50 protein-coding genes and 5 pseudogenes (2 of these 55 cut by a window edge) are annotated in these 56,350 nt (G+C 60.1%); 22 read left to right on the top strand and 33 right to left on the bottom strand.

Annotation, left to right across the window (positions count from 1 at the left end; translation table 11 throughout):
• Both EFD56_RS00520 and EFD56_RS00525 read right to left on the bottom strand, forming a co-directional pair.
• Positions 1-131, bottom strand: partial view of a type II toxin-antitoxin system RelE/ParE family toxin gene (locus EFD56_RS00520; protein WP_012490200.1) — the 5' portion only. 166 nt of this gene lie to the left of the window's left edge; 131 of the gene's 297 nt are visible here — the first part of the coding sequence; it begins with the start codon at positions 129-131; the stop codon falls past the left edge of the window.
• Entirely contained in the window at positions 128-394 is a 267-nt protein-coding gene (locus EFD56_RS00525) for a type II toxin-antitoxin system ParD family antitoxin (RefSeq protein WP_012490199.1), read from the bottom strand. Before EFD56_RS00525 ends, EFD56_RS00520 begins: the two co-directional genes overlap by 4 nt.
• A gap of 54 nt (positions 395-448) precedes the next feature.
• On the opposite strand from EFD56_RS00525, the pseudogene EFD56_RS00530 reads away from it, so the two are divergent.
• From EFD56_RS00530 to EFD56_RS00540, 3 genes and pseudogenes are all read left to right on the top strand, one after another.
• Positions 449-730 (top strand): annotated as a pseudogene (locus tag EFD56_RS00530) (helix-turn-helix domain-containing protein); the annotation flags it as partial.
• A gap of 335 nt (positions 731-1,065) precedes the next feature.
• Positions 1,066-1,320, top strand: a complete 255-nt coding sequence (locus EFD56_RS00535) for a type II toxin-antitoxin system Phd/YefM family antitoxin (protein ID WP_012490196.1) — start codon at positions 1,066-1,068, stop codon at positions 1,318-1,320.
• On the top strand, positions 1,320-1,748 hold the full coding sequence (locus tag EFD56_RS00540; RefSeq protein ID WP_126904425.1) for a type II toxin-antitoxin system VapC family toxin: 429 nt from the start codon (positions 1,320-1,322) through the stop codon (positions 1,746-1,748). The genes EFD56_RS00535 and EFD56_RS00540 overlap by 1 nt, the downstream gene beginning before the upstream one ends.
• 200 nt (positions 1,749-1,948) lie before the next feature.
• Here the strand turns inward: EFD56_RS00540 and EFD56_RS00545 are convergent, their stop codons facing one another.
• The 4 genes from EFD56_RS00545 to EFD56_RS00565 form a co-directional block, all read right to left on the bottom strand.
• The gene (locus EFD56_RS00545; protein WP_004669336.1) at positions 1,949-2,164 is read right to left on the bottom strand and encodes a hypothetical protein; all 216 of its coding nucleotides are present in this window, start codon (positions 2,162-2,164) and stop codon (positions 1,949-1,951) included.
• A gap of 270 nt (positions 2,165-2,434) precedes the next feature.
• A complete protein-coding gene (locus EFD56_RS00550; RefSeq protein ID WP_010015578.1) occupies positions 2,435-3,061 on the bottom strand; it encodes a response regulator transcription factor in 627 nt (208 codons plus the stop codon).
• Positions 3,062-3,112: 51 nt separating this feature from the next.
• Positions 3,113-9,061, bottom strand: a complete 5,949-nt coding sequence (locus tag EFD56_RS00555; protein WP_126904426.1) for an AAA family ATPase — start codon at positions 9,059-9,061, stop codon at positions 3,113-3,115.
• 462 nt (positions 9,062-9,523) lie between these two features.
• The gene (locus tag EFD56_RS00565) at positions 9,524-9,715 is read right to left on the bottom strand and encodes a hypothetical protein (protein WP_004669323.1); all 192 of its coding nucleotides are present in this window, start codon (positions 9,713-9,715) and stop codon (positions 9,524-9,526) included.
• Between the two features lie 309 nt (positions 9,716-10,024).
• Here EFD56_RS00565 and EFD56_RS00570 point away from each other — a divergent pair, with 309 nt between their 5' ends.
• Positions 10,025-11,119: a nucleotidyltransferase family protein gene (locus tag EFD56_RS00570; protein WP_037113150.1), complete on the top strand. Its 1,095-nt coding sequence runs from the start codon at positions 10,025-10,027 to the stop codon at positions 11,117-11,119.
• 128 nt (positions 11,120-11,247) lie between these two features.
• Here the strand turns inward: EFD56_RS00570 and EFD56_RS00575 are convergent, their stop codons facing one another.
• Both EFD56_RS00575 and EFD56_RS00580 read right to left on the bottom strand, forming a co-directional pair.
• Positions 11,248-11,583 (bottom strand): hypothetical protein, encoded by a 336-nt coding sequence (locus EFD56_RS00575; protein WP_004669317.1) that lies wholly within the window; start codon positions 11,581-11,583, stop codon positions 11,248-11,250.
• The gene (locus EFD56_RS00580) at positions 11,580-12,035 is read right to left on the bottom strand and encodes a TA system VapC family ribonuclease toxin (RefSeq protein WP_037113148.1); all 456 of its coding nucleotides are present in this window, start codon (positions 12,033-12,035) and stop codon (positions 11,580-11,582) included. The genes EFD56_RS00575 and EFD56_RS00580 overlap by 4 nt, the downstream gene beginning before the upstream one ends.
• 41 nt (positions 12,036-12,076) lie before the next feature.
• Here EFD56_RS00580 and EFD56_RS00590 point away from each other — a divergent pair.
• A pseudogene (locus EFD56_RS00590) lies at positions 12,077-12,987 on the top strand (NtaA/DmoA family FMN-dependent monooxygenase); the annotation flags it as partial.
• Between the two features lie 99 nt (positions 12,988-13,086).
• Here the strand turns inward: EFD56_RS00590 and EFD56_RS00595 are convergent.
• From EFD56_RS00595 to speB, 15 genes are all read right to left on the bottom strand, one after another.
• A complete protein-coding gene (locus EFD56_RS00595) occupies positions 13,087-14,151 on the bottom strand; it encodes an LLM class flavin-dependent oxidoreductase (protein WP_037113146.1) in 1,065 nt (354 codons plus the stop codon).
• Positions 14,152-14,202: 51 nt separating this feature from the next.
• A complete protein-coding gene (msuE, locus tag EFD56_RS00600; protein WP_004669309.1) occupies positions 14,203-14,763 on the bottom strand; it encodes an FMN reductase in 561 nt (186 codons plus the stop codon).
• Between the two features lie 38 nt (positions 14,764-14,801).
• Positions 14,802-15,797: a ketopantoate reductase family protein gene (locus tag EFD56_RS00605; RefSeq protein WP_004669307.1), complete on the bottom strand. Its 996-nt coding sequence runs from the start codon at positions 15,795-15,797 to the stop codon at positions 14,802-14,804.
• A gap of 2 nt (positions 15,798-15,799) precedes the next feature.
• Positions 15,800-16,996, bottom strand: a complete 1,197-nt coding sequence (locus tag EFD56_RS00610) for an acyl-CoA dehydrogenase family protein (protein WP_016736024.1) — start codon at positions 16,994-16,996, stop codon at positions 15,800-15,802.
• Positions 16,996-18,099: an LLM class flavin-dependent oxidoreductase gene (locus tag EFD56_RS00615; protein WP_004669306.1), complete on the bottom strand. Its 1,104-nt coding sequence runs from the start codon at positions 18,097-18,099 to the stop codon at positions 16,996-16,998. The genes EFD56_RS00610 and EFD56_RS00615 overlap by 1 nt, the downstream gene beginning before the upstream one ends.
• A gap of 137 nt (positions 18,100-18,236) precedes the next feature.
• A complete protein-coding gene (locus tag EFD56_RS00620; RefSeq protein ID WP_126904427.1) occupies positions 18,237-19,328 on the bottom strand; it encodes an LLM class flavin-dependent oxidoreductase in 1,092 nt (363 codons plus the stop codon).
• Complete coding sequence (locus EFD56_RS00625; protein WP_037113144.1) at positions 19,325-21,028, bottom strand: dipeptide ABC transporter ATP-binding protein; 1,704 nt, start codon at positions 21,026-21,028, stop codon at positions 19,325-19,327. Before EFD56_RS00625 ends, EFD56_RS00620 begins: the two co-directional genes overlap by 4 nt.
• On the bottom strand, positions 21,007-21,855 hold the full coding sequence (locus EFD56_RS00630) for an ABC transporter permease (protein WP_004669299.1): 849 nt from the start codon (positions 21,853-21,855) through the stop codon (positions 21,007-21,009). Before EFD56_RS00630 ends, EFD56_RS00625 begins: the two co-directional genes overlap by 22 nt.
• Positions 21,852-22,862 (bottom strand): ABC transporter permease, encoded by a 1,011-nt coding sequence (locus EFD56_RS00635; protein ID WP_004669297.1) that lies wholly within the window; start codon positions 22,860-22,862, stop codon positions 21,852-21,854. Before EFD56_RS00635 ends, EFD56_RS00630 begins: the two co-directional genes overlap by 4 nt.
• A 32-nt stretch (positions 22,863-22,894) precedes the next feature.
• Positions 22,895-24,547: an ABC transporter substrate-binding protein gene (locus EFD56_RS00640; protein ID WP_004669295.1), complete on the bottom strand. Its 1,653-nt coding sequence runs from the start codon at positions 24,545-24,547 to the stop codon at positions 22,895-22,897.
• 183 nt (positions 24,548-24,730) lie between these two features.
• Entirely contained in the window at positions 24,731-27,031 is a 2,301-nt protein-coding gene (locus tag EFD56_RS00645; RefSeq protein WP_004669292.1) for a molybdopterin guanine dinucleotide-containing S/N-oxide reductase, read from the bottom strand.
• Between the two features lie 41 nt (positions 27,032-27,072).
• Positions 27,073-28,449 (bottom strand): FAD-binding oxidoreductase, encoded by a 1,377-nt coding sequence (locus EFD56_RS00650; protein WP_004669290.1) that lies wholly within the window; start codon positions 28,447-28,449, stop codon positions 27,073-27,075.
• A 109-nt stretch (positions 28,450-28,558) separates the two neighbouring features.
• The gene (locus tag EFD56_RS00655) at positions 28,559-29,161 is read right to left on the bottom strand and encodes a 2-hydroxychromene-2-carboxylate isomerase (RefSeq protein ID WP_126904428.1); all 603 of its coding nucleotides are present in this window, start codon (positions 29,159-29,161) and stop codon (positions 28,559-28,561) included.
• Complete coding sequence (locus EFD56_RS00660; RefSeq protein WP_037113141.1) at positions 29,158-29,742, bottom strand: TetR/AcrR family transcriptional regulator; 585 nt, start codon at positions 29,740-29,742, stop codon at positions 29,158-29,160. Before EFD56_RS00660 ends, EFD56_RS00655 begins: the two co-directional genes overlap by 4 nt.
• A 282-nt stretch (positions 29,743-30,024) precedes the next feature.
• Complete coding sequence (speB, locus tag EFD56_RS00665) at positions 30,025-31,077, bottom strand: agmatinase (protein ID WP_004669282.1); 1,053 nt, start codon at positions 31,075-31,077, stop codon at positions 30,025-30,027.
• Between the two features lie 294 nt (positions 31,078-31,371).
• On the opposite strand from speB, the gene EFD56_RS00675 reads away from it, so the two are divergent.
• A complete protein-coding gene (locus tag EFD56_RS00675; protein ID WP_004669279.1) occupies positions 31,372-32,535 on the top strand; it encodes an aminotransferase in 1,164 nt (387 codons plus the stop codon).
• A 7-nt stretch (positions 32,536-32,542) separates the two neighbouring features.
• Here EFD56_RS00675 and EFD56_RS00680 read toward each other — a convergent pair whose 3' ends face one another.
• From EFD56_RS00680 to EFD56_RS00695, 4 genes are all read right to left on the bottom strand, one after another.
• A complete protein-coding gene (locus EFD56_RS00680) occupies positions 32,543-33,067 on the bottom strand; it encodes a flavin reductase family protein (protein ID WP_004669277.1) in 525 nt (174 codons plus the stop codon).
• Between the two features lie 16 nt (positions 33,068-33,083).
• A complete protein-coding gene (locus tag EFD56_RS00685) occupies positions 33,084-34,436 on the bottom strand; it encodes an LLM class flavin-dependent oxidoreductase (RefSeq protein WP_004669275.1) in 1,353 nt (450 codons plus the stop codon).
• Positions 34,437-34,540: 104 nt separating this feature from the next.
• Positions 34,541-35,479 (bottom strand): LysR family transcriptional regulator, encoded by a 939-nt coding sequence (locus EFD56_RS00690; RefSeq protein WP_012490188.1) that lies wholly within the window; start codon positions 35,477-35,479, stop codon positions 34,541-34,543.
• Positions 35,476-36,219: a histidine utilization transcriptional repressor HutC gene (locus EFD56_RS00695; RefSeq protein WP_012490187.1), complete on the bottom strand. Its 744-nt coding sequence runs from the start codon at positions 36,217-36,219 to the stop codon at positions 35,476-35,478. Before EFD56_RS00695 ends, EFD56_RS00690 begins: the two co-directional genes overlap by 4 nt.
• Positions 36,220-36,447: 228 nt before the next feature.
• On the opposite strand from EFD56_RS00695, the gene EFD56_RS00700 reads away from it, so the two are divergent.
• The 7 genes and pseudogenes from EFD56_RS00700 (at position 36,448) to EFD56_RS00730 (ending at position 41,424) form a co-directional block, all read left to right on the top strand.
• A complete protein-coding gene (locus tag EFD56_RS00700; RefSeq protein WP_004669265.1) occupies positions 36,448-37,275 on the top strand; it encodes a transporter substrate-binding domain-containing protein in 828 nt (275 codons plus the stop codon).
• Between the two features lie 98 nt (positions 37,276-37,373).
• The gene (locus tag EFD56_RS00705) at positions 37,374-38,015 is read left to right on the top strand and encodes an amino acid ABC transporter permease (RefSeq protein WP_004669261.1); all 642 of its coding nucleotides are present in this window, start codon (positions 37,374-37,376) and stop codon (positions 38,013-38,015) included.
• The gene (locus EFD56_RS00710) at positions 38,012-38,680 is read left to right on the top strand and encodes an amino acid ABC transporter permease (RefSeq protein WP_004669259.1); all 669 of its coding nucleotides are present in this window, start codon (positions 38,012-38,014) and stop codon (positions 38,678-38,680) included. Before EFD56_RS00705 ends, EFD56_RS00710 begins: the two co-directional genes overlap by 4 nt.
• Positions 38,677-39,468 (top strand): amino acid ABC transporter ATP-binding protein, encoded by a 792-nt coding sequence (locus EFD56_RS00715; protein WP_016736009.1) that lies wholly within the window; start codon positions 38,677-38,679, stop codon positions 39,466-39,468. The genes EFD56_RS00710 and EFD56_RS00715 overlap by 4 nt, the downstream gene beginning before the upstream one ends.
• A gap of 33 nt (positions 39,469-39,501) precedes the next feature.
• Positions 39,502-39,812: pseudogene (locus tag EFD56_RS33665) on the top strand (MarR family winged helix-turn-helix transcriptional regulator); the annotation flags it as partial.
• A 272-nt stretch (positions 39,813-40,084) separates the two neighbouring features.
• On the top strand, positions 40,085-40,759 hold the full coding sequence (locus tag EFD56_RS00725) for a hypothetical protein (RefSeq protein ID WP_064844585.1): 675 nt from the start codon (positions 40,085-40,087) through the stop codon (positions 40,757-40,759).
• Positions 40,760-40,887: 128 nt separating this feature from the next.
• Positions 40,888-41,424 carry a hypothetical protein gene (locus tag EFD56_RS00730; RefSeq protein WP_064824085.1) on the top strand — a complete coding sequence of 179 codons (537 nt, stop codon included), beginning with the start codon at positions 40,888-40,890 and terminating at the stop codon, positions 41,422-41,424.
• Positions 41,425-42,211: 787 nt separating this feature from the next.
• Here the strand turns inward: EFD56_RS00730 and EFD56_RS00735 are convergent.
• From EFD56_RS00735 to EFD56_RS00745, 3 genes and pseudogenes are all read right to left on the bottom strand, one after another.
• A complete protein-coding gene (locus tag EFD56_RS00735; RefSeq protein WP_010001734.1) occupies positions 42,212-42,622 on the bottom strand; it encodes a DUF2442 domain-containing protein in 411 nt (136 codons plus the stop codon).
• Positions 42,615-42,746, bottom strand: a pseudogene (locus tag EFD56_RS33060) (DUF4160 domain-containing protein); the annotation flags it as partial. The pseudogene EFD56_RS33060 and the gene EFD56_RS00735, both read right to left, overlap by 8 nt.
• 469 nt (positions 42,747-43,215) lie before the next feature.
• The gene (locus tag EFD56_RS00745) at positions 43,216-43,482 is read right to left on the bottom strand and encodes a BON domain-containing protein (RefSeq protein ID WP_012490181.1); all 267 of its coding nucleotides are present in this window, start codon (positions 43,480-43,482) and stop codon (positions 43,216-43,218) included.
• A gap of 458 nt (positions 43,483-43,940) precedes the next feature.
• Between EFD56_RS00745 and EFD56_RS00755 the strand changes: the two genes are divergently transcribed.
• On the top strand, positions 43,941-44,123 hold the full coding sequence (locus EFD56_RS00755) for a hypothetical protein (protein ID WP_010025069.1): 183 nt from the start codon (positions 43,941-43,943) through the stop codon (positions 44,121-44,123).
• A gap of 43 nt (positions 44,124-44,166) precedes the next feature.
• Here EFD56_RS00755 and EFD56_RS00760 read toward each other — a convergent pair whose 3' ends face one another.
• Complete coding sequence (locus EFD56_RS00760; protein ID WP_012490179.1) at positions 44,167-44,418, bottom strand: BON domain-containing protein; 252 nt, start codon at positions 44,416-44,418, stop codon at positions 44,167-44,169.
• Positions 44,419-45,021: 603 nt separating this feature from the next.
• On the opposite strand from EFD56_RS00760, the pseudogene EFD56_RS33065 reads away from it, so the two are divergent.
• Together EFD56_RS33065 and EFD56_RS00775 are read left to right on the top strand one after the other, a co-directional pair.
• A pseudogene (locus EFD56_RS33065) lies at positions 45,022-45,296 on the top strand (hypothetical protein); the annotation flags it as partial.
• A 421-nt stretch (positions 45,297-45,717) separates the two neighbouring features.
• Positions 45,718-48,744 carry an alpha-mannosidase gene (locus EFD56_RS00775; RefSeq protein WP_085744578.1) on the top strand — a complete coding sequence of 1,009 codons (3,027 nt, stop codon included), beginning with the start codon at positions 45,718-45,720 and terminating at the stop codon, positions 48,742-48,744.
• 47 nt (positions 48,745-48,791) lie between these two features.
• On the opposite strand, the gene EFD56_RS00780 is transcribed toward EFD56_RS00775, so the two are convergent.
• Positions 48,792-49,709 (bottom strand): LysR family transcriptional regulator, encoded by a 918-nt coding sequence (locus tag EFD56_RS00780; protein WP_170965662.1) that lies wholly within the window; start codon positions 49,707-49,709, stop codon positions 48,792-48,794.
• A 120-nt stretch (positions 49,710-49,829) separates the two neighbouring features.
• On the opposite strand from EFD56_RS00780, the gene EFD56_RS00785 reads away from it, so the two are divergent.
• Positions 49,830-50,663, top strand: coding sequence for an alpha/beta hydrolase (locus EFD56_RS00785; RefSeq protein ID WP_004669208.1), 834 nt, complete (start codon positions 49,830-49,832; stop codon positions 50,661-50,663).
• Between the two features lie 10 nt (positions 50,664-50,673).
• Here the strand turns inward: EFD56_RS00785 and EFD56_RS00790 are convergent, their stop codons facing one another.
• Complete coding sequence (locus EFD56_RS00790; protein WP_012490173.1) at positions 50,674-51,669, bottom strand: LacI family DNA-binding transcriptional regulator; 996 nt, start codon at positions 51,667-51,669, stop codon at positions 50,674-50,676.
• A gap of 172 nt (positions 51,670-51,841) precedes the next feature.
• On the opposite strand from EFD56_RS00790, the gene EFD56_RS00795 reads away from it, so the two are divergent.
• The 5 genes from EFD56_RS00795 to iolG all read left to right on the top strand — a co-directional run.
• Entirely contained in the window at positions 51,842-52,789 is a 948-nt protein-coding gene (locus EFD56_RS00795; protein ID WP_004669204.1) for a sugar ABC transporter substrate-binding protein, read from the top strand.
• A 121-nt stretch (positions 52,790-52,910) separates the two neighbouring features.
• A complete protein-coding gene (locus EFD56_RS00800) occupies positions 52,911-54,032 on the top strand; it encodes an ABC transporter permease (protein ID WP_012490172.1) in 1,122 nt (373 codons plus the stop codon).
• A 2-nt stretch (positions 54,033-54,034) separates the two neighbouring features.
• The gene (locus EFD56_RS00805) at positions 54,035-54,829 is read left to right on the top strand and encodes an ATP-binding cassette domain-containing protein (protein ID WP_010009235.1); all 795 of its coding nucleotides are present in this window, start codon (positions 54,035-54,037) and stop codon (positions 54,827-54,829) included.
• Positions 54,830-54,904: 75 nt separating this feature from the next.
• Entirely contained in the window at positions 54,905-55,708 is an 804-nt protein-coding gene (locus tag EFD56_RS00810) for a TIM barrel protein (protein WP_126904429.1), read from the top strand.
• Between the two features lie 42 nt (positions 55,709-55,750).
• Positions 55,751-56,350, top strand: partial view of an inositol 2-dehydrogenase gene (gene iolG, locus EFD56_RS00815; RefSeq protein ID WP_004669196.1) — the 5' portion only. Its footprint extends 393 nt past the window's final position; 600 of the gene's 993 nt are visible here — the first part of the coding sequence; it begins with the start codon at positions 55,751-55,753; its stop codon lies beyond the right edge, outside the window.

Consider the following 56,350-nt stretch of genomic DNA (forward strand, 5'->3'; position numbering starts at 1 on the left):
TCGACGAGGTCTTCGCACTTGCTGCGGAGCTCCCGGACGAATGAAAGGGCGGGGCGTGGATTGTCCCATGCGATGTAATCGGCGATCTGCTCAAGATCGTTCTCCGCCTCGTCGGAAAATTCAAGGGTCATACCGATTTTTCGGCCTGATCAGCCATCGCACTGTACTTTGCCTCGAGCCGGTCGAAGACATCGCTCGCCGGCTTAGTCCGGCCCGCCTCGGCATCGGCAATGCCGCGCAGGATGGAAGCGTCCAGTGCGGCAAGCCGGGTCTCCCGGTCCTGAACCAGTCGAACACCTTCACGGAGGACTTCGCTTTTCGAGCCATAGCGGCCCGTGTCGACAAGTTGCTGGATATAGGTTTCGAGCTGCTTTCCCAGATCGGCACTAATCATTCTGCTCTCCATCGGTCCTGATGGAGGCAAGATATGCCGTTATCAACTATGATCAAGCGTGGTTGGCCGGTCAGAACCTATGTGACCCTGCTTGCGACCACGCCGCATCTTCTCGACAAGGCTGCCCGCGAGTTCTTCGGGCGGTCTGTCAAGGAGCTGCTGTTGGAACGGCGGCTACTGGAGGCCAAGCGCCTGCTGATGTTCACCGTCCGCTCGGTAGAATATATTGCCGACGAGATCGGCTTCGAAGATCCGGCCTATTTCTCCCGCTTCTTCCGCAAACGCACTGGCGACGCGCCGGCCGCCTGGCGCCGTCATCGTCTACAGGGAAAATGACGATTCAGTTGTGCAGAAGGCGCGCAAACGTAAGCTTCTCGACAGCGACTACGTTGAGGGCGGCTTCCGCTCCGACCTCGGTCTGTTGAAGCCGTGGACCGCGGATGGCGCTTACCGGGCCATTCTGACCCGAGGGGTCTAACCGATAAAAATGCTCGGCTTCATCACGCAGCCAATCACAACAGACTGGATTGCGATTGCAACGCGGGCGGGGCAGGGCAACATATTCGTGTCCCCCTTCGAGGAACCAGAAAGGGGACGAGCTGCTGCATCTTGCAATTCCGGTCTATGCGGACTAAATGTGGTTACGTAACCACGAATGTTGGAGGCTTGTCATGACCGTCACCACGCTGTCAGGCCGGGAGCTCAATCAGGATCTTGGCCGCGCAAAGCGAGCCACCAAGGACGGACCAGTTATCATCACCGACAGGGGTCGGCCTGCGCATGTCCTTTTGTCGTTCGACGAGTACAAGCGGCTGACAGGCAAAATGCGGACGCTTGGTGATATGCTCGCCGCGCCGGGGGCGGAAGATATCGACTTGCCGCTGCCGCAGCGCACGGAACATGCCCAGCCCGTCGACCTGTCCTGATGTTGTTGCTCGATACCAATGTCGTGTCCGAACTGCGCAAGGTCGCGAGCGGAAGGGCTGATCCCAACGTCGTGGTCTGGAATGAAACCGTCGATCCGGCCGAGACCTTCATTTCCTCCGTCGTGTTGCATGAGCTGGAGATTGGCCTCCGGCTGGTAGAGCATAATGATGTCGCCGCCGGCAAGGTGCTGCGCAACTGGTTGGAGAATATCGTTCTCACCGCGTTTTCCGGCCGCATCCTGCCTCTGGACGAGGGGGCCGCCGTCCAGGCGGCCCAATGGCATGTGCCAAATCCGAAGCCGATTAATGACGCCTATATTGCGGCGACAGCCTTCACCCGTCGCATGACGCTGGTGACGCGCAATATCAAGGATTTCGAGGGCATGGGAGTTGCACTCGTAAATCCGTGGGATGTGCCGCATGGTTAGTCCGGGAGTTGATGGGTCGGATTGTTTCAGTCTCGATCCGCCCATCAACTCCCGGACTAACTATGTAGAAGAGCAGTTCCGCCCAGTGTGCTCAACATCATTTCGCTGCGAGGGACCTTAAGAGTGCGAGCGCCCTCTATCGTCCTCTCGTCACAGTCTATAGGACGAGCGGTCGGCTAGATTAGGTGGCGATCGAAGAGTTACTTTCGTCTTTGATCGTGGTGCTCCCTCTGGGCGGGCGCAAGGATAGCATGGGATTCTGCACGGTTCAGCGTGTTGACCAATTCTTCGCCCTCATCGGCGGTAAGCATGTCCATAACGAAGCCATTGACGAGAGCTTTTCGGTCTGAAACCGTATCGATTACCGTCCAGTAGATGTTGAGGTTCTTCTGGAGGGCGTATCTCTGGTTTTGCATGAATGATACCTTTCCTCGGTCTTTCGGTTACTCGCGTTGCGTCAACATGATGAGCGTCTGTCCAATGGTAGGGACCCGCGGACCGGTGCAGATTCTTGCACCGAGACCCGATAACGTCTGTCCTGTCTCTGCAAGTTTTTCAGCTGGTAAGAGGATAAAGCCGACGGCCTTCGGAGCGTATTGCCCAATGAGATAAGCGACTCGCCGAATTGGCGCCCCGACTATCCCATTCGAGGCGGATGCCCGATACTTTGGTCTAGATGCGTGAGCCTACCTGACCCACGACGGCTTCGTCGACAATCCGAGGCCGTCCGCCATCCGGACGAGGTCAACGAGAGACCTCGCCTGCATCTTCTGCATGACATGGCCGCGATGAACCTTGACGGTCACCTCGCTCAGGCCCACTTGCGCAGCGATTTGCTTGTTGACGCTGCCCGCGACCACTAGGTTCATGATCTCGCGCTCGCGCGGCGTCAAGGAATCATAGCGGGACCGAAGCTCGGCAATGAGCGCGACTTCCTGCCTCCGAGCGCAATCGCGCTCGATCCCGGCATAGGCGGCATCGAGCAATTCCTGCTCGCGCAGCGGCTTCGTCAGGAATTCGATGGCACCGGCTTTCATCGCCCGCACAGAGATCGGAATGTCGCTATGGGCACTGATAAAAATGACCGGAAGCTCAATTCCAAGGGAAGTGAGCATGCTCTGAAATTCCAGGCCGCTTCGCCCCGGCAGCCTTACATCGAGAATGATGCAGCCCGGAACGTCAGGGCGCTTGCTATCCAAAAACTCCTGACTGGAAGCGAATGTCAGTGCCTCAAGTCCAACCGAGCGCAAGAGATCGCCGAGGCCTTCGCGCACAGATGCGTCATCATCAATGATGTAGACAATCTCCTTCATCCATGTCCCCAATGTTTGCGCCGGTCAGGCGGCGCCCCGGACATGGATCCATTATTTCTCCGTGGTTGGTAATGTAAACTGAAAAATGGCACCGTGGGGCACGTTTGGCGTGGCCCAGAGTTGGCCTTTGTGAGCCTCAACGATCGAACGACTGATCGTCAGGCCCATGCCCATTCCCTTGGGTTTGGTACTGAAAAACGCCTCAAATATATCGCCGATCTTCGCCGGGTCGAGGATAGGGCCGCTATCGCGGACTGCCACCAAAACGGTATTGGATGCTGCCTTTTCAGTGCTTACGATGAGTTCGCGCGCTCCCTTGGGCATCGCCGCCATCGCGTCGTTGGCGTTCATGATAAGGTTCAGGATCACCTGCTGGATTTGCACCTGGTCCCCAACGATCGGGGGCAAGCCGTGGGAGAGGTTTGTACGGAGCGACACCGCACTGCGTTCGAGGTCCGTGGACACCAGCGCTATCGTCTCGGACACGATATTGTTGATGTTCAGCCGGTCCCTGCGTTCTGGTGATTTCTTCGCCATTGCCCGAATCCGGTCGATGACCTCGGATGCGCGAAAAGCGTCGCTGATCATGCGCTCGATGGCGCGACGGGCGGAGACGATGTCACGGGGATCCGCGTCGAGATAGCGAAGGCAGGCATTGCCGCTGCTGACTAGCCCGGTGAGCGGCTGTCTGACCTCGTGGGCGATGGAGGCTACAAGTTCGCCCATAGTGGTCAGCCTGCTTACATGGGCAAGTTCTGCTCGCGCAAGCTGAATAGCATCCTGGGCCTGCCTGCGGTCGGTGATGTCACGCGCCAGCGAAAGACGAAACCATTGCTCTTCCTGTTTGAATTTACCGACGCGAACCTCGACCGGAAACGTTGTTCCGTCCTTACGCCGGTGGACCGTTTCGAAAGTCATTGGCTGCCCTGCGTCGACGCGATCCACCAATGTCGCAAGCGACTTTTCGTCGATGGCTCCGTCAAAGTCGCGCGGGTGCATGCCAATCAATTCTTCCCGGCTGTAACCGAGGCTTTCACAGGCTTGGCGGTTGACGTCTATGACGGTCAGATCGTCGGTATGGAGAAAAAAGGCATCGGTGGCATGGTCGACGAAGGTGCGAAAACGAGTTTCGCTTGCGCGCAGCCTCTCCTCTGCTCGCTTGCTCTCGGACAGGTCGAGCACGAAGGCCACAGCCTGGCTCCCGGCCCCCTCGAAACTTGCCTCACCGATCATCACGGGTACGTGACCGCCGCCCTTTCGCTGGTACACCTTTTCAAAGGGGCGGACGCTGCCGGTCACTCTCAGTTCGGCCTCGGCTTCGGCGTCACGCTCGCGCCACTCCGGCGGTGTCAGCTCTTTATCGAGCAACTGACCCGCCAAGAGTTCGTCACGGCTGTAGCCCACCATTTGCAGGAACGCCTCGTTGGCCTCGATAATCCGACCTCCGATATCCCGGATAAAAATTCCGATGATGTTCGCTTCGACAAGCCGGCCTATTCGCGCTTCACGTTCTGCCAGGTCGCGGTAAAGTCCGGTGATTTCGAGCGTGCTGGCGGCTTGCGAGGCGATCAGCTTCAACACCGGAATGCGCCCCGGCGCGAAGACACGGCCCGTCAGAGTGTTTTCCAGATACAGCGCACCGATCAGCTTCGCGTGGTTGATCAGCGGCAAACAGAGAATGGATCTGGCCGCGCGATGGCGGATATAGGGATCGGCCGCAAAGGCGTTTTCAGCCGACGCATCGTCGAGGCTTACGATTTCCCGCATACGCAGGACGTAATTGAGAACTGATTCCGGCATCACGCCGGCGAGGGCCTCATTACGCAACTCTATGAGGACCGCTTCGCCGCGGATCGTCGCCTCAGCGGCAATCCGCGGTTCGCCGCCACGCGACAGGATCAGAAGGCCACGTTCGGCTCCCGCCTGCTCGACAGCCATTCGCAACACCGTGTCGATCAGCTTCTCGACGACGATTTCGCTGGAGACTGCTTGCGACACCTTGATGACGGTGGCGAGCTCCAGATGCTCGATCGGCGCTTCGATCGTGCTTGTTGCAGCCGGCGCCGATTGTCCATCCCGCAGTTGGGGATAGGCTTCTTCGAGCTGCCGCGCCTTGCCGTCGGCTCCCCAACTGAGATAACAGCGACGGGCGTTTTGAAGATAGAGGCGAGCGATCTGATCGAAGCCGCGCGCCCGGTAAAAGGCGGAAGCGCGCTCATACGCGATCGCTTCATCGTGTGGGAGCGCGTGTGCATGTGCCAACTGGATCGCCTGTTCATAGAGGCGCTCGGCATGCAATTCACGGCCTGCCAAGCGGGCGATCTCTGCGCCAAGCAATGTTGCGCGGCTTGCGAAATTCTCCGGGCAGTGCGCGGCCCAAGTGTCGAGCTGCCGGCGGTGAGCGCGTATGGCCTTGCGATAAAGCGCTCCTTCAGTCGTCGACCCTTGCAAAGCAGAGGCCAATGAAAGGCCGGTATAGAAGTGATATTCCGCCCGCTCGAAAATAGCGGGAGTCATCCAGAGGAGGCTTTCTGCTTTCGCCGCTGCCGAAAGCGCTGCGAGGGTATTCCCGGCAAATACACAGGCCTGTAGCTTGCGGATCCAGTACAGGCAACTGCCCGGCTTGCCGTCGGTCTTAAACTCGAATTGCTGCTCGTCGAACCCTTCATCGTTGAAGCATCCGAAGATTGGCGTCAGCCCGCGAAGCGTTCGGATGAGTTGGAGCTGACCGCTGATGAAACCGACGGCGACTCCGAAACCGGCCTGACGCGCGAAGTCCAGGCCGGCTTCCGCATCGCGCTGAACCTGCGAGAGGGGCTCGCCAGCGGCGAGAAGATAAGTCACAAGGTTATTCCGGCTTAAGACGGCGTAGGTGAGATCGCCGACCTGCTGTGCCGTTTCGAATACGCGCTGCGCCAGCGCACGGCCGGTGCGGACATGACGCGGCGACGATTTCGCAAGGTTGCCGAAGGCGAGGTAGACTCGTGCCCTCAGGCGTTCCATTCCGGGCTGTTCCGTCAGGTCCAGTCCAAGCAGGCCGAACCGAAAACCGGCTTCATAGTTGCCGAAATAGGGCCCAAGCACCGTGCCCACAGCAGTGAAGGCATAAGGCGATGTATCGCTGTTGCCGTGTTTGAGGCTGATGTTCCCCATTCGCCCGATAACGAGGCAGCGCAGATTCTCGTTGGTAAATAGGGCCGGAGTAACAAGTGAAGTCAGAACGTCCATGGTCGCGAATGCGACCGGGTCCGCCATAGGGGGCGAATTAAGCAGCGCTTCGATCGGGCGGCCCCCAAGTTGTCGCCAAAGCCGCGCGTATTCCTGGCGCACCTGGCTCCTGGTCGGGTGGGACGACCACGAAATGCCGACCCGGTGCAGGTAGTCGAGACCGAATATGATGGCCTGATCGCTCCGACCCAGGCTCATGAAAAGATCGACGCGCAGGCGCGTGACGCGGGCCAGATCGGCGAGGCTGGTGGCTCGGCTTGCCAGTTCTGCGAGGCGGGCCTGCGCCTCCGCCGGTGCCCCGGTCAAGAATTCGCATTCGGCCCTGTGGAGTTCGAGACTAAAAGCGAGTTCGTATCGGCGCTCCCAGGCATCGTCCGGCAAGTAAGCCACACCCGTTCCGGCATAGGCCAGCGCCGATTCGTATGCAGCCGACGCCTTGGCGCGGCGCGTGGCAAGCAGGTTCAAGTCGGCGAGACGCTCGCGCTCTTCACCGGGCGCGATGAGCGCGCCGCCGCAATTGAGTTGGCCGACAATCTCGAAAATATTCTCGTCGAGTGCCTGCGGCGGCGTATGCATCAGCAGGAGGCGGCCGATGGAAAGATGCGCTGCCGCCCGCTCATCTTCAGGGATCAGCCCATACGCGGCCTCCTGAACACGATCGTGCAGGAAGCGGTATGATGACCCCTCTTCACGCAGCACGAGTCCGGCCCGCGCCGCGGCCCAAAAGGCTGCATGAACCGCGTCGTGATTTTCGCTCCTGATCAGAGCCAGTGTATCAACCGCCGCATGATTGCCGAGACACGCTAGCATGTTCAGGGCAGCCTGCGTGGTATCGGGCAGGCGCCGCAGCTTGCTTAGCATAAGATCCACGACGTTATCGGTATAGCCTTTGGCTCGTATGCGATCGAGATCCCAAACCCAGTGCGTCTGTTCGCGATTGAATTCGAGCAGGCCTTCGTCCGGCAGCGTGCTCAGGAACTGGAGCGCGAAGAAAGGATTGCCTCCGCTCTTCTTGTGCACGAGCCGCGCCAGCGGTTGGGCACGCTTTCTTCCGCAATGAAGCGCGTCGGCCAGCATCCGGGTGAGATCTTCCAGCCTAAGCGGTGTCAGTTCGATTTCATGCACCTGGCCACCGGCCTCCCGGATCGCTGTCAGCCGGCGGATAAGCGGATGGGTGGACGATACTTCGTTGTCGCGATAGGCGCCAATGAGCAGCAGGTGACGCATATCCTGCTGGGTGCACAAATCTTCAAGTAGATCGAGCGTTGCTGCGTCCAACCATTGGAGATCGTCTAGAAACAGCGTGAGCGGATGTGCTGCTGTGGCAAACACTCGCAGCAGGCGCCTGATGTTCAATTGGAAGCGGCGTTTGGCGTCCTGAGGCGGCAGATCCGTAACCGCCGGAAGCTGGCCGATGAGAGACTCAAGTTCCGGAATAAGCGTTACCAACAGCCGACCGCTCGCGCCCAGTTCTTCCGAAAAAGCAGCGCGCCAGGGCGCGAGTTCCGCTTCACTCTTGCCCAGCAGCACTCGGAGGAGGCCTTGCAGGGCCTGCGCAACGCTCGCATAAGGAATGTGATGCTGATTCTGGTCGAATTTGCCGGAGGCAAACAGCCCACGCGGCGGCACGAGCGCGCGGTGGAGCTCATTCACGACCATGGATTTGCCTACGCCGGCATGACCCGAAACCAGCACCAATGTCGGCCCAGCGCCCGCGACGACCCGGTCGAATGCGGAGGTTAGGGCGGCGATCTCGCGTTCGCGACCGTAGGGCCGCTCGGGGATCACCAATCTGTCCGGAACATCGCGTGTCCCGAGCGGAAATTCTGCGATCCGCCCATACTTCTCGCTCTCTATGAGGGCACGCCGCAGATCCGCCTCTAGCCCGGCGGCCGTCTGGTAGCGTTCCTCTGCGTTCTTGGCGAGCAGCTTCATCACGATTGCTGAGATAACGCCTGGTAGCTCCCTTACACGCTCGGACGGCGGCACCGGTCGCCTGGCAACGTGGCAGTGCACCCATTCCATCGGCTCCGAAGCAGTGAACGGTAACTGGCCGGTGACCATTTCGTAGAGCGTGATGCCAAGGGCGTAAAGGTCACTACGCGAGTCCACCGATCGGTTCATGCGGCCGGTCTGTTCGGGCGCCATGTATGCGAGGCTGCCAGCAATGACCTCAGGGGGCTCGGCGGCCTGGTGCTCACGAGAAAGATGCGACGCCACTCCGAAGCCCGTGAGACGGACCCGCCCTTCCGCCTCGTCCGCCAGTATATTCGCCGGCTTGATGTCCCTATGAATGAGGCCGCATCCGTGAACCTTGCCGACTGCCGCCCCAATGCCCTTGGCAAGGCGCAAAAAGACAGTGAGTTCGTCGGCCATGCCATAGCTGTGCCGTCCCATCAACTGCGGGAGGGGCACGCCGCCGCAATCTTCGAGGACGAGCACGATACGACCATTTTCCGTTTTTAAATCCAGCGGTTTGGCCGCCCACTCCCGGTCGAGTTCGTCTTTCAGGCGATATTCGTGGGCCAGTCTGTCAAGACTGGTTCGACTGGGATGTTCGGCTGCAAGCTGCACCCTCAGAACGGCTTTTGATGCGCCGCTGCCGCTCCTGATCAGCTCCCGAGTAAAGATGCGATCGCCGTCAGTCCAGGAGGATTGTGGCTCGTGGTACCGAAGGTCAGTCGATGTCTGCTGGCTGATGGAAGCGAGAGCGCGCTTCCGTCCGAACATGTTCCTCCTGGTGTTCTGCGCATCTTTGACCGTGTCGTCCATGGCACACCGCTCGCTTCGATGCCGCCCGCATGCATCTCAGGTGCAGGCATCGCAGATCCAATCAAGCTTCACCGACTTTCCTCTCATGTCAACGAGCCTATGCTTCGGATTATTGAGGCGGTCGCATCTGGGTTGATCTTCCTCCGCCTCAGGTTCCGGTGCATGTTGTTAAGTCAGTTTCGCGACGAGCAAAGCTGCGGCAACACGGTTTCATGCTTGAAGAAGCGCCGCGCCGGCGGGGTGAAGGTCTCGCGGTCAAGCAAAACGCCGGCGCGGCAAGTCGGCCCGTGATGGGAGGGTGTCTCTTTTAGGGGCCGTTGCAACACTAACTCTGCCTAGAGTGCCCTCGCTATTATGCCGAAGTATATTTGTTTAGCCCTTTCGCCCGATTCCTAAACGAAACCAATTCTGCCGGATGTATCAGGTCGCTCTCTTTCGTGCTGATCACCCAGCCGCGAGCATTCAATACCGGCGGATCCCAATGGAGGCTATCTGCAGCGAGTGGCGCAACTTCTTTAAGTCTGCACGCGGGCCGAACAGGAGCTCAACGCGCTTCAGATGACGCGCAATATGCTCGAACGCCTTCGGGAATCGCAGCAACGGGCCGGGCTGGCGGACGAGGGTGGCGTAGATCTCGTCATCGTAGGTACCCATGGGCGGGCGTACTGAATCTTCCTCTGGGCAGCGTGGCATCTCGTATTGTTAACGACATTGAGAACGATGTGTTGTTGGTACTGAGCAGCGTTCATTAACCTCCGGCGCGCGACAAGGACGGCAGGTGGAGCGGATGGTGCGCAAGAAGGTTCTCCAACGCTGAAGCGGTCAGCCATTGAACCCGTGAAGGTTCGTGCTTTGCACAATGCGATTCGGCTGCGATGGTGGAGCTTGTCGAGGCGTCTTGTTCCCTTCCCTCCCGACGGTTATACTTTTTTTGAAAAACAGTATAACGCCGGAGTGGAGCTTATGAAGTCCATCGACATCATGTATCAGACGATGCTTGCCGAGCTAGGCCAGCGCTCGCTCGACGCCGCTTGGACGGCCGATTTCCCTCCAGAGGGCCGGTTCACCCCCGCAAACATCAAGGGGCGCAAGTACTGGTACTTCGACATCCCGGATGGACATGGTGGTACGAAACGTCGCTACGTCGGTCCTGCTGACGATCCCGATATATCGCAGCGCGTGGCCGATCATAAGCGGGACAAGGACGATTTACGCGCTCGCAGGCGCTTGGTAAATACCCTGACCCGCGAAGGCGGGATGATCGCCCCCGACGCCATGTCGGGGGACATTGTCGAGGCCCTTGCCGACGGCGGTCTCTTTCGACTCCGGGGCGTTCTCATCGGCACAGTGGCCTTCCAGTGCTATTCAGGACTGCTCGGTGTCCGCCTTCCCATGTCTGCGATCCTGACCGGCGATGCGGACATCGCCCAAGACTATGCCATCAGCAGGGAGGTTGAAGACAGCCTGCCTCCGATCATTGAACTGCTGCAGGGCGTCGACGCCAGCTTCCGCCCGGTTCCCCATCGATCAGGCTCCGCGGCCTCGTCGGCGTTTCAGAATGCCGACGGCTACAGGGTTGAATTCCTGACGTCGAACCGTGGTTCGGACGACTACCTCGACCAGCCGGCGAAGATGCCCGCCCTCGGCGGTGCCAGCGCGGATTCACTGCGCTTTCTCGACTTCCTCATCAGGGAGCCAGTCAGAACAATGCTGCTCCACCGAAGCGGGGTCCCTGTCGTTGTCCCTGATCCGTCCCGGTATGCGGTCCACAAGCTCATCGTCGCCAGCCGCCGACACACTGGCGGACAAGGGCCGGCGAAGCGAGAGAAGGACATACGTCAAGCTGCGCTGCTCTTTGAAGCCCTGCAGCAGACAAGGCGATCTGCCGACTTGGCGCTCGTCTACAACGAAGCATGGGAGCGCGGGTCTGCGTGGCAAGAAGGTATTCGAACAGGGGCGGGAATGCTGCCGGCACAAGATGCCGAGCGGTTCGGGACAGTCCTGATCGAGGGGGCAAAAAAAAACCGCGAAGTAATTGAACTTCCGTTTGGAGGATAGGTGGTCTTCCGCTTCCAAAGCCAGCCAGTTGATTTAATTCGACGTGGCGGAGACAAATATGGTGCCGAGAGTTCGAGTCCGCTCAAGGCGAAGCATCCCTTGAGAGAGTCGCTCTTAGCCAAGAGAACCTATTTTACCGGCTTACCGCCGATCTTACCTGCTTTGGCCGCGATGTGCGCTCGCAGAAAATCATGAACTTCTAATGTAGGGGGTGGGGTACTTCGTCCACGGCTGGTGATTGACGCTGTTATCCCCGGGGGTGCGGCGCGATCAAGGATGTTGAAGCCACCGTTGCGTCTTTCGAACTCCTGCTGAATCAAGAGGAACGGCAGTTTCAGGTCGGCGGCAGCAGCACTCACCATATCGCCGGTGTGAACCGCAACTGCAAAGCTCCGTCTCCTTGAACTGGAGTAGCCGGTAGTAAGGGTCAGATCGCCCTGCGGCGTCCGGCATCGGGAACTCATGATCTACTCGTGGTGATCAGCTGCAAGGCAGAATTGCCCCTTGTAACCGCTGCTGCTGACAGCTTGCGATCGAATGTCGCCAGCTGCCCCCCATGCGCCTTGGCTAGCGCAAGCAGGTAGGTGTCAGTTACCTGTCCCGATGTTAGAATTTTCGTGGGAGCGATATCACCTGACCCGACAAGGCTCACATCGTCCGGCCAAAAACTACGACCGGGGAGCGACCGCAATTTGCGGACGATCTCCATCACGAGTGACGGTGAACCGCAAGAGTTGGGATATTTGGGGTTGCCGACAATCCGGATGACACCGATTTCGGTAATGGGGCAGGTAGCCCACGCGGTCTGACCCATCGCCGCGAACCATTCGTGCGCATCATCATGGGCTACTTGGCCCGGATCGATTAACGCAATCAGCACATTGACGTCGAGCAGAAAGTCACGGCAGTTCGTCACGCAAGGCGTTCACGATTTCGAGTGTCACTGGCGGCGCATCCGGCCGGGCCAATTTCTCCAAAAGCCATCCGGAACATGACGAGCGCTATGCCGTCGCCGAGGAGTTCGTCGATGTGGTACGCGGCCTCTGGGACAGCTGGGACGACGATGTTTCCCGAAGGACAAGGAAAGCGGCGTCTATGCCGATCCCTCCAAGGTCCATATGCTCGACCATCAGGGCAAATATTACACGGTCAAGGGTCCGCTCAACATTCCGCGCTCGCCGCAGGGCCATCCGGTCCTGATCCAGGCCGGCTCGTCCGGCCCCGGCCAGGATCTGGCCGCCCGCACCGCCGACATCGTCTTTACCGCGCAGCAGAGCCTCGAAGAGGCACAGGCATTCTACAAGAGCCTGAAGGGCCGCGTCGCGGGCTTCGGGCGTGATCCCGACCGCGTCGCCGTTATGCCGGGCTTCCTGCCGGTCATCGGCAGGACGGCGGCCGAAGCCCGCGAAAAGCTCGATGTTTTGAACCGCTGGACGGACATCAAGAGCGCCATGCCGCTTCTTGAGGAGCGCATCGGCCATAGTCTCGCCGACTACGATCTCGATGGCCCGCTACCGGATCTGCCGATTTCGGATCAGGGCGCAGCCGAGCGGAACTGCTCACGGAGCTGGCGCGCCGCGAGAATATGACAATCCGCGAGCTTGCATTGCGTGTTGCGGCCGGCCTGGGCATCACATCGTGCTCGGTACGCCGACCGAGATCGCCGAGCGCATGCAGCAATGGTTCGAAAACGGTGCTGCCGACGGCTTCAACGTCATGCCTCCCTTCTTCCCCGGCGGACTGGACGACTTCACCCGCGACGTGGTGCCGATCCTGCAGGAAAGGGGCCTTTCCGGACCGAATATGAGGGCTCGACGCTGCGCGACCATCTGGGCATTCCCCGCCCAGCACTGGGTCGCTCTTCATAGCCAGCAAGTCGCAGATCACTTTCCCATGGGTCGGCGGTTTAAATCATTTCCGACGCCCGAGATCAGCAGGGCGGTGTCAAAATCGACGCGCGGTGATGGCTATCGCAGGAGCGTCAGCAACTGATCGCCTTGGCGCTTTATCTCCTGCAGGTAAGGAGTATCGGAAAGGATGAAGTGGGTAATGCCAAGATCCTGATATTTACGAAGGGATCCTGCCACATCCTGTGCTGAACCGACGAGCCATGTGGTGCCGGCGCCACCGCCACCGAACCTGCCTGGGGCGGTGTAAAGATTGTCGTCCAGCACATCGCCTCGCTTGCTCAGGTCGAGCAATCGCTGCTGGCCAACCGCACCCGCCCTGTGATCGTTCCAGCTACCGCTTTTCGCTTCAGCCATCGCGGCGACCCTTGCTTCCGCATCAGTCCAGGCGCTTTCCCTTGTCTCGCGCACCAGGGTAGTGATCCGGAGCCCGAACTCCAAGGGCGGAAGGTCGCGATCCAAGCCTCTGCTCAATGTCTTCAGGCGATCAATCCGTTCCCGTAAACCGTCAAGCGGTTCGCCCCAGAACAGCTGTACGTCGGCTTCGGTCGCAGACACCCGTTCGGCGGCCTGCGAGGCGCCGCCGAAATAGATCTTGGGATGGCGGCGGTCGCCACGCACATCGAGCCGCGGCGCCACGGTGGAACCGGTCACATGAAAATGCTGGCCCGCGAATGTGACGTTCTCTTCGGTCCACAGCCGGCGGATCAGCCGCATGAACTCTTTGGTGCGCGCGTAGCGCTGCGTCTGATCGCCTTCATCGTCGCCATAAGCTGCAAGGTCGTCCTGCCCGGAGACAATGTTGACGCGAACACGACCCGCGCTAAGCTGATCGAGTGTCGCGGCAGCGGAAGCGAAGTTCGCCGGGCGCCAGTATCCGGGTCGAACCGCAATCAGGGGTTCAAATGTGGTGGTTCGTGCTGCAAGCGCCGCCGCGATGGTAAAGGTGTCAGGGCGACCCCAGCCGGTTCCGATGAGCGCTCCTTTCCACCCATAGTCCTCGAGTGCCCTGGCCTGAGCGGTCAATGTTTCCAGGCTGTTATGATTATGCGTAGCGACGTCACCCCTGTGCCCAGCCTTCACGTCGTTTGGAATGTACCACAGAAATTCGGAGCTACGGGTCATCGTGGAGCCTGGGTTGTTCGGATTGGGTCGTGTACCTTTATGCCCGAACACCTACTCAGCCGCGACCCGATGAGCCGTTGCCGCAGGAAAGAAGGCGCCGACTTCGCCGACCGCGTCATCGATACGTGTGCGAAGCTGCTCTGAAGAGATGGCATTGTCGACAAAGTCACGCTCCGAAGCATAGATCGCGGTCGGCAGCGTGTGGGCCATGAAGAATCCGAACAGGGGGCGAAGTTGGTGCTCCACCATCAGTGCGTGACGATCGCCACCGCCTGTTGCGGTGATGAGGATTGGTTTTGCTTTCAGTTCATGAGGGTCGATCAGGTCGATGAGATGCTTGAAAAGGCCCGGGTATGATCCCTTGTACGTCGGTGCACCAATGACCAGGATATCGGAATCGACGATCTTTTGCAGGACATGCTGGGCCGCATCATCTAGCTCTCTGCGCCAAAGGGCATTTCCCAGCGAAGGCCCGACGTCGATCATATCATAGATCTCGCTGTCAAAGCCGTAACGCTCTCGCACAAGCCCAACGACATGCTGCACGAGCACTGTGGTTTTCGAGGGCCGGCTGAAGCTTCCCGAGACTGCGACGATTTTCGGGGTTTCCATATTTTTCCTTTCGCTCGGTTCAAAGGGCTGCAGCTCAATCAAAACGCGGCCCTGTCAACACTGATGGGATAAACTTCGCCAATGTCCCTGGTGCCGGGAGCGCGGCCCTCGAGCGCAAGCCTCGCTGCAGCTTGTTGGAAGGCTGTGTTGAGAGGCGTGGCGATCCCGTGAATCCGCCCAAGCCGGACGATCTCACCATTGAGGTAATCGACTTCGCTTGAGGTTCTGCGGGTGAAGCTCTGCCAGGTCGATTGTTGGCCTGGCTTTATTCCGCTCTCTGGTGCGACGCGCCAGGACGCGACGTCGATCTTCCATTCCGACGGTGCAGCCGGATCGTAACCGGCAGCCACGAGAACAGCGCGTGCCTCTTGCGCCAAGCCGGCTGCGGCTTCTGATCGGATCTCGGGAGAACCGGCGAACAGCTCGACCGCGTTGGTGACGTTGTGCTCCAGCTTGGCTGCTTTCCATCGGCGGATGTCGGGACGCGCTTCGGCGAGGTAGCCCGCCTTTTCCAGATCTGCGACGATCGACAAAGCCGTGTCGTCGAGCCCCTCGGGGTAGCGTCCCAGGGCGACGATGCCAACATTCGGCTCGCCTCCGACGACGACCTCGCCGGTGACCGTGTAGCGCGCCGGAATGCGAATACTGGCTGCATAGACACGATCGAAACGCCGAAGCGCGATGTCTTCCGCAGCCAGCCCGTTTTGCAATGTCACGAGAGGCAGTTCCGACGCAAAGCCTGCACCTTCGACGTCCCGCCACGCCCAGAATTCCGTTGCCGATTCGACATCCTGCGCCTTGACCGCAAGGATCAGAATGTCCTCTGGCTGCAGCGCGGCGGGCGTGGCCGTGTCGGCGGTGTTGAGCCTCAGCACGCGTTGTCCGCCAGGCCGGCGGTATGAGAGGCCGTGAGTGGCGATATGGGATATCTGGGCGCCGCGCCCAACAAGTACGTAGGGGATGTCATGCGTTTCGAACTCGGCCGCGAGGCTCGCGCCGACCGCGCCGGCGCCGATGATGATGTAGCGTGTCATGATCAAGCCGTCTTCAACACAGTGACATTGACCGGAGGCGTCAATGGCGCGTCCTTTTGGCTCTTCCAACGTTCGAAGGCGGCGCGTCCGAGAATGGAAATGGACGTATCCTCCTGCGGGGCATGGACGAGCACGGACTGAATGTCCCGGAAATGGCGCTCCAAACCCAGTTCAGCCCCGAGGCCGGGATTGCCAATGCCGCGCACGGCAATCTGCACCGCGTCGCGCAACTGCCGGCCGGCGATGAGCCGGGCCCTGATGTGCTTTTCGGCCTCGGCTTGCTTGTCCTTCAGGGCATCGAAAATGATCTGCCGGGCGCCCGAGACGAGGAGGTCGATTTCGCCGGAAAGCGTCACGAAGCGTTCGGTGCTGGCAACCGGATGGCCGAGGTTGGTCGGAACGCGCTCGTGAGCAAAGCGGATGAACGCCTCCTGAGCCGCTTCAGCGACTCCAAGATAGAGCGCGGTCAGCGCCAATGTGATCGCCGCGTGGGCGCGGTTGTCCTGCTGGGCTATGGATGGATCGACCAGGTCGATGACATTCTCCAGCGGAATTTCGACATCGGCATATTCGACGTCGTGAGAGCCGGAGGCCCGCATGCCAAGGCTGTTCCAGTTCTCGATGACGCGAATGCCCGGAAGCTTGTTCGCAACGACGAATGTTCCAACTCGGGCTGGCGTCTCATCGGTGTGAGCCCAGACCAGGAAATGGGTCAGACCGTGCGCGCCTGTCACGAACCGCTTGCGGCCGGTGATCGACCAGCCGGATGCGGCGCGGCGGGCAACCGTCGCCGGCAGGCCGCCACGGGCGGGCGAGCCGAGTTCCGGTTCGACACGCGCGGCATTGAGCAGCAGCGGATGATGCTTGGCCTGCGCAAGCAGGCTCTTGTAGAGGTCCTCGGGCCAATGGTTTTTCGTCGCCTGACCGAGGTGGTTGAAGATCGTCATGGCGCTGATCAACGCGACTGACGGATCGCCGCGGCCGAGGGCTGCAAGGATCGTGGCGGCCTCGTGGAGCGTTGCGCCGGCGCCGCCATATCTCGCGGCGACAGTGCTTTCGAGAAGGCCGCTTTGATGAACCGCACGGATGCCCGTCCAGGGGAAATCCCCGGTCCGGTCAGCTTCGGGAGCTGCATCCGCAAGAGCGCGCGTCGTCGCGCTCAGCAGGCTTGGATCAAGAGCCGTGTCGCGCGCGATCATTAGGCTGCGGCCTTTTTCTTTGCTTCTTCCCGCTCGCGTATGCCCTCGCGCACCAGCGGCAGGATATAACGGCCGTAGTCGACGGCGTCGTTGAAATTGTCGTAGCCGCGGATGGAGATCAGGTCGGCGCCGAGATCGATATAGTCGAGGATGGAATCGGCGATGGTGCGCGGTGATCCGACGAGTGCGGTCGTGGCGCCGGAGGCATTGGTCGCCGTCACCGTCGGATACCACAGGGCCCGATCGTGGACGTCGCCGCGCGCGGCGATGTCAAGGAGCCGCTGTGATCCAACATTGGCGGGGCGAGGGGCAGACGGCGGCGCGCGATGCAGACCCTTTTCCCGGTTGTCCTTGAGACGGTCGAGCACCCGGTGGGCCTTCTCCCAGGCGAGTTCGTCGGTTTCCGCAACGATCGGGCGGAAGGTCACCCAGATTCGCGGCCGGTCCGTCCTGCCTGCTTTTGCCGCTTCGGCATAGATGCGCTCGATTTGCTGCTTGGTTTCCGCCAGCGGCTCGCCCCACAGTCCGAAAATGTCACCCAGTGAACCTCCGATGCGATAGGCGGCATCAGAAGAGCCGCCGACCGAAATCGGGATCAGCCCGTTTGTTGGACGCACGGCGCTGCAGAATTGCTTGAACTGGTAGTATTTCCCGTCGAAATCGAAGGGCTCCGTCGAGGTCCATGCAAGGCGCAGGATGCGAATATATTCCTCCTGCCGCTCGTAGCGCTGTTCCTTGTTGAGGAAGTCGCCCTCGCGCGCCTGCTCGTCATCGCTGCCGCCGGCAATGAAGTGGACGACGACGCGTCCGCCGCTCAACTGGTCGAGCGTGGCAAGCGATTTGGCAGCAACCGTCGGGTAGATGGTATTGGGCCGCAGCGCGACGATGATCTTGATGTTCTTCGTATGCGCCAAAATGGTGGCGCCAAGGGTAAAGGGGTCAAAGGAGGACGAGGAGTAGGGGATCAGCGTGTAGTTGAAACCATAGTCGTCGAGGGCGCGCGCGTAGCGCTCGAGATAGTGGACATCGACCGGAGCGTCCGGGATGGGATCGAGGTCGTTCGAGGCGTTGGGAAAGGTGACGCTGATGAATTCCGCGGACATGGGAGCTCCTCTGATTATCGATGGGGTCGAAATTAGGCCGCAGATAAAGGCCAAGGAAGACAGGTCTTTCTATTTCTATTCAAACTATAGAAAATATCCCTAATTGGCGGCTGCTGGCGTTAAATCCGGCGGAGGTTCTACCAATCAGGCGACCAGCCGAGGCTCGGGGCGACGGTGCCGGCAAGGTCGGTCAGCAGCTGGATATTCTCGGCGAGGCGGAAGGCCGGCGGCAGGAAGAGAACGATCTCATCAGCCGCAGCGAGCCCGGGATCGCTGAGCACTGCTTCGATCACCTGGTCCGCTGTGCCGTGGAAGACCGGCGAAATCTGGCTTCCCGGCGGCTGGTTGGCTCGCGAACTCGGTTCAAGAGCACCTTTCGGCCGCGATGCGGCAATGCCCTGGGTACGACGCTCGAGATCATAGGCCGCATATTTCTCTCGAAGCTCGGGCGTCGTGCCGACGAGGACCGAGGCGGCCACGGCCACAGCTGGCGGCTCGCTTGTCCGCTGCTTTCGCCAGGTGGCCCGGAAAGCCTCGATGCAACGGGCCTGATAGCTTCCGAAGCTCTCACCCTCGGCGTGGTCGTGCTGTACGGTTCCGGCGATCAGTCCGATGCCGAGTTCGGCAGCCTGGATCGCTGATCCCAGGCTCGCGGAACCTTGGCGGATGCGCGAGCGCAGAGTCGGACTATGCGGCGTCACCCTCAGTTGAGTGCCTTCGGCGGCACCCTGGCCGGGTTCTGCGATGGTGTGCAGAACCTCGCCGGAGATCGCGGACAGAAAACGCGCCTGACGCCGCTTGGCTTCCGACCGGGCATCGGTTTCCACCGCGCCGAAGACGGCGTCGAAGGCTGCGTTGGCGCCGGTCGAGATCGCCAGTTCCAATCTGCCACCGATCAGGAGGTCGGTCGTTGCTGCGGCTTCCGCCAGCAGGATAGGATCCTGATAGCGCATCGGAATGACGGCCGAGCCCAGCACAATATGGCTGGTATGCTGGCCGGCCGCAGCAAAGAAGGGCAGCGGCGAGGATAGATAGTGGTCGAAATGCCGCTGATAGGCCCAGCCTGACTGATAGCCCAGACGTTCGGCCGCCTTGAAAAGCTCGATGCCCTCCCGCAAGCCGTGGGCGGGGCCGGTTTCATCGTTGAACGAGACGCGGGTGTTGAAGCCGAGCCGCTTCTTCGGACGGAAGGACGCGGACGGCGCCGGGGCGGGGGCGATGACGGTCATGCGATCTTTTCCTCATTGAAGATCTGCCGCTGCCGCAGTGGCTGGGTGCGCGGAAAACGCGCCGCACCTGACGGGATCGATTCGAGCAGCGAGCGGGTATAGGGCTGGCGGGGCGTGTCGAAGATCTCTCCGACGGTGCCATGTTCGACGATGCGTCCGCGCTGCATGACCGAGACCGTGTGGGCAAGCTGGCGTACAAGCGCAAGATCGTGCGACACGAAGATGTAGGTGAGGCCGAGCTTGACCTGCAACGACAGCAGCACTTCGACGATGTCGGCCTGGACGCTGACGTCGAGCGCCGAAGTAGGCTCGTCAAGGACGATTACGTCAGGTTTCAGGACAAGCGACCGGGCAATGGCAACGCGCTGGCGTTGGCCGCCCGACAAGGCAGCGGGCTTGCGCAACAAGAGATGCTCGCCCAGCCCGACATCTGCTAACGCGTTGCGCACCGCAAGCGCCCGCTCCTGATGTGTCCCGATCTTGAAGCGGTCCAGGGGCTCGCGCACGATTTTCTCGACGATCCAGGTCGGGTCGAGGGACGTGAACGGGTTCTGATAGACAAGCTGCAGGTGCCGCCAGACAGAGCGAAGCTGCTCGGGGGATCGACCGTTCACCTGTTCGCCGCCAACCGCGATCTTTCCGGTATCGGGTTGCTCCAGCCCGAGCAGAAGCCGGATCGCTGTCGTCTTCCCGGATCCGGATTCGCCAACCAGCGCATGCGTCGTTCCCGCCTGAACCTCGAACGAGACGTCGTTGACGGCGGTCAGAACCTTGCCGTCGACGGTGAAGCTCTTCGTTACGCCGCTGACCTCGATCTTCGCTGTCTTTTCGCGCCTGGCGCTGAGGTGCCGGAAACCAGGCTCTCGCAACGGCCTGTACCGGTCCGGATTGAGCGCCGGCACATCGCCATGGAGCTTTCTGGCGTAGGACGAGGAGGGGGCGGAGAATACTGTCGCGGTGCCGCCGGCTTCCTGGATGGCGCCGTCCTTGAGGACCACAATGGATTCCGCGCGCTCGGCTGCGATCGCCAGGTCATGGGTAATCAGGAGAAGGCTGATCTGCAGCTCCTCCTGCAGTTTCGACAACAGGTCGAGAATACGCTTCTGGATCGTCACATCGAGTGCGGAGGTCGGCTCGTCTGCGACCAGCAGCGCGGGCCGCGGCAGAACGGCGAGACCGATCAGCACGCGCTGGAGCATGCCGCCGGAAAGCTGATGAGGGTAGGAGTCATAGACACGCTGCGGATTGTCGAGCCCGACCTGCGCGAATGTATCCAGAACGAGTGCCTTGCGAAGCGCCTTGTCCGTTTCGTCCAGCAGTGCGGCTGCCTCCATTGCCTGCGCGCCGATCGTGCGGACCGGGTTCAGCGAATTGCCCGGATCCTGCGGCACGAAGCCGATCCTGCGTCCTCTCAAGGGGCGGAAGCGGCGTTCCGGAAGCCCCAGAAGCTCCTGGCCATCGAATTCGACGCGGCCGGTGGCGTGTCCCGTTGCGGGAAGCAGCCGCAGGACGGCGCGGGCGATGGTCGATTTGCCCGATCCGGATTCGCCGATCAGCGCGAGACTTCTGCCGCGTCCAAGCTCGAAGCCGACATTGTTCACGACCCTATGGGTGCCGTAGGCGACCGACAATCCATCGGCCCGCAGCAGCGGGGGCGACGGAGGGTTTGAAAGCGTGGTCAGTCTGTCTTGCGGAGCCATCGGCTGATCCTGTTTACAGAGAGGACGGTTGCGATCGTGACGAGGGCCGGGGCGTAAACCAGCCAGGGCCATTTCAGGTAATCCTTGCCGATCGAGATCAGCAGGCCCCAATCGGAAGCAGGTGGCGGATCGCCATAGCCAAGGAAGGCAAGGCTGGCGATCACCAGGATGGAATCGCCGAATTGCAGGACTGCAAGCGGCAGCACCGACCGCGATGCGTTCGGGAGCACGTGGCGCCACAGAATGTGCCAGCGCGACCCGCCGAGAAGAAAGGACGATTCGACGAAGGTTGCCTGCCTCGTCTTGATCACTTCCGAGCGCATCACCCGGGCAAAAAGGGCAACGGCCGAGACGCCCGTCGCGATTGCCGCGTTCGTCGTGTCGAAACCGATCGCGGTGACGACGATCACTGCCAGCAGGAATTTGGGGATGGCCAACAAAACATCGACGAGGCGGGCAAAGACCGTGTCCACCCAGCCGCCGAAGAAGCCGGCAAGGAGCCCGATAATTCCGCCGGCGACAACGCCGATCACGACCGCGATCAGCGCGCTGGCTACCGATGAGGCTGTGCCATAGACGACTCGGGCATAGAGGTCGCGGCCGAGGTGATCGGTGCCGAACCAGTGCGCCGCACTTGGGCCGAGCAGCTTCTGGGCGGGAGTGCCGTTCACCGGATCGTAGCCGGTGAACAGGCCAGGCGCCAAGGACCAGGCGATCGCCAGAGCGACGATCAGGAACGAGAGGATAACGACGGGTGGAACACGCAGGCCCGTCAGACGGCCGATCAGCGTCGTACGTGGCGTGGAAGAAATGGCGGCGAGCGTCATGGGGTCACCGCCTTGGAGATCGGGAGGGAGCTGTCGTCAGCGGTTGTCGGGCGACGCTGCTGCGTGCCGAGAAGTTTTACGCGTGGATCGAGCAGCGGGTAGGTGAGGTCGGCGATCAGGTTGACGACCACAAAGACCACGGCCGCGAGCGAAACGACCGCTTGCAGAACCGGCAGGTCCTGCGTGCTGACCGACCGCTGGACCAGGCTGCCGAGCCCGTTTCGCCCGAACACCGTCTCGGTGATCAGCGACCCGCCGAGCAATTCGCCGATCGTCAGGGCGACGACGGTGATGACGGGCAACGAGGACGGCTTCAGGAGGTGCATGACGAAGAGCCGCATCTGATCAAGCCCTCGTCCGCGCGCGACCGCGGCGTAGTCCTGGCCGGACTCATGGTCGAGATTGGCAATCAGGACTTCGGCAATCTGCGCCGAGATCGGGATGCCGAGGGCGATCGCTGCGAAAAGCGTTGCCCAGAAGCTGTCGGGCTCGATGACGCGAAAGACGCCGAGCTGGAAACCGAAGAGGTGGATCAGCACCAGGCCGATCACGAAGTTCGGCACTGACAGGAACAACGAGGGGAAACCGCGGAGCAGTCCCTGGCCGTACCGCCGCGGCAGAAATTGCGTGCCGTAGGCGATGATTGCCGCGAGCAAAAGCGCAACCGCAAGGCCCGCCGAGGCAAGCACCAGCGTCGACGGCAGAACCTCGCCGATCAGCGTCGCCACCGGCCGGTTGGTCCGCATCGACAGACCGAGATCGCCGGTCACGAAACCGGAAAAGGCGTTCCAAAGCTGCACGGGGATCGGTTTGTCCAGCCCTTGTGCCGCGATGATCTCCTTGATCTCATCCGGGGTGAAGCCGTTCTGCGGGTTGTTCAGGACATTGGTGATCGGATCGCCGGGCAGGATGCTGACGACAACAAAGGTGAAGACATAAGACAGCAGGATCACGACGATTGCCTGCAGGAGTCGTTTTCCGGCATAGTTGAAATAGGCTTTGCTCATGCCATCACCTTTGTATCTGTTGAGTGGCCGGGCTATTCGCTCTTCGTCGCGGTGTAGTAGCTGGCGTAGGCGACGCCGTTATAGACCTCGCCCTTGAGCTTCGGCGACTGCACGTAGATGCGCTGGACGATCTGCGTTCGCGGAATGAAATAGCCCTGGTCGAGGACGTATCTCTGTAGTTCGTCGAGAAGCGGCTTGCGAGCTTCGATGGTGCCGGCGCCGGCGATCTTGTCTCGCAAGTCGTTGAGGGTCTTGTCGCTCTCGTCGAGGGCAAACCAGTTCTCGCCATTGTTGGCATTGGTCAGGATGCTGGCGACGGTGCCGGCGTCAATGAAGGAGCGCGTCACCTCATAGGCCGGCACGCCCGCGCCACCGTACTTAACCTTCTGGCCATAGGTGACGACGTCATAGGCACGGATATCGACCTTCCAGCCGATCTTGCCGAGCTGCTGCGCAATCAATTCGTCGATCGATTTCGATGTCGCGAGGTAGGGGTTCGAGTTCAGCGTCAGCGACAGCGGCTTGCCATCCTTGACGCGGACGCCGCCCGTTCCCTTCTTCCACCCTGCCTCGTCGAGAAGCTTCTCTGCCTTTTCAGGATTGTAGGCCAGCAGCGCGCTCTGGTCAGTCGCACCCGGAACGTTGCTCTGGATGAACGACGTCGCAAGCTTCCAGTCGGGCGTATAGACGGTGTCGATGATTTCCTGGCGATTGATGCCAGCCTGAAGCGCCTGGCGAACCTTCACGTCGTCATAGGGGGCAAGCTTGGTGTTGATCGCCCAGCCGTTGACGAAGCCGAGATAGCGGGGCGTGGCGACCGTCAGGCCTTCCGACTTCAGGGACTCGAGCTCCTGAGGAGATGCATTATAGGCAACGTCGGCTTGGCCGGACTGCACTGCCGCAACCCGCAGCGACGGTTCCGACACGAGCTTGTAGGTGATCGTATCGAGATGGGCGGGACCGGTCTGGCCGACCGCTGCCGGGCCCCAGTTGTAATCCTTGCGCTTGGCAAGCTTGACGTAGTCGCCTTCCTTCCAGGACTCGACGACATAAGGGCCGCTGCCGGAGGTCTTGCTCAGGTCCGCCTGGGCGCTCGCCGGCGAGGCGATGGTCTTCGGCGAAATGAGGATGGAGCCGTGGTAGCCGAGCGTCGGAATGAAGCCCAGCGTCGGTTTCTTGAAGAAGACCTTGACGGTTGTCGCATCGACTGCTTCGGCGTGATCATAGGTCTTGGGGAAGAGGCCGATCGGATTGATGCCCTCGCTCTTGCGCCCGCCATACCAGATGTCGAGATTGGCGACGACGGCCGCCGCATCGAGCGGGCTGCCGTCGGAGAAGGTCACGCCACTCTTGAGATGCAGAGTGAATTCAGTCGCATTGTCGTTCTGCTCCCAGCGCTCGGCGATCCACGGGCTGACCTTGCCGTCGGCATCGACATAGAGAAGCTTGTCGGTCACATGCCCCCATATATGGCCCTGAAAGCTGGAGATCGCGCTGTTGTTGGGGATCCAGGTGTCCCCGAGCGAGTCAATCAGGAAGACGACGTCTCCTCCATCTTGCGCTCCGTCCTCAGCCAGGGCCGGGGTTGCATTCGCTGTTGCGACCAAAGCGGCAAATGCCAGTGCAGAGGTGGCGGTCAGCAGACGACGCCGGGAAAGAAGAGAGTGGAAAGAGCAGTCGTTCATATGGCGGTCCTGTTTGTTGGCGGGCTGATCGTGAACAGGAGCCTACGTGACCGGATCAACTGCGAGAAAGACTGGTTGTTCTTTTTCTACCAAATATGTAGATTATTTTATCAGCGCACTGCGAAACACGAGGATCAGGATTTCCGACGCCCTTCGCCCGCCAAGGGCGTCACCACCATCGGTCTATATGCCGGTGAACGTCATTCCATCGAGAACGCGCACGGGCGGCAATTCCCCTTCAAAGCGCTCGACCTCGACCTTTGTCAGTTGCCCGGTCGATGCCTGGGCAAGCTGAGACGTGCCCGTGTCCTTTGTTAGGATATTCGGGTTGCCATGAATGCAGATTGCAATCTCGGCATCAGCGTCATCAGGCTCGAACCAAGCGCCAGTGGCAAGCTGCATGACGCCCGGTTTCACATCCGCACTGATCACCGCAGCCGCCAGGCAACTGCCGCGGGCGTTAAACAGCCTGACAATATCGCGATCCGAAATGCCGCGCTCGACCGCATCGGCCGGATTAATGCGCACGGGTTCGCGCCCCTTGATCTTGGTCGAACGGCTGAAGTCGCCATAGTCCAGCTGGCTGTGAAGGCGCGAATGCGGCTGGTTGCAGACGAGATAGAGCGGATAGCGGCTTTCCGCCGGCGTGGTCGTCGGGTCCTGTTCGAACCAGCACGGATGTCCCCGGCAATCGTCATAACCAAAGCTCTCGATCGTTTCAGAGAAGATTTCGATCTTGCCCGAAGGTGTCGGCAGCGGATTGGCGTCCGGATCGGTTCGGAATGCACGCGCAGGGCCGCCATCGTCAGGTTTCACCGGCAGTCGCAGTTCGCCTTTCTCCCAGAACGTCTCGAAATCCAGCGCCGGGTGGCCAGCGGCTGCGAGTGCCGCGCGCGTTGTCTCGAAGAGGAAAACAAGCCACTCGCGACTCGAGCGGTTTTCGGTGAATTCGCCGCGCTTGCCGAGACGCTCTGCGATATCGGCGAATATCTCGTAATCGTCGCGTGCTTCGCCGACTGGTTCGATGAGCCTCTTCATCGCGATCATCATGGGATCGCGGTCGGCTGCACCGATATCGTCGCGCTCGAGCGTCGTGGTCGCGGGCAGGACGATATCGGCGTGGCGTGCCGAGGACGTCCAGGCCGTCTCATGCACGATGATCGTTTCCGGCTTCTTGAACGCCCGGCGAAGCCTGTTGAGATCCTGATGGTGATGGAACGGGTTGCCGCCGGCCCAATAGACAAGGCGGATGTCAGGATAGCGCAGAGCCTGGCCATTGTAGTGGAAGGGCTCGCCGGGTTTCAGCAGCATGTCGGCGATCCGTGCGACGGGAATGAAATCCGGCACCGGATTGTGGAATTGCTTGAGCGTCGGAAGGGGAACGGCAAGCTGGCTTTTGCCGATGTTGCCAAGGGCGCCGAGCGAATAGGAGAAGCCGCCGCCATCGAGCCCGATCTGGCCGAGCATGGCCGCCAGCACGATCCCCATCCAGACAGGCTGTTCGCCGTAATCGGCGCGCTGCAAGGAATGGCTGACGGTGATCAGCGTTCGGACGTTCGCCATGCGCCGCGCCAGATCCACGATGGTCTCGGCCGCGATACCGCAGATGCCTGCCGCCCATTGCGGGTTCTTTTCGACGCCATCCTCGCGTCCCAGCAGATAAGCCTCGAAGCGTGGATAGCCTGTCGTATAGCGGTCGAGAAATTTCCGGTCATGCCGTCCCTCGTGGACGAGGACGAAGGCGATTGCGAGCATGAGCGCGACATCGGTTCCGGGGATGACCGGCAGCCATTCAGCCTCCAGATCGGCGGCGAGATCATCCTTGAGGGGGCTTATGAGGACAAAACGGGCGCCGCGGGCACGGGCACCACTCAGCGCGGGACGTACGACGTGCCGGCTGATACCGCCGCCGTGGACATCGGTGTTCTTGACCGCCATGCCGCCGAAGGCAACGATCAGCTCGCTGCTGCGCTCGATCGCCTCCCAGGTGACGCTCTTTCGGTCGAAGCTATCGTAAGGACCGAGCACATGCGGAATGATGACCATCGCCGCGCCCGAACTGTAGGTATTGACCGATCTGACATATCCGCCAAGCACGTTGAGAAAACGATGGATCTGGCTTTGGGCATGATGAAAGCGTCCTGCGCTGGACCAGCCATACGAGCCGCCGAAAATCGCCTGCGGTCCGGCTTCGTCGTGAACGCGGCGAAGCTCGTTGGCGACAAGATCGAGCGCTTCCGGCCAGCTGACCTCCACATAACCGTCGCTCCCACGTTTCCCGGCATTATCAGGCTTGCCTTCAAGCCAGCCGCGCCTGACGGCCGGCCGCCGGATGCGGGCGGGGCTGTGGGCGATTGCGGGCAGATTTCCGAGCAGGGGAGATGGATGCGGGTCGGCGGGATGCGGACGGATTTCGAGCGCTTTGCCCTGGTTGCGCCCATAGAATGCACCCCAATGAGAGCTGTGGAGTTTGAAGTCGTCCATCGCACCGTCTCCCGCGGCAAAAGTGGAAAGATCGGCAACTCTCACACCGGCAGGATCTTGCCGGGGTTCATGATGCCCTTGGGATCGATGGCGTGCTTCAGCAGAGCCATCAGCTCGACGGCGTCTCCGTGCTCCTGGCGCAGATAGCCGATCTTGCCGGTGCCGACGCCGTGCTCGCCGGTCGACGTTCCGCCGACGGAGATTGCGTGTTCGACCATCTTCTTATTGATGGCGGCGACTTCTGCGAGCTCTGCCTTGTTCTCGGGATCCACGGCGAAGACCACATGATAGTTGCCGTCGCCAACATGGCCGAGAATGGCAGCCGGAACACTGCAGTCCTGCAACAGTGCGCGGGTCTTCAGAATGCAGCCGCTGAGTTCCGACACCGGAACGCAGACATCGGATGACCAGCCCTTCGCATTCTGCCGCTGTGAGACGACTGCGTAGAAGGCGTTATGACGAGCCTTCCAGAGACGATTGCGCTCTTCCGGCGCATTGGCCCATTCGAAATCCTTGCCGCCGTGATCCTTGACGATATCCGCAACCAGTTCGACCTGCTCCTGGACCGAGGCGGGAGACCCGTGGAATTCGAAGGCGAGTGTGTCTTCGATCTTCAGCGAGAGGCCGGAATAGGCGTTGGCGGCAGCAATCAGGCCACGGTCCATCAGCTCCATCCGGGCGACGGGGAGGGCAAGCTGCACGATAGCGATCGCGGCGCTGACCGCCTGCTCCACACTCTCGAACGAGCAGAGAGCAGCCGAAATGGTTTCCGGGACGCCCTGGAGCCGCAAGGTCACTTCAGTGATGATGCCGAGCGTGCCTTCCGAGCCGACGAAGAGGCGGGTGAGGTCATATCCCGCAGACGATTTGCGTGCCCGCCCGCCGGTCCGGATGACCTGTCCGCTCGGTAGCACGATGGTCAGCGACAGCACGTTCTCGCGCATCGTCCCGTAGCGCACGGCGTTGGTTCCCGATGCCCGCGTCGCCGCCATGCCGCCAATCGACGCGTTGGCACCCGGGTCGATCGGGAAGAACAGGCCCTGGTCGCGCAGATGCGCGTTCAGCTGCTCGCGCGTGACGCCAGCCTGGACGGTGCAGTCGAGATCCTCGGCGCTGACCCGAAGGATCTGCGACATCTGCGAAAGATCAATCGACACGCCACCGCGCACCGCGGTCAGATGCCCCTCGAGTGAAGTTCCGGCACCGAAGGCGATGACGGGCACGCCGGCCGCGGCGCAGAGCTTGACGGCTTCGGCAACATCCCCGGTGCTTTGCGCGAATAGGACGGCATCCGGAATTGCCGGCGTGTGATGGGATTCGCCGCGGCCGTGCTGCTCGCGCAGGGCCTGCGAGATCGAGAAGCGATCACCGAACCGCGCCAGCAATTGGGCCGATAGCTCAGCCGACAGGATGCCCATCTTACACGTCCCTCTATCGATGGGGACCAAGCAACCCGAAATCGTGCCATGCCGTCACGGTCAGGCACGGCTGCGGATTGACTGGCGCCAGGTCTCACCAGGCTCGCCGTCAGACGGCGATTTTCTCGCCGTTCAGGTGGCGCTCAAGGAATGGCAGGCTATCCTGCCCCCAATAGAGCTCGTCCTCGTAACGAAATGTCGGGAGGCCGAAGACGCCGGCGGTTTTGGCGCTTTCGATGTTGGATCTCCAGATCGATTGGCTGGCCTCGGCTTGGGCGCGTTCTTCCAGCTTTGCACCATCGATCCCCACCGAATTGGCGATTGCCTGGCGCACTTCGCTCCGGCCGATATCCGCCCCGTCTGTCCAGAATGCGGTCTGCAGCGCACGCGTGAGCCCAAGCCAATCCAAGCCGTTCTCGATCGCCGCGATGACCATGAAGCCGGCGGGCGTGGGATCGGACAGGGCAGCGCGATTTTCGAAGTTCAGCGTCTTGCTGCGCAGGATGGCCCAGCGCTTCAGGTCCTTGGTCCAGTAGGCACGCCGGGCTTCCGGCCGGTTGCGGGAATAGATTCCGCCGTTATCCTCGATCACCGAGATCAGATGTGGTCGGATCGACGCTCCATGTCTCAGTGCAAGTTCTGAAAAGGCATCAAGACCAATGAAGGACCAGGGTGAACCGATGCCGAAGCAATAGTCTATTACCTTTATCATGCTCTGCCTTTTTCAGCGGTCTTGATCGAAGAACGTGCGGCGTCGAATACGAAGAGGGCGCAATCTCTGGCGGTGAGAACAGCCTCGGGATCGCGACCGACGGCGACGGTCGCCAAAGCTCCTTCGTAGAGGAGGGAAAGATGGCCGGCCGGCTGCGCTGTCTCAATGCCCGCTCTTTCCATCAGCGCGCGAAACATCTGGCTGACCGCCGCCTTGTGGGCGCGCGCGACGGTAACAACGCGTTCTGAATCGCCGTGCTCGGCCACTGCGAGGGCGAACGCGCATCCGCGAAACTCCGGGCTGTCCGCCTTGTCATGCAGCCGCTCAAAGATGAGATTGAGCTGATCCCGCGGGCGGGGGACTTCGTTCAAAACCTCTTCCAGAGAGCCGATGACTCGCTCGTGGCGATCCTGAAGATAGGCCGCTACGAGATGGTCCTTCGACGGGAAATGCCGATAGAGCGTTGCCTTGGCGACCTTGGTTTCTTCGACGATGCGGTCGATACCGACAGCGCGGATGCCTTCGCGGTAAAAGAGCGCGCCGGCAGACGCAAGGATGTGATCTGAAATGGAAGCTTTCATGGAACTGCTTGCGGGGCCTTCTCGAAACAGCGCGCTCTGACATGTGAGTGCAGCGAGAGAGGTTTCTAAGCGGGCTAACTCGGAAGAGAAAGACAGGTCGTTCCGTTTGGGCGCGTCGACGGGAATATTTTTGCTTTCACCTGTAAGGAAAGTCTTGGAACTCGAGAACCGCCGTGCATTCCGGCACTGCAGGTCGAACTGTTGCAATACGAGCCCCGTGATTTTGTATGCCAGAAAAGGCGCTGGCCAGCGTCGCTCGGAACAGCGGGTGGTCCCATAACGCTAGAGCTTCAAAGACGGGCTGAAGCGGATGAGGCTGAGAATCTCGAAGAGCATCTGAGCCGCCACGTGGGCTGTATTCGTGGTGGCGTCATATTGCGGAGCGACTTCCACCACATCACCCCCGACGAAATCGATGCCCTTCAATCCGTGGAGGATTGCCAGCGCCTCTCGGCTGGTCAGCCCGCCGATTTCAGGCGTACCCGTGCCGGGGGCAAAAGCGGGATCGAGGCTGTCGACGTCGAAGGAGAGATAGGTTGGGCCGTCTCCTACGATCGCACGCGCTTTGTCGGTGATGGCATCGATACCCATGCGGGCAATATCTTCGGCATGGATGACGGTCATGCCGGCTTCATACGAGAACTCCCACAGATATTCCGCAGCACCACGAATACCGATCTGAATGGTGCGCGTGGGATCGAGAACCCCATCCAGGACCGCATTCCTAAACGGCCCTCCGTGATGGAACTTCGTCAGGTCGTAGGCTCCTCCGGTATCGCAATGGGCGTCGATATGGATCAGCCCGACCGGGCGCTTCTCGCCGACGGCCTTCAGGATGGGATGTGTAATCGAATGGTCTCCGCCGACAGCAAGCGGTAGGACGCCGGCGCTGACGATCTGTCGGAAGCGGCGCTCGATATCCTCGTGACTAAGTTCCAGCCGATAGCGGCTGCGAAACGGCACATCGCCGATATCGGCGACCTTCGCTTCAAAGAGGGGAGCGCATTTCAGGACGTGATTGTAAGGCCCGACCCGTTCAATCGCCCGCAGCGCCCGCGGTCCGAAACGCGAACCTGGGCGATTGGTGACGCCGAGATCCATCGGAACCCCAATCAAGGCGACGTCGAGATCGCCAAAGTCTGGATTTTCGGCGTCAATCTGCCGATAAGGAGCATCGAGCAGGGTCGGCACGCCGCTAAATGGCGCAGCACGCGTGCCGCTTGCCGAAAAGATCTTGTCCGCTACGGCACGGAATTCCGGATCATGAATGTTGCCTCCATGTCCTTCGGAAAATTTCTGACGCAATTGCTGCAGTTTCTCGTGGTCGAATGCCATCTAGGATACTCCCGCTTCTTAAGCTGAAAGAGTTTTGCGCTCGGTTTCCAGTGCTTCAAAGTGATTTATGATATGTGCGCCAGTCGCGATCCAGACGTTGTCCCTCTATTGCACGTGACGCAGGCAGTCGCCCAGCATGGGGCCAGGAATCGGTCAGCCTGCAGAGCCGATGCCCTGATAGAGCATTGGGCGAAGGATGCGGGAACACGGTGGGAGGAGCAATATGGTCTGACAAAGAAGTTGAGATTGCTCTCGATATCGGTGTAGCAATCGGTCTCCAAGGAACCCATCGTCATGCAATCCGCAATTCTCAATCGTTTCGTGGCGCGGCTTTCTCCGCCGCCTATTCCCTCGGTCTTTGCGTGGGCGCGCGACTATGCCGGTGCTTACGGGCCGCTGATCGACCTGTCGCAGGCCGTTCCCGGGTATCCTGCCCATCCCGAGATGCTGCGTCTCCTCGGCGAAGCGGCGGCATCACAAGCCATGACGGGCTATGGGCCGATCGAGGGAGAAATGGTGCTGCGCGAAGTCTATGCGCGGCATATGAGCGACATCTACGGCGCGCCGATCCAGGCCGGCAATGTCCACATCACTTCCGGCTGCAATCAAGCCTTCATGTGTGCCGCCATCGCCCTTGCTTGTGCCGGTGACGCGATCGCACTCACAAACCCCTTCTATTTCAATCACGAGACGACATTGTCCATGCTCGGCATCAATCGCATGCTTGTCGAGTGTGATGCGGCCAGCGGCTTCCTACCGGATGTTGCGTCGGCTGAGCAGGCGCTTGCTGCCGGAGCGCGGGCGCTTGCGGTCGTCACGCCGAACAATCCGACCGGGGCCGTCTATCCGCCGTCACTGCTGCATGATCTTTTTGCGCTGTGCCGGAGATATGGCGCTTGGCTTGTGTTGGACGAGACCTATCGCGACTTTCTCCAGGGCGATTACGGCCGGCCGCATGAGCTTCTGTCCGAGCCCGACTGGGAGGAGACGCTCGTTTTGCTTTACAGTTTCTCGAAATCGTTCTGTATTCCCGGTCACAGGCTGGGGGCGGTGACGGCGGGGCCTAAGCTTTTGGGCGAGATCGCCAAGATCATGGACAATATGCAGATTTGCGCCCCGCGCTCCGCCCAGGTGGCGGTAGCTGCCGCCTTGCCGGTACTTGCCGATTGGCGCGCAGGCAATCGGCTCGAAATCGCCCGCCGAGCGGAGGCGCTGAAGGCCGTTCTATCTGATATACCTGGTTGGGACATCGCCGCGATCGGTGCCTATTTCGCGTTCGTGCGCCACCCCTTTGCCCACCAATCTTCTGTCGAGGTGGCCGAGAGGCTGGCAAAGCAGGTGGGTATCGTCAGTATCCCCGGAAGCTATTTCGGCGTGGGACAAGAACGCTATTTGCGGCTTGCCTTCGCCAATGCCGACGCGGCGTCCATTGGGCTCCTGTCCAATCGCCTTCGTTGAAACAAAGCTAATTGGTATGAACGAGATCAGCCGCTGCGCCGAGCCTACGATAGCCACCGTTCCAGTATAAAAGCGGGCTGGTATGGGGTCGCACGGCGATGGCGCAGACCCGGCCGATCAGGATTACATGGGTGTGATGGTGTATCGCTTTCTCCAGCTCGCAATCCAACACCGTCAGAGCGTTTTCCAGCGCGGCCGCTCCGGTTTTCAGGTGATGCCAGTTGGCATCGCGGTAGCGCTCGACGCCGTGGCGCCCACCAAGGCCGGCAAAGGACCGTGCGATATGTTGCTGGTCCTCGGCGAGTACGTTGACGCAAAAGCAATGATGGCGTTCGAGAATCTTCCATGAGGAGGATGCTCGGTTCAGGCTGACGATAACCGAGGGAACGTCTGCGGAAAGCGATGAGACGGATGTCGCGGTGAAACCGGTACGCTCATCGCCTTCGCCAACGGTGATGACGCTGACCGCGCCCGCAAGATGACGCATGGAAAGCTTGAAACTGTCCCGATCGATCGGGGATCCGTTCGTCATCGGAGCAACTCCTTCTTCATGCGGTAACGGGACCTTTCGCAAAGCGATTGACGGGCCTGGAAAGGCTGAGATTCTCGCGTAGTGTCCGTCCTTCGTATTCTTCGCGGAAGAGACCGCGACGCCGCAATTCCGGAAGGACAAGCTTGACAAAGTCGTCAAGGCTGGAGGGCAGGGTCGGGAACATCAGGATGAAGCCGTCGGCGGCGCGCGTCTCGAACCATTCTTCCATGAAGTCGGCAATTTGCGTCGGTGTGCCGGTAATGCCGTTGCCGGTATGCTTTTCCGCATAATGGCGGACAAGCTCACCGACCGTGCGTCCGCTTTTAACGAAATCGACCAGCTCCTCGAATAAAGCGCGCGAGCCCTTGGGTGCCGAGGGAAGCCTGTCCATGGGAAAGGGCTGATCCAGCGGTACGCCGCGCAGATCGGCCTCTAGAAATTCCGAAAGCATCAGCCGGCCGACATCCGGATGCATCCGGTCGACGAGATAATTGACCTTGGCTTCGGCTTCGGCCTGCGTTTCCCCGACATTGATGACCACGCCAGGCATGATTTTCAGATCTTGCGGATCGCGCCCATAGGCAGGCATGCGGCCTTTGACATTGGCATAGAAGTCGCGATTGCGGTCGATGTTGGAGGCGAGGCTGAAGACGATCTCGGCGGTGCGCGCCGCCATATCCATGCCGGGTTCGGATCCGCCGGCTTGCGCGATCACCGGCCGACCCTGCGGCGAGCGGGCGATGTTGAGCGGCCCGCGCACCTGGAAGTGCTTGCCCTTGTGGTTCAACGTGTGATGCTTCGTCTTGTCGTAATAGATGCCACTTTCCCGGTCGAGAAGCAGGGCATCCTCCTCGAAACTGTCCCATAGGCCGAACACGACATCGATGAATTCATTGCCGCGCTCATAGCGTAGTGCATGCGGGTCCAGCCCTTCGCGGTTGAAGTTGTAGCCGGTCTCGTCGTGATCGGAGGTCACGACGTTCCAGCAGGCGCGGCCACCGCTCAAGTGGTCGATCGATGCGAAGAGGCGAGCAACGTTGTAGGGCTCGTAGTAGCTCGTCGAGACGGTGGCGACGAGCCCGAGATTGCTGGTGGTAACGGACAGCGCCGCCAGCAGCGACAACGGCTCGAAGCGGTTCATCTTGGTCGGAATGCGGGCAAGCGCATCGGGATCACCGACGGCTGCGGCCGGCGAATCCGCCATGAACATGAAATCGAATTTCGCTTCTTCGGATCGCTTGGCAACGCTGAGAAGATGACTGAAATCATTGGCGCCGTTGACGTCGCTGGCCGGATGAAGCCAGGAGGCTGGATGAAAGCCGAAGGTGTAGACAAAAGTGCCCAGCTTCATCTTGTCGGTGCGCGCCATTCCGTTCTCCTGATCGTCAGGCCCAAAGCCTGCGCGGATTATCGTCCTGCGGTTTTTTTCATCAATATCGCAGCGCTGTCTTTCGCTTTAGTTTTTCTAAAAGTCTATGCCGACGACGGTGCGGATATACGGGCCTGTTGACGGGAGATCGAAACAAGCCACTCGCGAAATGCGGGACCGAAGGGCTTTTGCAATGCCGCCCTGTCCCAGGCGAGAAAATAGCTCTCTTGCAACGGAATGCGGATATCGATGGGAATGACGAGCGTCTGCGCTTCCAGTTCATCCGCGATCATCGACATCTGCGCGAGAACGATGCCGCGCTTGTTGACGGCCGCATCGATGGCACTGCTCGACAGGGTGAAGGAAAGACCGGCGCTGCTCTCTTCGAGGGCTACGCCCGTCTTGGCGGCGAATTCGCGCCAGCTCGGATAGGGCGTGAAATGCCGCTCCCATTCGACATGCAGGAGTGGATATTCGAGAAGCCGCGCGGCGGAGAGAGCCTTGCCCTTGATCAGTGCCGGCGAGCAGGCCGGGACGACCCAGTCGCGGAACAACTCCGTATAGTGTTCATGCTGCAGCACGTCTGATCCATAGCTGATGCGGAAATCGATGTCGTCGAAACCTATGCGCGGTTCCTTGTCACGGCCGACGATCCTGACATGGGCACTCGGATGTAGGGCCTGCCAGTCGAAGATCCGGCGTCCTATCCATTTGTTGACGACGGAAGACAGCGCACTGAGAACGAGGGCATTCTCGTTGCGCGCCCGCTCCAAAATCTGTTCCGCAAGCACGAACTGCTCGAAGCCCTTCGAAATTTCATGATGATAGAGCCGCCCCCACTGGTTGAGCTCCACGGTACGGCCATTGCGTTCCAGCAAGGTAACGCCGAGAAAGCTCTCGATCTTGCGGATCTGCTGACTGATCGCGCCGGGGGAAACGTTCAGCTCCAGAGCCGCGGCGCTCACGCTGCCACAACGGCCCACAGCCTCGAACACCTGCAGGCCCTTGAGTGGAACTGTCCTGATCGCTTGCTTCTCGATCAAGAGGCGCTTCTCCGCGGCAATTGATCCATGACACCTCTCTCACTCGGATGGAAGTCGCCGGCGAACTGGAAACGGTCGCCGGGATGGATGATCTCGACATAGGTAACCGTGCGGCTGCCCTGCCACGTCTGGCGGATCAGTGTCAGGCAGGCCTCACCGCGCTCGGTCTCAAGCAGGCGTGCCGTGGCCGCATCGGCCGAGACGGCCCGAATGACATGCCTTGCCTTCGACCACGGTACCATGTCCAGCAACCACTTGCCGGGCGGAACCGAAGAAAAGTTTTCGGTTCTCGCAGACGGCACCATGGCGAGCATGATGATGCGCCGTTCCAGCGCATTCGGCTTGCCGTCTACCGAATGCAGGCAGTGAAGCCGCAGGATTTGCGCCCCAATTGGTTCGCCGAGCTGCGCTGCTGTCGCGGAATCCAACGTCTCGATGTTTCGCATCAGTATTCTGTAGCTGTGGTCATGTCCCGCCAGCTCTGCCTCCGTGGAAATGTCCTGAATATCCATCACGGTGCGGTCGATCTGTGGCGAGGCGACGAAGGAACCAACCTTTCGGCGGCGTATGATCATGCCGCGCCCCGCCAAGGCCGAGAGCGCTTTGTTCACGGTCATCCGGGAACATTGATACTCTTGTACGAGCTCGTGTTCGAAGGGGATGCGATAACCGGGCGGCCAGACACCGCTTACGATCATGGCTTCGAGGTCTTCGAAAATTCTCCGATGAATTGAGACCAACACTCACCTCGATCCAATGATGAGATTCAATTTCAGCGAAAGCCGCTTTCACTGAATCCACTGCCGTTACGCGGCACAAATCTTGCGTTCATCGAGTTTAATGTTTGACAGTGTAGGCCAGCCTGTATCTATTTGTATAGACAAAAGCGGGTCATAGAAATCCGTTCGGCGGGACAACGCTTGGGGAACTTGGACCTTCCATCGGAAGGACAAAAACTGGAGAGAAATATGAGAAAGAATTCGTTTCTGAAGGGGCTGGTCGGCGTTGCATTTCTGTTCGGCGCAACGATTTCTGCCCATGCCGCCGATACGCTTGCCGCCGTGAAGGCTGCCGGCACCCTGAAGGTCGGGACCGAGACGGCTTTCGCGCCGTTCGATTTTATCGATGCTGGGGAACATGTCGGCTTGAACGTCGATCTTTTTAACGAGATCGGCAAGGAACTCGGAGTGAAAATCGAATGGGTAACGCTCCCCTGGGATGGCGTCTTCCCGGCGCTCGAAGCCGGCAAGTTCGATGTGGTCGCAGGCCCAGCGACGATCACCAAGAAGCGGATGGAGCGCTATCGCTTCACACCACCGTTGGCCGAGGCGACTATCGCGATCCTGAAAAAGGCCGGCGACAAGACGATCAACAAGCCTGAGGATATTGCCGGGAAGAAGATCGGCGTCGGCAAGGCGACCGCGCAGCTCGATCAGCTCAAGGAGTTTTCCGAAACCTTGCCGACCAAGGTGGACGTTCGCGAATATCCGGCCTTTACCGAGTCCTATGCGGACCTCGCGGCCGGCCGCATCGCCGGCGTTGCCAACTCGCTTCCAAATATTGCTTTCGTCGCCAAACAGCGCGAAGGCACCTTCGAAGTCGTTCTGCCGCCCTTCGGCAAGAAATCCTATTTCGGCTTTATCGGCCTAAAAGACGCCGATCATGCGCCGCTGATGGATGCGATCGATGCCGCCATGCTGAAGATCAAGGCTGACGGCCGTATGGCGACGCTGCAGAAGAAGTGGTTCGGCGCGAGCTTCGACACGCCGGATTCCGTCAAGGACCCGGCATTCTGATTGGTGACCGGAAATCGGCCATGCCTGCGGCAGCGCCGAGGCATGGCCGAGGAACGCGAGCGGAACCTCCTTGCCGCCAAGCGGGCGAAATCTGAATCATGTCCATCAAGCTCTTCGAGTTGCTTCTCCAGGCGTCGATCTACACGGTGACGATCAGTGTCGTGTCGATCCTCATCGGCTTTGCGATTGCGATCCTTCTTTCTGGAATGCTGCTATCGGGGCGTAGCCTTTTCGTGCGATCTGCTCAGATTTTCATCAGCTTCTTCCGCGGCGTGCCGCTGCTGGTGCAATTGCTGCTGATCTACAATCTGCTTCCGGCCATCGGCATCAACGTGCCGAGCATCGTTGCCGCGATCATCGGCCTCTCGCTCTGCACGGCAGCCTACCAGGCCGAGAATCTGCGCGGCGGCTTTGCCAGCGTGCCTCTTGGCCTATTGGAGTCGGCTGAAATGGTCGGTCTGACGCCGCGCCAGGTCTTCCGCCGCATCAAAGTTCCGATCGCCCTGCGCCTCACGTTTCCAGCTCTCGTCAATGAGGCGATCCTGATCCTCAAGGCGTCATCATTGGTCTCGGTCGTCGGCATTGTCGAATTGACGCGCATGGCGCAGGACCTGGCCGGCAGCACCTTCCTGCCCCTACAGATTTTCGCATCTGCAGGCCTCATCTATCTGATGATCAACTGGCTGGTCGCGCTTGCCGGCGGCATGATCGAAAACAGGTTGCCCGGGGTGCCGCGATGACCTTCGACATCAATGTCATCATCGAACAGTGGCCCGCCATCGTCAGCGGTGCGGGCGTGACGATCATGATCTGGATTCTCGGCACCACTGCTGCCGCCGTCATCGGCTTCCTGGTCGCAGTCGCGAGGCAATATGGCGGCGTCCTGATCGACAAGGCGCTGGGTGGCGTCGTCGCTGTTTTGCGCGGCACGCCGTTTCTCATCCAGATATTCCTGGTCTATTACGGCGGTCCCTTCATCGGCCTTGATCTCGATCCCGTGCCCGCCGGATTGATCGGCATTTCGATCTATGGCGCGGCCTATTTCAGCGAGATCTTCCGTTCGGGCTTTCAGGCCGTGCCGAAGGGCCATATCGAGGCCGGCGAATGCGTCGGCTTGACGCGGCGGCAGATCGTCTGGCGCATTCTGTTGCCGGAAATGACGATGCTGGTGTTGCCACCATCCGTGAACATGGTGGTTATCCTGATGAAGGAGACGGCGGTCTTATCCATCATCACTGTGCCGGAGTTGACGGCAACGCTGAGCGCTATCGGATCGCAGCAATATGCCTTCGTCGAGGCATTGTCCGTGCTGGCGCTCTTCTATTGGGTGCTCGTCGAACTCACCGGTTGGCTTGGCAATATTGCCGAAACGAAACTTTCCAGACTCAGGTTTTTCAACGCATGAGCGTCCCCGCTATCGCAGTCAAAAATCTCATCAAGACTTTCGGAGAGACCACGGTCCTTCATGGCATCGATCTTGTCATCGAGCCCGGGCAGGTTTCCTGCCTCATCGGCCCATCGGGTTCCGGCAAGAGCACGCTTTTACGCTGCATGGCTTTTCTCGAGGAGACAACGCGCGGGACGATCTCCATCAACGGTGAAGTGCTCGGCTTCACCGAGGATTCTCAAGGACGGCGAGAGCGCGTCTCCGCCGCCACCAACCGGGCGATCCGCGCCCAAATCGGCATGGTGTTCCAGCAGTTCAATCTCTGGCCGCACATGACGGCCCTCGGCAATGTTAGCGAAGCATTGAAGACGGTTCACAAGATGAGCCGCAGGGATGCGGAGGAGCGGGCAATGGCCCAGCTCATCAAGGTTGGTCTCGAGGGCCGGGCCGGGCACTATCCCTCCCAGCTATCAGGCGGACAGCAGCAGCGCGTAGCGATCGCCCGGGCCCTCGCGCTGAAGCCCAAGATCATGCTGTTTGATGAGCCCACCTCGTCGCTCGATCCGGAACTGACTGGCGAAGTCTTGAACGTCATGCGCGATCTGGCCTCCGAGGGCATGACCATGGTCGTTGTCTCGCACGAGATAGGTTTTGCTGCGACCGTCGGCCAGCAGATCATCTTTCTCGACCACGGCAAGGTGCTCTTCAGCGGATCGCCCCAGGAGGTCTTTAAAAAGCCGAGAAATCCCCGCCTCGAACAATTCCTCGATACCTATCTCGACCGCGGCGCCTCGATGTTGCTCTAATGTGCATGTCTCCTTTCAGACGGTCGGCCCGGACTCGCATCAAAAGTCGGGCGCAATTACACGACCGTGAGCAGGCAGGTGGCGCGACTTGAAGAGCTCGGCCTTGTCGAGCGCCGCCCCAGCGCCGCGGACCGTCGCGTGCGAGAGGCGGTGATCACACCCTTGGCAAGACGGCCACCGATGCCGTGGATGAGGCGCGCGAACGGCTCGCATTCGAACTTTTCCGCGACTGGAGCACCCAAGACTTCGACGACTTGGCGCGGTTCTTGAGGATGCTCGCCGATGGTATGAACCGCGACTTGTCTAGCGCGAAAGAGCAAAGTCGGCCCGATCAAGATAGTTGATCTGCGAGCCAGCCAAAAATTAGCTCAATCGCACTCATATAGCGAGACAAGCCTCTCAGTCCAATAAGGCCCCGCGTCGTCAGTGCGGCAACGACCAAAGAGACCGATTGTCGCGAGCAGCGCGTTGATCGGCGTCGAAAATCCTTGAGAAAGGCACTGCAGGAAAAACTCGCGGCAGGCTGTTGAGGGGATGGACTGGCAGAGCGGTAATCGTTATTTCCGATGTATCAGCATTCACCAACCATCCGAGAATTCCCAAAGGGCCTCTTATATTGAAGAAAATGCAACGTCGTTTTGCCGTCGAGTACAAAACCGGCAGGCGAAAGCTCGAGTCCAGGTCAAACTCGATCTGGGGCAACCTGGATCTAAAGTCAGTCGCACGCGACCTCGAGGAAGAGACCCTGGCGTATCGTGCAAATAGCTCGCAGAATGACAGCACCGGCAGCGAAATGCCGTTACCGGACCAAGATCAGGACAAGCCGTTGTTGACATCGCCTCTCACGCCATCGACAACTGCATCAGATACACAGGAGATGAGCATGGCCGACGAAACTCATGCGACAACCAACGCCGAGGTGCCGGCCGTTGTCGAAACGCCCACTGCGCCGAAGAAGCAGCGCAAACCTCGCGCGAAGAAAGCGGCCGCACCCGAAAGGGCGTCAGCTGACGCTGCCGCCGAGCCAGCAACTGCGTTGACCGGCGCGGGTGATGTGAAGAGGAGAGGGCGCAAGGCAAGGGTGAGTGAAGCTGCGGGAGGCGCCAAACGTGCGCCTGCGGGTCGTGCTAGAAAGGCTGTGCCGACCGCCCCGGCCGCGCCGATGACGGCGATCGATGAGATGGAAGATCTGCTGCAGTTGGAAGCGGAAAATCAACGACTGCGCAAGCTTCTTGCCGAAAAACTTCGCGCTGAAAATGCCGATCTGCGCAAGCGGCTCAAGCTCGACTGATATGAACAGCCGGTCAATCGCCGGCCGCATTTCTATGCTTGTTGAGCATACAGTTTGGCGGCGGTCGATACTGTCGCCGGAAGTAAACCTTGCAGCCTGTTTGCGGGATAAAGCTCGAGGGCGGATAGATGGCGTCTCCCTGGAAATTTCTGGTCCGACTGATCTCACCGGGACGCGAACAAAAGAAAGAAAGCGGCTCGGCCAGCGAGGCTGCGCCGGATGCGTCGGCTACTGCGGGTTTGGCTGACGCGGCTGCCAGCGAGAGCATAAATGGCGCTGATCGGCGAGCAAGCGCCGACACGCATCGTCATGCCGTTGCAATTTCCTCACAGCCCGTCCATTCCGAGAAGACCGAAAACGAAGGCGCCGACGGCGTCGACCGCGAAGGCATCAAACACGAAGGGGCCGCTGCTCGTGCATTCCCCGGTGGGCTTGATATCGACGTCACTGCTGCACGAGGTATTACGGACCTCAAGCGAGCTGCGGAGGTCGCGCCGCGTAAGCAACAAAGTCGCCGCAGGAAAGCGGAAGCGATTTCACACCTGTCCCAAGCAGACGAGATGAGCCTTGACGAAGAGATCAGGATGCTCAGGGGTGAGTTGGCTGTAAAGCTAAAGCTGCAAAATGCGCAGTTGAGAAAAATGCTGGAGCGATTTGAGCGGTGAAACCGCGTTGCATGGGTTCAGCAGAGATCGACTGCAACCGCACACGGCGCCAATGCGGTCGGCAAAGGGGATCAGGTGATCGTCATGACCGATGAGAAATGAACAAAAAATGCCCCGTCAATGAGCGGCGGGGCAAAGCAGTTTCGAACTACGGCGACGCCGCGAACCGAGGGGACGCGGCAGGATCAAGATGACATGGTGCGGCAGATGATCAATTCACCTAAACTTACTAATTCAACTGCGGCTCGAATTTATCAATCAGAAGGACTTCTGGCCGCACCGCTTCCGATCGCGGTGAAGGGTCCACAGGAAGGAACCCGTGTTGTTCTGCCGCGCCCGCGCTTGGCCGGGTCCTTGCGGCTTTCCCGGTCGAGAGTGCGAATAGCAAAATGCCCCGCCAGAACTTAGCCACTTACCTAAATGTGGATTCGTTTGAATGTTCGGTAGCGCGATGTCCGTTACAACATCGGTTGTCGGGGTATTGCTGATGCCGGAGATTTTTTGGGAAGACCCAAAGCGGCTTCGACTGGCCGTGGCTTACTGCACTTCGAATAGTCGCCAAGCGCGAAGAATTGGGAATCGGGCCTGCCTTCGTCCGTGAAGTGCGATGACAACTACGCGCAAATTGCGGGCGTGTCCTTGCCAACAGTAGATGACCGGGTTGGGCCTCAGGCGAGCCTTTCATCTACGCTACAGTCTTATCCTGGCAGCTAACAGTTTGGCGACTGGGAGTGGCAACGGCCAGCGCTCGTGACGGCCAGGCTTTGCATGAGCTATCTGCAAGCGCCTAGCCGTTCTTCCGGGGGCGTCCGCCCTTGGCACCGTTGGCTCGGCTTGCCTCTACCTTTGCCGTTGAACGGGACTGACCGCCTCGGCGCTGCGCATCCATGAACTTCGCAGCGCCGAATATGCCGTTCATCAAGCCGGAGATGGTAAAATCCACGTCCAAGCTCTCCCAATGCAGGCCGGTCCCGCCGAGAAGCTCGACCTCAGCCAACTGCGCAACGGTTGCATTCTCCAGTCCCTGTATCGATCGGGCAGGCACCATGAAGGCAGCGCCGTTGGTGAAATCCACGACAATGCGGCCGGATGCTTCATCGAAACGAACCGAAGCAGGAATTGGCGCGCGGGCGCGCTCTGCCTCCCCCTTCATGGTAGCTTCGCGGTAGTGACGATCCTCAAAGATAACTTCACCCATGGATGCTCTCCCATTTCTCGATGAATAAACGCTTGTTCGCCTGAACGATGGCAAGGGCTTTGCTTAAGTCCCGTTTCGTCATTCCCCGGTTTGATATCACGGTGAGATCAAGGATATTGATGCGGGCCTCCCCATCTCCCTAGACATGGGTGTGAGCCGGTTCGTGGTCATCCGTGTAAATGACAAATCGCATTCCTGCTTCGCGGAGAACGGTGACCATGTTCCAAAATAACCTAACAACTTGGGTTTTTCAAGCGCCCTAAGCGTTCGAAAGCCAGCTTTAAAAATGGCACTGACGAAAACTTTGCGGTGACGTGGAACCACCTTCCACATTTGAGTAAGTGGCTGGCCGCCAGGACGGGACATTTTGTATCTGCTGATGCCGCGTAATCAGCGTGCGTAATGAACGTCGGCAGCGGCTTTAGGATGGCGCAGTTCGGAAAATCGTCGATTTACCAGAATATCCCAATCCCGCCGCGCAACCTCTTTTTCGCATCTCGCGCGCTGCAGAAGGATGGCCGCCGGCAAAATCCCTATCGGCACCGCGCCAAGAAAAGGGCGCAGACATCAGTCGGACCGTACTACTTGTTCCCTCACTGTGGGGGGAAGCGGCTCAGCATTCGATCCTGGACGTTCTCCCAGCCCACGATCATCGCAGCCAGCGAGATGGCTTTCTCTCGGTCCGCGGCCTTTGTGATATATCCTTCGAGCAGCACGACAGGACCGAGCATCCTGATTTCGACAGCGCTGCTGTCAATGTCTGGGTCAGCCGCAAGTGCAGCTTGGATCGTTGCAATGGTTGCCGCCGAACTGTGACCTTGCGGACAGCGCTCTTCATGATTGTTGGGACCGAACCTCAAAGCCTCCTCCTGTCCGCCCTCAACGGATGACGTTGCATCATCTCTTATATGGGCAGCGCGCCGAGCGGCGGCCAGTCAGACCTAAGTCCAGCTGTCCGTGCGTATGCGGAACTCTCGTATGCACTATCAGACGTTCCGATATGTGGCGTCGACGATTACGTCAAAATCGAGTAGCGCCATGCATTGCCGCTCTCTTTTCACAAAACATTTCATTCGTTCATGGCCGAAAACGAGAAGACTGAGGCTGAACCCTTGGAGGACTGCGTTCAATCGCAATATTGCGCGGGAGACCGCCGGCAAGTACGGTTTCGATCTATTCAGGCAGGTGGTTTGTGCTTCAGATCCTTTCAGGCGAAGAATCTATCGGCCGGCGGGGGTCGTCCAGTGCTGGCCGGGACGTTGACTCTGGATCACCATGCGAGGTGCGCGATCAAGGGTGATTTCATCCAAGTCACGGAGTGCATGACGCGGTAGCCGGATACGTCGATTTCGAGGACATCGACATCCATCCTCCACAGCTTTTCCAGTTTTTCCTGAGGGCAGTCATGGGTGTTCCCTATCTCGATGAAGTGGCCGTCGCGGTCAACGGTCTCTTCGCAGAGGAGATCGCGGTGCTGGAGCGCGCGATCACCCTGCATTGAAATCCACATCGTACCGGATGGAAGAATAGGACAGGAACGATTACTATTGAGCAGGTGAGGTATATGCCATCTCGTCTCGGTCTCGCATTCTGTCGTTCACGTTTTCCGGGCCTGCGATCAATGCGGCGATGGCCGTCGCTTTCTCCCGATCACCGTAGTCCGCCACATAGCCCTCCAGCAGCACGCTTCTGCCGACCATCCTCACAGAGATCGACGAGCTTTCCAGTTCCATGGACACCGCCGCCTGCACGCTCGCAAGCTGATCGTGGGCGAGGCTTTCCGGCTCGAAACTCATGGCAGTCCTCCTTCGTGATGCGAAGGAAACAGCGGGAAGTCAATTTGGTTCAGGGGCCGGGACTTAGGTCCTATCGATGGATCCGCTTCAGCACGGGGGAGGGCACGCTTTGCCGGCGCGCGTACTGATCGTAGAATGGATCGGCAACAGACGCTCTTGGTACGAAAACGAACGGGACCTAAGTCCGGGCTTTCAAGTGCCTACCAACTGGCCTAGCGTCGGGTGTCCAACCCCTGATGGACGATGGAAGGAAGGCGCAGCTGGTGTATGTTATCGGTCTCCTTCTGAGCCTTCCTTTCCGAAAGCATCTCAAGGATTCGAAGAGGTTTTCTGGGACGGTCGGCTGGGGCTACGGCCAGTTCGGAAACGGCGTCGCGAACGCGAGCGAACCGTTAATCAAGACCTGCTTCGCCTCCATGTGAAGCTCGACCCTGCCAAGGACTTCGTCTTCAGCCACTACTCCCCGTGATGCGCAAAGCGACGTAGAGCGCCGGGAGGCCGCCATGAGAACAAGATGCGTGATGACCCCAGCCGAGACCATGGCGGCGTCCGCGACATGTGGCAGTGCGGCCGACTGACCGAGGCCGCGGCACACTTCGCCGAGAACTCGCTGATCCCGCTATATCCGGTGGTACTGGTATCGACGTCACTGCTGCACATGATACTCCTAGAATCAAGCGAACTGTCGAGGTCGCACCGCGCAAGCAAAGGAGCCGCGGCAAGGAAGCGGTGGCGATAGCGAACGATCGCCAAGGTTATCCATACTTCAAAGGAGATGGGTCTCGATAACGAGATCAGGATGCTCCGGGATCAGTTGGCCAGAAAGTAACGCGCAAAACGCACAGCTGAGAAAAATGCTAGAGCGGTTTGAACGGTGAGCGTGGCGCGCTCCCTGCCCTTTTTCCCCGGGATCGATTGCAGCCTGTTTCGAACGAATGTCAGATCTGAATTGGGTGTCGCAGGTTCGAACCCCTTCAAGGCGATCAATTTGTCATGCCAGCCGACCGGCGGTAGTGAACATGCTATGCAAGCCCTGTTTCTGAACCCGGCAGCGCACCTGGTCAAGAATTACCTTTGTTGCGCGGCAAGGCGGGCGATCTAGGCGGGACGGGCAGACAGGCGCTTGTTGGTGAGGGGCTGTTCACAACCTCTTTCACGCTTGACGGCAAATCAAAGTTACTTAATCTAAGCGTTAAGACCGGTTGGGAGGCGGGGCCGGAAATAGCGATCTCTGTTGCACGATCTCCCAAAGCCAAGACTCCGGATGTTCCGCCGCCCATTTCTGAACAGGAATAGATCATGCCCCTGACCATTGCCCAACGCCTTGATCGCTTCAAAATCCGCATTGCGGAGCTCGCGCATTGGCGCGATCGGCAGAGCAGCCCGATCGACGGCTGGACGTTCGAGGGGGAGCCGATCGGCCAGCATCAGGATTGGCCCCATCGCCGGGGCGTGGTGCATTTTGCCGCAACTGCGGAAGCGCCTGCGGGCTGGCCGCTCGAGGATATCCGCCTGCAGCTCGATCTCGGCGGCGAGAGCCTGATTACGCTGAGCTACCCGGATGGTCAGAGCGAGACATTCGGGCTCGACCCCTACCACCAAGAATTCCCGGTCAAGGGCCGGCGCTTTTCGATTGCGACGGAGAGCGTTGCGCGCTTTCCCTTCGGCGAGCCGAATCGGGCGCCGCGGCTCAACAAGGCCCGGCTGATCTGGCTCGACGGTCCGGCACATCGCCTGCATCTGCTGTTGACGCAGGTGGCCGAGGCGATCGACGTGCTCGGCGAACATGAAGTCGTGCCGCATCTGGTCGATGCCGGCGAACTGGCCCTGCGCAGCCTCGACTGGCCCTCGGATTCGGCGGTCTACATCTCGCGCACCGCCGACGCCGTCATGCAGCAGAAGATCTGGGAATTGCCGCAGCTTGCGGAGAACCCGGCGGGCCTCTCCGACGAGCAGAGCGCTTCGGCGGCGTCCGCCTTCGAAGCGCTGACGGCGCGGCTGAAGGAATTGCAGAATCGCTTCCCGCCGAATGGCGAGTTGGTGCTGACCGGCCATGCGCATATCGATCTCGCCTGGCTCTGGCCCTACCGCGAGACGCGGCGGAAGATGCGGCGCACCTTCAACACGGCGCTGTCGCTGATGGAGCGTTCGGCCGATTTCCGCTTCAACCAGTCGACGGCGCATTATTACGCACAGATGGAAGAGGAGGATCCGGAGCTTCTCGTTCGCATCAAGCAAAAGGTCGCCGATGGAAAATGGGAAACTGTCGGCGGAATGTGGGTGGAGCCCGACACCAACATGCCCACAGGCGAAAGCCTTGTTCGCCAAGTTCTCTACGGCCAGCGCTATTTCGAAAAGACCTTCGGCACGCGCCACACCGTCTGCTGGCTGCCGGATTGCTTCGGCTTCTCCGGCGCCCTGCCGCAGATCCTGAAACAGGGTGGTATCGACAGCTTCTTCACCATCAAGGTCAATTGGAGCGAGACCAACCATATCCCCTCCGACCTCTTCTGGTGGAAGGGCCTCGACGGCAGCAAGGTTCTGACCCACACCTTCGACAATCCGATGCAGGGCTATAACGGCTTCGTACAGGCCGATTGCTACGTGCCGACCTGGAAGAATTTTCGCGGCAAGGTGCAGCATCACGCCTCGCTTCTCGCCGTCGGCTATGGCGACGGCGGCGGCGGCGTGACGCCGGAAATGGTGGAGCGCGAAGTGCAGCTGCGCGATTTCCCGGCCATTCCGCAGGCGCGCTGGGGCACGGTCAAAAGCTTCTATGAAGAGGCGCACCGAACTGCATCGGAGAAGAACCTGCCCGTCTGGGATGGCGAGATCTATCTCGAACTGCACCGCGCGACGCTGACGACGCAGAGCGGCGTCAAGCGCAAGCACCGCCAGGCTGAGCGCGCGCTGATCACCGCCGAGACGCTGGCGTCGCTCGCCCATCTGCTCGGAGCCGAAAAAACTAAGAGCCTCGAAGCGGACTGGCGCGTGGTACTGAAGAACGAATTCCACGACATCCTGCCGGGTTCGAGCATTCGCGAGGTCTATCAGGATGCGGAACAGGAGCTCGACGGCGTGATCGGCAATGCCAAGTCTGAGCAGGCAAAGGCCCTGCAGGCGCTCTCGGCCAACCTGCCGAAGGGCGGCGTCGGCGATGCGCTCGTCGTCGTCAATCCGTCGCTTGCGCCGCGGCCCCTCAGCGCGAGGCTTGCCGACGGCACGGTCCTCTCGGCCGCCGACATCGTCGCGCCCCTGTCTGTTGCCGTCTTCGACAGGCAGGTGCTGCAGCCGGCGGGCGGTCTGAATGCAACATCGGACCGCCTCGAAAACGATCATCTCGCCGTTGTCATCGGCGAGGACGGCGCGGTTGCGAGCCTCGTCCACAAGGCGAGCGGCCGCGAAGCGGTCGACGGCTCCGCCAACCAGCTCTGGGTCTATCCGGCCGACAAACCGCGCAACTGGGACGCCTGGGATATCGATGCCGATTATGCCGAAAAGGCCTTCCGTCTCGAAACGCCCGAAAGCATCAGCCTCGTCGAAAACGGCCCGCAACGCGCGGCGATCCGCGTCGTGCACCGCTACCGCAATTCGAGCGTCACCCAGACTTATGTGCTGACGGCGAACGCCAAGCGGCTCGATATCGAAACGTCGATCGACTGGCACGACCGACGCACGCTGCTGCGCACCCTCAATCCTGTTGATGTCAGATCGCGCAAAGCAACGTTCGAATGCGCCTTCGGCATCGTCGAGCGGGCGACACACACCAACACCTCCTGGGAACAGGCGATGTTCGAGGCCGTCGCCCATCGCTTTGTCGATATCAGCGAGCCGGGCTTCGGCGTCGCGCTGCTCAACAATGCAAAATACGGTCATAGCGCCCGCGGCAATGTGATCGGCATGAGCCTGGTGCGCGGACCGGTCTATCCGGATCCGCTGGCCGATGAAGGCGAGCAGAGCTTTACCTATGCACTGATGCCTCATGACGGCGCCTGGCACGAGGGCGGCGTCCTCGAAGAGGCGATCGATCTCAACCAGCCGCTCCTTGCGCTTGAATCTCAAGGCCTCTCCACCGGCACTTTCGCGCCGCTCGCGATCAGTGGTGTGCCGGTTGCCCTCTCGGGCCTGAAACCGGCGGAAGAGGGGGATGGCCTGATACTGCGGCTCTACGAGCCCGCCGGCCGGCGCGGCCGCCTCTCTGTCACCCTGCCGTCCGGATGGTCGGTATCGCAGCCGCTCAACATTCTCGAAGAACCGATGGAGCGGACAGGTCCTGCCGACATCATGCCGTTTGAGATCAGGACCTGGAAGCTGCAAAGGGCCTGAGGTCCTTCGTTGCAGAAACGCTCCGCGGCTCTACATGGCGAGGCCACTCATTGTCCGAAGCGTGAAAATGGAGTGCCGAGCCGGCCGCCAAAATTCTCCACCACGAAATCCACGAAAGCCCGGATTTTGGGTGAAAGCTGGCGGTTCGACGGCCAGACGAGGGAGAGCGAACCGAAGGGCGCCATGAAGGCAGTGAGGACGGGGATCAGCGTGCCGGCCCGGATATGCGGCTCGGCGACATAGACGGGCAGATGCGCGAGGCCGAGCCCGTCTCTCGCCGCCCGCAGCCCGGCATCGGTGTTGTTGAATGTCAGGCTTCTCGGCAGAAGCAGCCGCTCGGAGGGCGGGCGGAACGCCCAGGGCGCGGTGCGGCCGGTGGATGGGTATTTGAAGTGAATGCAGGCGTGCCGCGAGAGATCGTCAGGCGTCTCCGGCCGACCGTGGCGGTCGAGATAGGCGGGACTCGCGCAGACGACGAAATGCTGCTCGCCGAGCGGACGGGCAATCAGCCGCGCATCGGCCAGTTCGCCGCTGCGCACGACCACATCGAGCCCCTCCGTAATGAGGTCGATGACCCTGTCTTCGAAATCGATGTCCAGTTCGATCTCGGGGAACCGCGCGGTGAAGCCCGGCAGGATTGGCATCAGCAGATGGTGGCCGACGATATGCGGAACGCTGACGCGCAGGCGCCCCCTCGGCCGGTCCCGGCCCTTTGACACGGCTGCTTCCGCGTCCCGCATGTCGTCAAGGACGCGTTTATAGTGCTCGTAGAGGACTGTCCCTTCCTCGGTCAGGCTGATGCTGCGCGTCGTGCGGTTGAAGAGCCGCACGCCGAGGCGGCTTTCCAGACGCGCCACCGCTTTGCCGATCGCCGAAGGCGAAACGCCGGCAAGGCGCGCGGCGGCGACATAGCTCTGCTGTTCGGCGGCATGAACGAAGGCGACGATGCTTGCGAGACTATCCACGGCCATATCCGATTGAGGATATTTTGTCCTTTGTGTAAGTCCATCTGCAGTGATTGATCAACATTGCGTAACAAATATCCTCTGTCTCGGATAGCTTGCCCAACTTGAGGAGCGAATGCCATGCGGGACTATGCCAAGGAATTGCCCGAGCACAGGGAAAAATTTATCGGAGAGAACGACCTTTTTCTTGAGATATTTCATGGGAACTGTGGCTCGCAAAAAGCCGGCCGGCCGCCGCTGCTGTTCGTCCATGGGGCCTTCACCGGCAGCTGGATGTGGAGCAAGTACATCCCGCATTTCATGGCCGCAGGATGGGACTCCTCCTGCATCAATCTGCGCGGTCACTACAAAAGCAGATCGGTCGATTTCACGCAGGTCGAATTCGAGGATTATCTCGAAGACATTCGAGAGGCGATCGCCGAAGTCGTCGATGAAAGCGGAAGCCCGCCTGTGGTGATCGGCTTCAGTATGGGCGGCATCCTCAGCCAGAAACTGGCGGAAAGCGTGGAGATCGCTGGGCTGGTGCTGATCGACTCCAGCATCTGCAGGCAAGTGCATGACGCGGTGCCCTATCAAGGTCGCGCGCCGCGGGCGCCCGGTCTCGTCGTGCCCGCGCCGGCGCGCGACGAGCAGTTCAGCGCCGATGAGACCTTCGAAGATCTCGCGTTCCAGCGGAAATACCTGTCCATGGAGTCCGGCAAGGCTTTCGGCGCCTTCTCCTTTCATTTCGGAGCGCAGGGAATTTCCGTCGACGGCCGAAGGATCACCTGTCCTAGCCTGGTCATCTCAGCCGTCGGAGATGAAGATGATGACCGGCGCGGCCGGGCGGCGGCGCGGCACATCGGCGGCGAATATCTGGGTCTTGCCGGCACGACGCATACGGGCTTGCTGGTCGGGCAACGATATCACGAGGCGGTCAGACGCATCTTGGACTGGCTGGCGCGCTTCCCCTGAAACCCGGCAATCAGGCGGATAGTCTGGGAACGAGATGACCTGGCAAGGTGACAGCTTCGACGGCACGGGCTCCGGTAATCATCTCCACTATCGTGTTAATCATCTCATAAGTGGGCTGCTCGTAAGTCGTCAGGCCATAGGTTGGCGTCGCGCCAAGCTCGATATTGTCAAAGCCGACCACCGCAAGGTCTTGCGGAACGCGGCAACCAAATTCGCTGCGGGCCGTATCCATGGCTCCTAACGCCAGAATATCATTTTCACACATCAAAACATCGACGCGCGAGGGAGGCGGGGTAGCGCTCAGATAGGCTCGCGCCGCTTCGGCGCCCGCGTCAGCACTATAACGGTCTGCATTCAGCTCTATGACGCTCTCGACACCCTTCCGCCGCCAGAAATTCGCATAGTGATGGCGCCTGCCGAGAGCCGTCGACAGGGTTCTTGCTCCCGTCATGAAGCCCGGACGGCGATAGCCTTTGTCAAACAGGTAATCGACCACTTGGCTGAGAGCGAGTTCAGCATTGCAGGCGATTGCGGGGACGCCAGGGATCTGGCTGTCTCTTGCGAGAACGAACATTGGCGGGAAGTCTGGGCCGAGCCGCCGATCTCCCAGCGTTTCCTCGCGAAAGGCCGTACCGAACAGGATCACGGCGTCGAATTGCCGTTGGTCGGCATTGATCAACGCGTGAACGTGATCGAAGTGCCGGTTGATGTTGATCAATACCGTCAACAGACCCTCCGCCTGCAGACGCTCGGTGAGCATCTCCAAAACCGGAAGCTTGTGCGGATTGGCGAAGTCATCGACGAACACCGCGACCTGATGCGTGACGTTTGTGGCCAGGCTGCGGGCAAGCAGGTTCGGCGAGTAGTTCAGCGCCTCGGCGGCCTGAAGCACCTTTTGCCGGCTGGCCTCGGTGATGGATGCGCCAGGAGTAAACGCACGGATTACCGTCCATTTCGATACGCCGGCGGCTTCCGCCACCTCTTTCGCCGTTGCCCTTTTGCGCATGCCTTTCTCCTCACGATTGGAATGAATATTCCACAAAAAAATAAAAATGGAATGGATGCTTGATTTCTGTCGACAATAAAGTAATTTGGCGTCGCTTGCTACCGGTAGCAATGAGGTTGCAACCGGTAGCAAATGCGGTTCGCATGAGGCGGACTGTTTTTGGGAGGGTAAAATGAAATTAGGTTTGAAATCGCTTTTCGCAGGCGCCGCCGCTGTAGTTGCGCTCATGTGCTCTTCAGCAATTGTCAACGCAGCGGACATTCGCATCGTGGCCGTCACCCACGGTCAGGCAAATGACCCGTTCTGGTCCGTGGTCAAGAACGGCGTCAACGCAGCTGCGAAGGATATCGGCATCAGCGTCGACTATCGGGCGCCGGAGACATTCGACATGGTGTCGATGGGGCAGCTCATCGATGCTGCCATCAATCAGAAGCCCGACGGGCTTGTCGTCTCCATTCCGGACGCCTCGGCGCTCGGTCCGTCGATCAAGAAGGCCGTGGCCGCCGGCATTCCGGTTATATCGATCAACTCGGGATCCGATGTTTCGAAGGAATTGGGAGCGCTTCTGCATGTCGGCCAGGACGAATACACCGCGGGCAAGGCCGCCGGTGCGAAGCTGCATGAACTGGGCGGCAAGGAAGGCTTGTGCGTCAATCAGGAGGTCGGCAATGTCGCGCTCGATCTGCGCTGCAAGGGCTTTGCCGACGGTTTTGGCGGCAAGGTCACGGTTCTGCCCGTCAGCAACGACCCTGCCGACGTCCGGTCGAAGGTCAAAGCGGCGCTGAGTTCAAATGCCGCTGTCGATACCGTCATGGCGCTCGGCGCCGGCACCGCCGGTGAGCCGGCTCTGGCGGCTGTCGAGGATGTTGGAATGACCGGCAAGATTAATGTCGCGACCTTCGACCTGTCGGCAGATTTCCTGAAGGCCGTGGCCGACGGCAAGGCAGCCTTCGCGATCGATCAACAGCAGTTCCTGCAGGGTTATCTGCCGGTCGTATTCCTGGCCAACTACGCCAAATACGGGCTGATCCCAGGCGGCAACGTTCCGTCTGGGCCGAACTTGATCACCAAGGAAAAGGCTGCCCAGGTTGTGGATCTCTCCGCCAAGGGCATTCGCTGACCAGAATTGCCGGAAGGCATTCTCGAGAATCTCCTCCCCTCGAGGGGAGGGGGTTCGGTTGAAAGAGCGCTGCCGAGCAGCGCCGCCGCTACCTCAAAACAAAGATTACATCGGAGGAGTTATGGCTTCGCTTGAGCAGAACACGGCGGCTGCGCCGACGGTCGATGAGCGCGTCAAACAAGTGAGTTTTTTAACACATGTGATGCGGCGGCCGGAACTGGGTGCGGTCGCCGGCCTTGTCTTCGTCATCGTGTTTTTCTTTCTTACTGCAGATTCGACGATGTTCTCCCTTTCCGGCCTGATGACAATCATGGCGCCGGCATCGCAACTGGGAATCCTCGCCATAGCGGCGGCACTGCTCATGATCGGCGGAGAGTTCGATCTCTCGATCGGCTCGATGGTGGCTTTCGCAGGATTGATCTTCGGCGTCATCCTGACCAATTTCGGTCAACCCCTTTCGGTTGCCATCGTCATGACGATGCTGTTTGCGGCGTTCATGGGCGCGATCAATGGTCAGATCGTCATCCACACCCGCCTGCCGTCGTTCATCGTGACCCTGGCATTTTTGTTCATACTGCGCGGCTTGACCCTCGTCGGTCTGAAATGGGCCACCGGCGGCTCGACTCAGCTTCGCGGCATAGGCGATCATGTGAAGGACAGTCCGCTGCTCGGGCTCTTTTCCGGCGATGCGCTGAAGGGCCTATTCGTCTGGCTTGCAGATCACGATCTGATCGACAAGTTCCCCAATGGCCTGCCGAAGGTCACGGGCATCCCGGTGTCGGTCTTGTGGTTCGTCGTGCTTGCCCTGGCTGCAACCTGGGTCCTGCTGCGCACCCGCATGGGCAACTGGATCTTCGCGGCCGGTGGCGATCCGAATGCAGCAAGAAACTCAGGTGTCCCTGTCCATAGGGTGAAGACCGGCCTGTTCGCGCTGACGGCATGTGCCGCCGCGCTGGTCGCCATCATCACCGTGCTTGACGCCGGCTCGACCGACGCCCGACGGGGTTTTCAGAAGGAGTTCGAGGCGATCATCGCCGCCGTTATCGGCGGATGCCTGCTCACAGGCGGATACGGCTCGGCGATCGGCGCCTTCTTCGGAGCGATCATCTTCGGCTCGGTATCCATCGGCCTCACCTATACCAGGTTCGACTCCGACTGGTTCCAGGTCTTCCTCGGCTCGATGCTGCTGCTGGCTGTTCTCTTCAACAATTTCATCCGCCGCAAGGTTACCGGGGAGCGCTGATCATGCCAGACGTCAATAACCGAACGCCGATCATCGAAGTAACCGATATCGTCAAGCACTACGGCTCGGTGATCGCTCTCAACGGCGTGTCGATGCACGTGTCGGCCGGAGAGGTGCTTTGTCTTCTCGGAGACAATGGTGCGGGCAAATCCACCTTGATCAAGACGCTGTCCGGTGTCGTCCGTCCCAGCGGGGGTGTCTTCCTGGTCGACGGCAAGCCGGTCAATTTTCGCAGCCCGCGCGATGCCCTCGATGCGGGGATTGCGACGGTCTACCAGGACCTCGCAATGATTCCGCTGATGTCGATCACGCGCAATTTTTTCATGGGGCGGGAGCCACGCAAAGGCATCTTCCCATTCCGTCACTTCGACCTCGCGCACTGCAACGATGTCACGCGTGAAGAGATGCGCAAAATCGGCATCGATATCCGCGATCCCAATCAGGCGGTGGGCACTCTGTCGGGTGGTGAACGCCAATGCGTTGCAATCGCGCGCGCGGTCTATTTCGGTGCCAAGATCCTTATTCTCGATGAGCCCACCTCGGCGCTCGGCGTGGCGCAAACTTCGATGGTGTTGAAATACATCCACCAGGTCCGGCAGAACGGACTGGGGGTGATCTTCATTACCCACAATGTTCGGCACGCCTATGCGGTCGCGGACCGCTTCACCATCCTCAATCGCGGCCAGACGCTCGGCACTTTTGCCAAGGCGGATATCGCGATGGACGAGCTTCAGAACCTGATGGCGGGCGGCAAGGAACTGCAGCAACTGTCCGACGAGCTCGGCGGCACGATTTAGCCCTGCATATCCCGCGGCGCCCGATTGGTCTTTGTCAGGCTGCCGCATTCTCAATTATCAAACATGGAAATGGTCATGAACGACGGTCCGTCGAATACATCATCCCCCTTCACGCTCGCAGTCTGCGCCGAAATGGTCTTCAAGTCGCTTCCTGTTGTCGACAGGTTGAAGCGTATCAGTGAACTCGGCTTTCAGGCCGAAATCTGGGATTGGACAAAACACGACATCGCCGCGCTTGCGCGATCGGGAGCCATCTTTTCGTCAATGACGGGCTATGTGTCCGGCACACTTGCCGATGACGAAGGCGCGGATGAATTGCTGCGAACCGCGAAGTTATCGATCCCCGTCGCCCGACAGCTGAATTGCCCGCGTCTCAACCTGCATGGCACCGGTCTCGACGGCAACGGGCTGCCGGTCGTCGAGGCCGACCAGGTGACGGGTTCCATGTGGCTCAAGGCGCGCGATACGCTGAACCGTATCGCCGACCTCGGCGAGCAGGAGGGTGTTACCTTCGTGCTTGAAAACCTCAATCAGGCAGTCAATCATCCCAAGACCCCCTTTGCCAAGGCCGAGGATACGCTCGCCCTCGTCTCCTCCGTTAACCGGCCGACGCTGAAGCTCAATCTCGACCTCTATCATGCCCAGATCGGCGAGGGGAACCTGATCGAGCTGTGCCGGCGTGCACTCCCATTTATCGGCGAGATTCAGGTGGCGGATGTTCCCGGTCGCATGGAACCGGGCACCGGAGAGATCAACTACAAGGCAATCGCCCGGGCGCTCAAGGACATGGGTTATCGGGGCGCGATCGGCATGGAGGCTTGGGCCTCGGGTGATGACGAGACGGCGCTTGCCCGCTTCCGCGACGCCTTCACCGTTTGAAGATTTGGATAGTCAAGACTTACAGTTAATGGAGAGACATCAATGATCAGATTTGGAGTGATCGGCGCCGGCCGAATAGGCAAAGTGCATGCCACAACGATCGCGGCGAACCCCAATGCGAAGCTTGCTTATGTGGCGGATGCCTTCAAGGCTTCAGCTGAAGAGCTTGCCGCGCGGACGGGCGCCGAGGTTGCCGAGGCGGAGGACGTCATTAAGTCCCCGAACGTCGATGCGATCCTCATTGCGACGCCGACCCCGAGTCATGCCGATCTGATCGAGGCGGCGGCGCGCGCCGGCAAGGCCATTCTCTGCGAAAAGCCAGTATCCCTGTCGGTCGACCGCATCAATGCCTGCCTCGAGGTTGTCGAGAAAAACAGATCGACTTTGATGATTGGCTTCAATCGCCGCTTTGACCCGAACTTCGCGAGTGTGGAAGCGCGCCTGCGCCATGGCGATGTCGGCGCAATCGAAATCGTGACGATCACCAGCCGGGATCCAGCGCCGCCGCCTGCCGACTACGTCAAATCCTCCGGTGGTCTGTTCCGCGACATGATGATTCACGACTTCGACATGGCTCGCTTTCTCATGGGCGAGGAATTCGTGGTCGTGAACGCGCTCGGGTCGTCTCTCGTCGACAAGGCA

This window comes from Rhizobium phaseoli, assembly GCF_003985125.1.
GTDB classification, from domain to species: Bacteria; Pseudomonadota; Alphaproteobacteria; order Rhizobiales; family Rhizobiaceae; genus Rhizobium; species Rhizobium phaseoli.

Excerpts from the sequence above, each read along its gene's own strand:
- EFD56_RS00645 (WP_004669292.1), bottom strand. The coding sequence starts at position 27,031 with ATGGACGACTTCAAACTCCACAGCTCTCATTGGGGTGCATTCTATGGG.
- EFD56_RS00650 (WP_004669290.1), bottom strand. The coding sequence starts at position 28,449 with ATGGGCATCCTGTCGGCTGAGCTATCGGCCCAATTGCTGGCGCGGTTC.
- EFD56_RS00685 (WP_004669275.1), bottom strand. The coding sequence starts at position 34,436 with ATGGCGCGCACCGACAAGATGAAGCTGGGCACTTTTGTCTACACCTTC.
- EFD56_RS00715 (WP_016736009.1), top strand. The coding sequence starts at position 38,677 with ATGAGCGTCCCCGCTATCGCAGTCAAAAATCTCATCAAGACTTTCGGA.
- EFD56_RS00610 (WP_016736024.1), bottom strand. The coding sequence starts at position 16,996 with ATGATCGCGCGCGACACGGCTCTTGATCCAAGCCTGCTGAGCGCGACG.
- EFD56_RS00635 (WP_004669297.1), bottom strand. The coding sequence starts at position 22,862 with ATGAGCAAAGCCTATTTCAACTATGCCGGAAAACGACTCCTGCAGGCA.
- EFD56_RS00540 (WP_126904425.1), top strand. The coding sequence starts at position 1,320 with ATGTTGTTGCTCGATACCAATGTCGTGTCCGAACTGCGCAAGGTCGCG.
- EFD56_RS00795 (WP_004669204.1), top strand. The coding sequence starts at position 51,842 with ATGAAATTAGGTTTGAAATCGCTTTTCGCAGGCGCCGCCGCTGTAGTT.
- EFD56_RS00605 (WP_004669307.1), bottom strand. The coding sequence starts at position 15,797 with ATGACACGCTACATCATCATCGGCGCCGGCGCGGTCGGCGCGAGCCTC.
- EFD56_RS00680 (WP_004669277.1), bottom strand. The coding sequence starts at position 33,067 with ATGACGAACGGATCCCCGATCGATCGGGACAGTTTCAAGCTTTCCATG.
- EFD56_RS00565 (WP_004669323.1), bottom strand. The coding sequence starts at position 9,715 with ATGGGTACCTACGATGACGAGATCTACGCCACCCTCGTCCGCCAGCCC.
- speB (WP_004669282.1), bottom strand. The coding sequence starts at position 31,077 with ATGGCATTCGACCACGAGAAACTGCAGCAATTGCGTCAGAAATTTTCC.
- EFD56_RS00535 (WP_012490196.1), top strand. The coding sequence starts at position 1,066 with ATGACCGTCACCACGCTGTCAGGCCGGGAGCTCAATCAGGATCTTGGC.
- EFD56_RS00790 (WP_012490173.1), bottom strand. The coding sequence starts at position 51,669 with ATGCGCAAAAGGGCAACGGCGAAAGAGGTGGCGGAAGCCGCCGGCGTA.
- EFD56_RS00525 (WP_012490199.1), bottom strand. The coding sequence starts at position 394 with ATGATTAGTGCCGATCTGGGAAAGCAGCTCGAAACCTATATCCAGCAA.
- EFD56_RS00640 (WP_004669295.1), bottom strand. The coding sequence starts at position 24,547 with ATGAACGACTGCTCTTTCCACTCTCTTCTTTCCCGGCGTCGTCTGCTG.
- EFD56_RS00800 (WP_012490172.1), top strand. The coding sequence starts at position 52,911 with ATGGCTTCGCTTGAGCAGAACACGGCGGCTGCGCCGACGGTCGATGAG.
- EFD56_RS00805 (WP_010009235.1), top strand. The coding sequence starts at position 54,035 with ATGCCAGACGTCAATAACCGAACGCCGATCATCGAAGTAACCGATATC.
- EFD56_RS00735 (WP_010001734.1), bottom strand. The coding sequence starts at position 42,622 with ATGGGTGAAGTTATCTTTGAGGATCGTCACTACCGCGAAGCTACCATG.
- EFD56_RS00620 (WP_126904427.1), bottom strand. The coding sequence starts at position 19,328 with ATGACCGTCATCGCCCCCGCCCCGGCGCCGTCCGCGTCCTTCCGTCCG.
- EFD56_RS00570 (WP_037113150.1), top strand. The coding sequence starts at position 10,025 with ATGAAGTCCATCGACATCATGTATCAGACGATGCTTGCCGAGCTAGGC.
- EFD56_RS00655 (WP_126904428.1), bottom strand. The coding sequence starts at position 29,161 with ATGATAAAGGTAATAGACTATTGCTTCGGCATCGGTTCACCCTGGTCC.
- EFD56_RS00630 (WP_004669299.1), bottom strand. The coding sequence starts at position 21,855 with ATGACGCTCGCCGCCATTTCTTCCACGCCACGTACGACGCTGATCGGC.
- EFD56_RS00615 (WP_004669306.1), bottom strand. The coding sequence starts at position 18,099 with ATGTCCGCGGAATTCATCAGCGTCACCTTTCCCAACGCCTCGAACGAC.
- EFD56_RS00730 (WP_064824085.1), top strand. The coding sequence starts at position 40,888 with ATGGCGTCTCCCTGGAAATTTCTGGTCCGACTGATCTCACCGGGACGC.
- EFD56_RS00660 (WP_037113141.1), bottom strand. The coding sequence starts at position 29,742 with ATGAAAGCTTCCATTTCAGATCACATCCTTGCGTCTGCCGGCGCGCTC.
- EFD56_RS00555 (WP_126904426.1), bottom strand. The coding sequence starts at position 9,061 with ATGGACGACACGGTCAAAGATGCGCAGAACACCAGGAGGAACATGTTC.
- EFD56_RS00625 (WP_037113144.1), bottom strand. The coding sequence starts at position 21,028 with ATGGCTCCGCAAGACAGACTGACCACGCTTTCAAACCCTCCGTCGCCC.
- EFD56_RS00705 (WP_004669261.1), top strand. The coding sequence starts at position 37,374 with ATGTCCATCAAGCTCTTCGAGTTGCTTCTCCAGGCGTCGATCTACACG.
- EFD56_RS00785 (WP_004669208.1), top strand. The coding sequence starts at position 49,830 with ATGCGGGACTATGCCAAGGAATTGCCCGAGCACAGGGAAAAATTTATC.
- EFD56_RS00550 (WP_010015578.1), bottom strand. The coding sequence starts at position 3,061 with ATGAAGGAGATTGTCTACATCATTGATGATGACGCATCTGTGCGCGAA.
- msuE (WP_004669309.1), bottom strand. The coding sequence starts at position 14,763 with ATGGAAACCCCGAAAATCGTCGCAGTCTCGGGAAGCTTCAGCCGGCCC.
- EFD56_RS00810 (WP_126904429.1), top strand. The coding sequence starts at position 54,905 with ATGAACGACGGTCCGTCGAATACATCATCCCCCTTCACGCTCGCAGTC.
- EFD56_RS00760 (WP_012490179.1), bottom strand. The coding sequence starts at position 44,418 with ATGAGTTTCGAGCCGGAAAGCCTCGCCCACGATCAGCTTGCGAGCGTG.
- EFD56_RS00700 (WP_004669265.1), top strand. The coding sequence starts at position 36,448 with ATGAGAAAGAATTCGTTTCTGAAGGGGCTGGTCGGCGTTGCATTTCTG.
- EFD56_RS00775 (WP_085744578.1), top strand. The coding sequence starts at position 45,718 with ATGCCCCTGACCATTGCCCAACGCCTTGATCGCTTCAAAATCCGCATT.
- EFD56_RS00545 (WP_004669336.1), bottom strand. The coding sequence starts at position 2,164 with ATGCAAAACCAGAGATACGCCCTCCAGAAGAACCTCAACATCTACTGG.
- EFD56_RS00710 (WP_004669259.1), top strand. The coding sequence starts at position 38,012 with ATGACCTTCGACATCAATGTCATCATCGAACAGTGGCCCGCCATCGTC.
- EFD56_RS00595 (WP_037113146.1), bottom strand. The coding sequence starts at position 14,151 with ATGACCCGTAGCTCCGAATTTCTGTGGTACATTCCAAACGACGTGAAG.
- EFD56_RS00575 (WP_004669317.1), bottom strand. The coding sequence starts at position 11,583 with ATGAGTTCCCGATGCCGGACGCCGCAGGGCGATCTGACCCTTACTACC.
- EFD56_RS00675 (WP_004669279.1), top strand. The coding sequence starts at position 31,372 with ATGCAATCCGCAATTCTCAATCGTTTCGTGGCGCGGCTTTCTCCGCCG.